This is a genomic window from Mesorhizobium sp. URHB0026 (genome assembly GCF_054059755.1).
In genome coordinates, this window is record NZ_JBSSCN010000001.1 from 838526 (window position 1) to 894074 (window position 55549).

Consider the following 55549-nt stretch of genomic DNA (forward strand, 5'->3'; position numbering starts at 1 on the left):
CCCGAATCGCCTGGCTATGGCGGTAAGTCCCCGGTGCAGCGACACCCGCACCGCAGTCTCGCTGATGCCGAACTTCGCCGCCGTCTCGCCGATCGAGCGGCCCTCCACGGATACGGCTGAAACCACGGAACGCTGTGCCGGCGGCAGCTCGTCGAGCGCCCGGTTGATGTCGCGCTCGCTGACGGTTTCCGTTTCGGGCTCCGCGAACGTCTCGGCGATGTCGTCGACATCGATCTCGATGCGCCGTCCGCGCCGCCGGAACGCATCGATCAGCTTGAAACGGGCAATCGCATAGACCCAGGGCAGCACCGGCGCGTCCTGGCGCCAGGTGTGCCGTTTCACATGAATGGCCAGCAAGGTTTCCTGCACGACATCCTCGGGATCGACCCCGCCCTGCACGATCTTGCGCCTGACGAAACCGCGAACCAGCGCGGCAATCCGGTGCAGAAAGTCGGCATAGGCCTTTTCATCCCCCGCGATCGCGGCCCGCATCAGCCGGGAAAGCTCGGCCTCGTCCTTGCCGCTCACAAGAGTTCACTCCCCGATCTTCGCGCCTCGGCACTGATTTGTTACGTGGCCGGTGAAATAATGTCCAAGCCAAACTACGGGCAAATCACGAAACTTTGCGGGATGGCCCGCTAAATTCCCTGACGGGTTCCCTGGTTTCCAGCCCCATGCGTGAGGAGCGGCGTGGGACCAACCTTGGATTGACGTAAGGTAAACCCTTCTGTAGCGTCAAAGGATCGGAGGGCGGCCGAAATGGATTTCATTGAACGCATTTTTGGATTTTCTCCCGACAATGGCTCGGGAACTGTCGAGAGCAGCCTTGTCATTGCGGCCATAGTCCTTGTCGCCGCCGTCTACTTCTACAGAAGACAGGGATCACTGAAGAAATAGCCTCTGGACAACCGGCGGAGACAGGTCCGCCAGGAAAACTTACCGTTGCGTCCTCTCAGCGTGGGGAACACGACATGGCAGGATCTCTGGTCAACCACATCAGAACCGCGGCCTTGCTGTTGTTTGCCGCCGAATTCTGGAAGCGTCTGGCCGCCGGGCTGAAGGTGCTGTTTGCCACGATATGCAGGCTGCTGTGCCGGCTGGCCAAGGGCCAGCGGCTGCCCAGCCCGGCGCAGAACGATTGCTGCATCCAGCTACCACCCGACATCTACAAGCGCGCCGATCCTCTTCTCTATGCCCAGTACTATCTGATGGCGCAGGGCCTCGCGGTCACCTGGGACAATCCCGATATCGACATTTTCGACGGCACCTTGCCGGTCACCGGCGCGCTTCAGCCAGCACATACATATCGCGTTCGCGTGCGTGTCTGGAACGGGTCCTATGACGCCCCAGCGGTGGGCGTCGGGGTGGCACTGTCCTACCTGTCATTCGGCGCCCAGACCATTTCCCGTCCGATCGCCAACGTCGCCATCAATCTCGGAGCCAAGGGCACGATCGATTGCCCTGCCTATGCCGAGTTCAGTTGGACCACGCCCGCCACCGGCGGCCACTACTGCCTGCAGGCACAGCTTTCCTGGGGCGATGACGCCAACCCCAGCAACAACCTTGGCCAGAAGAACGTCAACATTGCCGAGATGCGCTCACCGGCGAAGTTCGTCTTCAGCGTGCGCAACGAAGCCTCGGTCGTCCGGCGTTTCCAGATCGAGGCGGACTGCTACGCTCTACCGAAGCTGCGGCCATGTGTCCCGCCACGCGGCCAAGGTCGAGACGAGCGCACGGACACCCCACAGCCGCGGCTCGCCGAGAGCAAGGCGCGCTGGGCCAAGGCCCTCCAGGAACAGGCGTATGGCCGGTTTCCCGTGCCGGACGACTGGTTGGTCAGGATCGTCCCAAGAACGCTTTTACTGCAGCCGCGCCAGCTGACCGAGATCGCCGTCGAGATCGAACCGAAGGACTCCGCCTTCCGCGGCTCAAAGACCTTCAACGTCCACGTCTTCACGATCGGCGAGAGCGGATCGCGCACCATGACCGGCGGCGTGACGCTCACCGCCACGAAAGGCTGAGGCTGCTCCGATGGCCTACAAGCACTATACGAGCTGCTTTCTCTATCCGGCCGGTGGCAAGCCCTACAACGAGGACGATCGGCTGGCTTTCCTCGCCGGCCAGGCGCTGCAGATCATCGTGATCACCGGGCTGGCGGCTGCCTTCGGCCTGCTGCTGGGGCCGGTCGGTGCGGCACTTGCCGCGGTCATCGCATTTCTGGCGTCCGCCACTGCCACGATCGACAAGGCGGCCGGGGAATGGCTCAACCATCGCCTGGTCTGCCTCGACAAGGACAATCCGAAATGCGCCGTCGGCATCGTCTCCTACAATCCGTTCCGCAGCGATCTCGGCGCCTTCGACAACGACCAGTATTTCGACGTCATACTGATGCCGCATCCGACGACCGAAATCCTCAATGCGGAAACAAATGAGGCGGCCTTGGCGGCGGCCAATCGCTACAATGCCGACGGCACCGTCGTGGCGGAATTCGCCGCCAGCGTCGCGGCCCATCCGGCCAACGATATTCTCAATGACGGCTTTCAGGGTCATGAGCTGCTGTTGCCGCGCGATGACCTGAAGACGGATCTGGGCTACGCACCCGCCGACGATCATGCCCGCTGGGGCCTGCACTGCGAGGCCGAGGGCGACTTCTGGATCAAGATGCGCCAATGGGCACCGGCCATCGTCATCCTGCTGACGGCGGCCCTGGTCGTCACGGCGGCCGCGGCGGCGGCCGGCGCCAGTATCGGCGCGGCTGTCGGCTGCGCCATAGGATCGTTCTTCCTGGGTGCGCTGGGCTGTGCCATCGGCTCGTTCCTGGGAGGATTGCTCGGAGCGGCCATTGGCGGCGCCATCGGCGGAGCGGCGTCCTATTTCGGCGGGGTCAAGCCGGTCCTTCAGGGGTTGTTCAACTGGAGCCCCGGCAATGTCGAGGACGCCAATGTCGGCGACAAGGCGCTCGGCCCCATCAGAATGGGCGACCATGTCGCCGTTCTCGGCGAACATGTCTATGACGGCTATCACAAGGGCTGGCACGAGTTTCATCCGCTGATGGCGGTGGTCAAATTCGATGCGGCCGACGGTGCCGACGCGAAACATTATCTACAGTGGGATCCGAACTTTGCCGACACGGGCACCGTTCCGCCCAAACCGCCGGGCGAGACCACCGACCTCACTGCGCAGGATATGCGTGACGGGCTTGGCAGCGCGGCGTTCCGGTCGCGCTGCGACAGCCTGCGCAGAACCTGGTGCGCCATGCTGAACGAAGCGTTCGATCCCGAGACCAAACGAACACAGCAGGGGCTGGACCAGCGCTGGACCATTCATCCGATGGTCGATGGCTGCATCCCGCAGGAGCAGCCACCAGCCCCGCATATCGGGTGATGCCATCGGCCTCCGACACGCGAAACCGTGATGATGCCAATCGTCTTTCAATCTTGACTAGTTCATTCATGAATTGTACTCGGACGCACCCCAGTGCGGGCAACCCGAGGAGTACTCTATGAAATCCCCCCTTCTTGCCCTTGCCAGCGTGGCCGCGCTCGCAATCAGCCTCGCCGCTGGTCCGGCGACGGCCGAAGATGCCGGCATCGTCGTCTATAACGCCCAGCATGAAAGCCTGGCGAAGGAATGGGCGGAAGGGTTCACCAAGGAAACGGGGATAAAGGTCACCTTGCGCAACGGCGGTGACAGCGACTTCTCCAACCAGATCGTCGCCGAAGGCGCCGCCTCGCCCGCCGACGTGTTCCTGACGGAAAATTCGCCGGCCATGGTGCTGGTCGAGAATGCCGGCCTGTTCGCGCCGGTCGCCACCGATACGCTGGCTCAAGTCGCGCAAGACTATCAGGCCACTAGCGGCAAATGGGTGGGCGTGGCCGCGCGCAGCACCGTGTTTGTCTACAACACCACCAAGCTCAAGGCAGACCAGCTGCCCAAGTCGATGCTCGATCTCGCCGACCCGAGCTGGAAGGGCCGCTGGGCGGCTTCGCCTTCCGGCGCCGATTTCCAGGCCATTGTTAGCGCTTTGCTGCAGCTCAAGGGCGAGCCCGCCACGGCCGACTGGCTGAAGGCGATGAAGGAGAACTTCACCGCCTACAAGGGCAACAGCACCGTGATGAAGGCGGTCAATGCCGGTGAGATCGAAGCCGGCGTGATCTACCACTACTACTACTTTGGCGATCAGGCCAAGACCGGCGAAAATTCCAAGAATGTCGCGCTGCACTATTTCAAGAACCAGGATCCGGGCGCTTTCGTCTCGGTTTCCGGCGGCGGCGTGCTGGCCTCGAGCAAGCATCCCAAGGAAGCCCAGGCCTTCCTGAAATGGGTGACCGGCAAGGGCGGCCAGGATGTGCTGAAGAACGGAAGCTCCTTCGAATACGCGGTCGGCAAGGGCGCGCAGTCCAATCCGAAGCTGGTGCCACTGGCCGACCTGCAGGCGCCGAAGGTCGATGCCACGACGCTGAACTCCAAGAAGGTCACCGATCTGATGACGGCAGCCGGCTTGCTTTAGTTGCCGTTCTTCATAATAAGGACGTCAGATCGTGCTCCCGCGGGAATTCACCTTTCGCGGGAGCGTTTTGTTTCGAGATGCATTCGTCCATGACGACACGCTTCGTTCCTGACCGCTACCGTGGTCCCATGATTGCCGCTGCCGCGTCGCAACGGTATGGCGCCTGAACGGATGCAGTCCGCGGTCGATCTCGCGCGTCCCGGCCTGCCGCCCAAGATGCGTGGACGGGCGCAGCGGCGGGCGGCGCCCTGGCTTGTCGCCGCCGCCATATTTGTCTCCCTGCTGGCGCTGCTGCCGCTCGCTTTCATCTTCTGGATCGCGGTGCAGACCGGCTGGGAGACGGTCTCGGCACTGGTCTTTCGGCCGCGTGTCGGCGAACTGCTGGTCAACACCGGCCTGCTGGTGCTGCTGGCGGTGCCGATCGCCATCACCTTGTCGGTGACGCTGGCCTGGCTGACGGAACGCAGCAACCTGCCCGGTGGCCGGCTCTGGTCCTGGCTCTGCGTGGCGCCGCTCGCCATCCCCGCTTTCGTGCACTCCTATGCCTGGATCTCCCTGGTGCCCGGGCTGCACGGCCTGTGGGCTGGCGTGCTGGTTTCCGTCATCGCCTATTTCCCTTTCCTCTATTTGCCGGTGTCGGCGGCCCTGCGCCGTCTCGATCCCGCTCTCGAGGACGCGGCCGCGGCACTTGGCCATGGACCCTGGCGCGTGTTCTGGCGCGTCGTGCTGCCGCAGCTCAGGCTCGCAATATGCGGCGGCTCGCTGCTGGTCGGGCTGCATCTGCTGGCCGAATATGGCCTCTATGTCTTCATCCGCTTCGACACCTTCACGACCGCGATTGTCGATCAGTTCCAGTCGACCTTCAACGGCCCGGCCGCCAGCATGCTGGCCGGCGTGCTGGTGACCTGCTGCTTCGTGCTGCTCGGCCTCGAAGTGCTGGTCCGCGGCGAGGAGCGTTATGCCCGTGTCGGCTCGGGTGCCGCGCGATACCAGCAACGAATGAGCCTAGGCCGCGCCACTCTGCCCAGCTTACTGCTGCTCGCCGTCACCACATTGCTGGCGCTTGGCGTTCCGTTCGTGACCATCGGGCGCTGGCTCGCCGCCGGCGGCGCCGAGGTTTGGCGCTTCGACGAGATCGGCCTTGCACTCGGTCAGACGCTGTTCCTGTCGTTCGCCGGGGCGCTGCTTGCCACTGTGGCGGCCATGCCGATGGCCTGGATCTCTATCCGCGCGCCAGGTCCGTTGCAGCGCCTGCTCGAGGGATGCAATTATATCGTCGGTTCGCTGCCGGGCGTCGTCATCGCGCTTGCACTAGTCACCATCACGGTGCGCATCGCACTGCCGCTCTACCAGACCCTGTTCACCATCCTGGTCGCCTATGCACTGATGTTCCTGCCGCGCTCGCTGGTCAGCCTGCGTGCATCGATTGCGCAAGCGCCGGTCGAGCTCGAACGGGCTGCGTCCAGCCTCGGCCGTCGGCCGCTCAATGCGCTGTGGTCGACGACAATCCGCCTGTCGGCGCCCGGTGCGGCGGCCGGCATGGCGCTGGTGGCGCTCGGCATCATGAACGAACTGACCGCGACCCAGATGCTGGCGCCGAACGGCACCCGCACACTGGCCATGGCGTTCTGGTCCTACAGCAGCGAGATCGATTACGCCTCGGCGGCTCCTTACGCCTTCATCATGGTGGCGATGTCGCTGCCCCTGACCTGGCTGCTCTACGTCCAGTCGAAGCGGATGGCCGGACGATGAGCTTTCTCGAACTCGGCAATCTGCACAAGCACTACGGCGCGGTCGCCGCACTGGCCGGTGTCAACCTGAACGTCGCCAGCGGCAGCCGCACGGCGATCGTGGGACCTTCCGGCTGCGGCAAGACGACCTTGCTGCGGCTGATCGCCGGCTTCGAGGCGCCTGATCAGGGCAGCATCGTGCTCGACGGGCAGGTGCTGGCCAATGGCGGCGCCGCTGTCCCGGCGCATCGCCGCGGTATTGGCGTGGTGGCGCAGGACGGCGCCCTGTTCCCGCACCTGACCATCTCTGACAATATCGGCTTCGGCATGGCACGGGACGACGACAGGCGCGCCGAACGCATCGTCGAACTTGCCTACATCGTGGGACTCGACAAGGCGATCCTCAAACGCCGCCCGCACGAGCTCTCCGGCGGCCAGCAGCAGCGAGTGGCGCTGGCCCGCGCCATGGCTATGAAGCCGCGGCTGATGCTGCTCGACGAGCCGTTCTCGGCACTCGACACCGGCCTGCGCGCCTCGATGCGCAAGGCGGTGGCCGAACTTCTGGAGGCGGCCGGCATCACCACCATCCTGGTGACGCACGATCAGGCCGAGGCACTCTCCTTCGCCAGCCAGGTGGCGGTAATGCGCGATGGGAAATTTTCCCAGATCGGCACGCCGCGCGAGCTCTATCTCAAGCCGAAGGACAGGATGATCGCCGAGTTCCTCGGCGATGCCATCATCCTTCCGGCGAGCATTTCAGGCGGCTTCGCCAGTTCGCCGCTGGGTCGCATCGCCGTCGACGCGCCGGACAGCCGCGATGTCGCCCGCATCATGCTGCGGCCGGAGCAGATCGGCCTGAAACGCACCTCGCGCGAGGGCATGTCGGGCACGTCGGACATGCCGTTCGGCGAGGTGACGGAATCGGAATTCGCCGGCTCGACATGCACGATCGCCGTGCGGCTCCTGAACAATTCCGATCCGCCCGACGCTGCGGCCATCGGCGGCACGCCGCTGATCCTGCGCAAATCCGGCATGGACGCGCCGGCGGTCGGCGAGATCGTGCGGCTGACCGTATCGGGCAAGGCGCACGTCTTCGCTTGAGCCCGACGCGCCGGTCATGGTTACCCGGCAGCAGCCTCTACGGCACCGATAGCATGGTCAGGGCAGCGCGCGGATCGGCATAGCTCTGTGGCGCACCGGTCTCTGTCAGGTCGCCGGTAAAAGACGCAAAGCGCGGCGTCGGCGTGATGTGCATTGATGTGCGCAATGCAATGATCCCGCCGCTGGTGCAGGTCGGCCCCAAAGCGGCGCTCACCTTGCCGACCGAGATGCACGTCGGTGACCTGGATGACTTTCATGTACGTCTCTTTGGCTGTGCGCGTGCTGGAAATCAAAGCGCTGGCTCTGGCACCGAAGCCTTGAAGACATCGAGACGGGTGCCTGTCTCCGACGAGAAGAAGTGCATGTCGTCCGGCGAGATCTTCAGGCCGACAGTGCTGCCGGGCTCGGGGTGAACGGCCTCCGAGGTCATCACCGAGAACGGCGCGCCGTCGAGGTCGACATAGATCACCCGCCCCGCGCCCAATTCCTCCACCAGGTCGACCGTGGCATCGAGCGCGCCGGCCGTGCCTGGTGCCACCAGCCGGACCGCTTCCGGCCGGATGCCCATCGCCACTTTCGTGCCGACCGGCAGGCCAGCGCGAGCCATCGCCAGGCGCCGGCTGCCGCCGAGCAGCGACAATCCGTCGAGTTCGACGGTGCCTCCGAGGATGTTCATGGCCGGCGCGCCGACGAAGGTGGCGACGAAGCGGCTGGCTGGGCGGGTGTAGATTTCACCTGGCGTGCCGACCTGTTCGACCCGTCCCCCATTCATCACCACCAGTCGGTCGGCCAAGGTCATGGCCTCGACCTGGTCGTGGGTGACGAAGACGGAGGTGGCATTCAGCCGGCGATGCAGCTTGCGGATCTCCGAGCGCATCTGCACGCGCAGCTTGGCGTCGAGATTGGACAGCGGCTCGTCGAACAGGAACACCTTCGGCTCGCGGATCATGGCGCGGCCCATAGCGACGCGTTGCCTCTGGCCACCCGAAAGCGCCATCGGCTTGCGGTCGAGCAGTTGCTCGAGTTCGAGCGTGCGGGCCACCGCCTGGATGCGCTGGTTGCGTTCGGCCGAGGGAACGCCGGCGACTTTCAGCGAATAGCCGATGTTCTGGGCCACGCTCATATGCGGATAAAGCGCGTAATTCTGGAACACCATGGCGCAGCCGCGCTCGCGCGGCTCGAGCTTGTTGACCACCATGCCGTCGATGGCGATCGTGCCGTCGGAAATCTCTTCCAGCCCCGCGATCATCCTGAGCAGCGTGGACTTGCCGCAGCCGGACGGCCCGAGGATGACGACGAATTCGCCCGAGGCGAAGTCGAGATCGACGCCGTGCACGACCTGCGTCTTGGCATAGTTCTTCTTGACGCCGCGTATTGCGATGGAGGCCATCTTTTGTCTCCTTGTTACTTCTCGGTGGCGATCAGGCCGCGCACGAACCAGCGCTGCATGAGCACCACCACGATCAGCGGCGGCAGCATGACGATAAGCGTTCCGGCCATGGCGATGTTCCATTCCGGAATGCCGCCGACATTGGGGATAAGTTGCTTGAGCTCGGTGACGGCGGTCGCGTGCGACTGGTCGGTGGTGATGAGCAGCGGCCACAGATACTGGTTCCACGCCCACAGGAACATGATGGTGCCGAGCGCGGCCATGTTGTTGCGCGACAACGGCAGCAAGATATCGATGAAGAAGCGCAGCGCGCCGGCACCGTCCATGCGCGCCGCCTCGGTCAGTTCGTCCGGTACGGTCAGGAAGAACTGCCGGTAGAGGAAGGTGCCGGTGGCAGTGGCGATCAGCGGCAGGATCAGCCCGGTATAGGAATTGAGCAGGCCTAGGCTGAGCGAAACCTGCACGCCCGAGATCTTCTCGATCAGCCAGCTCAGCCCGGTAATGTCGAGGATGGTCTGGTAGGGCGACAGCACATTGGCGACCACCGCATAGGTCGGCACGATGCGCACTTCCAGCGGCAGCATCAACGTGACGAAGATCAGCCAAAAGATGAAGGTGCGGCCGGGATAGCGGAAATAGACGATCGAGAAGGCGGTCAGCGCCGAGATGATTACTTTGCCGGCCGCTACGCCGGCAGCCATGATGAAACTGTTGAGCAGCTTGGGACCAAGGTCGGCCGTCGTCCACGCCGTCTTGATGTTTGTCCAGAAATCGCTGCCCGGCAGCAGCGACATCGGCACGTCGTTGACATCCTTGAGGTTGTGCGACGCGGCCACGGCCACAACCACGAACGGCGCGATGCAAAGTACAAAGCCGGCAAACAGAATCACATGGGTGAAGAAGTTGAGGAACGGGGTGCGCTCGACCATATCAGTCTCACCTGTAGTGGACGCGCCGCTCGATGAAGCGGAACTGGAAAATGGTCAGCACGATGATCAGCAACATCAGGATGATGCTCTGCGCGGCGGCACCGGAGTAATCGAGGCCTTTGAAGCCGTCGGAATAGATCTTGTAGACCATCAGATTGGTGGCATTCGCCGGCCCACCGGACGTCATGATATCGACGATGCCGAAGGAATCCTGGAAGCTTTCCGTGATGTTGATGACAAGCAGGAAGAAGATGGTCGGCGTGATCAGCGGAAACTGGATATCCCAGAAGCGCCTCATGACACCAGAGCCGTCCATCGCGGCGGCTTCGATCAGGGAACGCGGGATGGCCTGGAACGCGGCAAGGAAGAAAATGAAGTTATAGCCGACATATTTCCAGGAGAAGGCGACGATAATCGAAGCCATGGCGTCTGCGCCGTCGAGGCCGGGATCCCAGAAGCCGGGCCAGACCTGGTTGACGACGGCCATGAAGCCGGCTTCGGGCGCCAGGATGAAGCGGAACGCCATCGCCAGCGCGGGTGCGGCGATACCGTAGGGCCAGATCAGCACCACGCGATAGAGACGCGAGCCGGCTAGCTGGCGGTCGGTGAGCGCGGCGAGCACGAGCGCGATGAACATCGCAAGCCCGGTGCTGATGCCAGCAAAGACAAGACTGGTAGTGATCGAGTTCCAGTAATCGGCGTTGGCTAGGATCGAGCGGAAATTGTCGAGACCGACCCAGATGTTGCCGCCGCCCCAGGGCTGCTGCAGCGTCAGCGACCAGTATACGGCCTGGCCGGCAGGCCAGTAGAAGAAGGTGAAGATCAGGACAAGTTGCGGCACCGCGAAAAGAATGCCGACTGTCCAACTGCCGAAAGTGACGCGTTTTTCCATCGGTCCGCCGTTGCCGCAGGGTGGTCAGCTTAAAGCAAGCGAAAGATTAATAACGAAATAGCCGCCCGTCGACCTACCCAAGCATGGTCCCGAAAGTGGAGACGGTTTTCGGGATCATGCTCAAACGGGTCGGCCGGCGGCCCGGAATTTCCCTGGATCAGGGCAGGGTTTTTCCCGGATAGGTCTGCTGGAAGCGGTCGAGGATGGCGTCGCCGTTCTTGACCAGCGTGTCGAGGCCTTCCTGCACGCTGACCTTGTTGGCGAAGATCGCCTGCATCTGGGTGCCGAACTCGGCGCGGATCTGGGTGAAATTGCCCAGGCGGATGCCGCGGGTGATTTCGGTCGGCTCGGAGGCGGTCAGGCTGGCGATCGCGACTTCGCGCCCCTTGTAAGGCGCCTTGTCGTAAAAGCCCTGGCCCTTCATGTAGTCGAAGCCCGCCTTGGTCACCGGGATGTAACCGGTGTTGGTCGACCAGAACAGGGCGGTCTTCGGATCGTGGATGAAGTTGAGGAACGCGGCCGCGCCCTTGTATTCAGCATCCGACTTGCCGGAGAGAACCCACAGCGATGCGCCGCCGACGAGCGAGTTCTTGCGCTCCGTGCCGGCATAGACGGGCAGTTCGGCAACGTCCCAGTTCATGCCTTCCTTCTGCGTACGGCCAACCGTGCCGTGATCGCCGACCGAGGTCAGGATGACCTGGCAGGTACCGGTGGCAAAGGCCTGGACCATATCCTGGCCGAGATCCTTCGACTTGATCTTGATCAGGCCGGCGTCATACCATTTCTTGAGGTCGGTGACGTACTGCACGAACTTGGTCTTGTTGACTTCGAGACGGGCGTCGAGGCCGTCATAGCCATTGTTCTTGGTGGCGATCGGTTGGTTGTGCAGCGCCGAGAATTGCTCCATGAGCTGCCAGCTTTCATTGGCCGAGATGTTGATCGCCATCGGGCATTCATAGCCGGCGTCCTTCAACGCCTTGAGGTCGGCGCCGACGTCTTCCCAGGTCTTCGGCGCATCGCTCTTGCCGATCTTGGCGAAGGCGTCCTTGTTCCAGTACATCAGCGGGGTCGACGAATTGAACGGGAAGGACAGCATCTCGCCTTTCGACGTGGCGTAATAGCGGGCGATGCCGGGGAAATAATCGGCGTAGTCGATCTTGTAGCCGTTTTCTTCCATGAGCTTGTCGGCGGGCTTGTAGGCACCCGACAGCATCATGGTGGCGGTGCCGACGTCATAGACCTGAACGACGGCGGGCTGCTTGCCGGCGCGGAAGGCGGCAATGGTGTTCTGCAAGGTGGCGTCGTAATTGCCCTGGCTGGTGCAGACGACTTCATAGTCCTTCTGCGAGGCGTTGAAATTCTTGCACAGCGTGTCCACGACACGTGCGAGATCGCCCGAAAGGCCGAACCAGAAATCGAATTTTGCCGGTTCCGCGAAGGCAGGCATCGCCAGCGCGGTGCTCAGCACGCCTGCGACAAGGGCAGCAAAGCCCCGCTCGATGATCGTCATGATTTCTTCCCTCTTGAATGACTGTTGACAAGGGTCTTGCGCAAGTCCTTGCCCGCTCTCTTAGAGAAGGTATGTGACAGTCTGTTGTGGCCCTTGCGGGCCTGTACACAGCTGGTCTTTTCTCCCCTTCGGCGGCGACAGCGGCATGAAAACGTCACACCGGCGCCCTAGGTAGCTAGGGCGCCTGCCAAAGACGTAAAGACCGTCATTGTTATCCGGCAAAGGGATGATGAAATGCTGGTGAAGCGTTCGTGCAATGGCATCGACATGACGAAGCCGCTCGACGTTCCAGGCCACCACCTTCAATGCCTCGCCGACGCCGCCTGAAATAGCCGTTGCCTTCAATCGATACGGCTGACCTGGTCTGTGCTCTTGCGGTCAGCTTGCGCCGCAAAGGCACGCTATGGTTGCAGGCGGCTTTATCGATCCTTCAACAGCCAAGCATTAATCAGTCATATTCTTTCTTTATTTCCTGCGGGCTAGGGGGAATAAGATGCTGACGATCTATAATTGCATCGTGAACCAGCACGATCTGAGGCTGGTTGCTCTGGCAGCGCTGATTTGTGGAATTTCCTGTTTTTCAGCCGTCAATCTTCTTCATCACATAGGCCGCTCGACGGATCGAAATCGGCTTGCCTGGCTGACGATCGCCTCCACCTCGACCGGCTTCGGCATTTGGGCCACGCACTTCATCGCCATGCTTGCCTTCACGCCGGGAATACCCAACGCCTATGATCCCGGACTTTCAGTACTCTCGCTCGCTGGTGCGGTGGCGGTGACGGCGGTTGGCATGTGGGTCGCCACCTTGCGCGACGAGCTTGATTATCATCTGGTCGGCGGTGCCGTTCTGGGCGGCGGTATCGCGGCCATGCACTACATCGGCATGGCGGCATTCGAGGTCGAGGGCCGGATCGAATGGAACCTGCTCCTCGTCGCCGTCTCCTTGCTGGTCGGCGTGACGCTCGCGGCGCTGGCTTTGCGGGTCGTCCTGCGTGGCTCGTCAATGCCTGCGACACTTGCCGGTGCGGTCTTGCTGACGCTGGCAATCTGCGGCCTGCACTTCATAGCCATGGCTGCCGTCTCGATCTTCCCGGATTCCTCGATAGCCATATCCGAACACACCGTCGCACCGACCTCGCAGGCCTTCGCCGCCGCTGCGGCCACTCTGGTGATCCTGGTGCTTTCGGCCTCCGCGCTGTGGATCGACCTGCGCTTCCGTCGCCAAAAGCTTGAGGTCGACCGCATGCACGGCTTGGCCAACGCCGCAGTGGAAGGCCTGATCGTTTGCGACGGCAATCGCATCGTCAGTGTCAACGACAGCATGGCCAGGCTGACCGGCATGGTCGCAACGACACTGAACGGAAGGGAACTTGGCGACCTCTTTGATGAGCGCACCGCATCCGACCTGATCAACTTCCAGGGACAGCCGTGGGAGGCGGAACTGAGCAATCGCGACGGGATGAGAATCCCTGTCGAACTGATCGCCAGAAGCATCGACTATTGCGGCAAGCCCCACAATGTCGTGGCTGTCCGCGACATTCGCGAACGCAAGAAGGCGGAGCAGGAAATCCTTCGCCTCGCTCATTTCGATCCGCTGACGGGGCTCGCCAACCGCCGTAGCTTTTCCAGCCGGCTTGATACCGAAATCGCGACCACGAGCCGAGACGCAAAACCCGGCAAGGGCGCGAGGGGCGGACATCTTGCGCTTCTGCTGCTCGACCTCGATCGGTTCAAGGAAGTGAACGATCTTTATGGGCATGGCGCCGGCGACGCGATGCTTCAGAAGGTGGCGAATTGCGTCTCCGGCGTTCTTCGCCACGGACAGATGCTGGCGCGCCTTGGAGGCGACGAATTCGCCATCATCGCCCCCAACCTGCCCGACCCGCAGGCGGCGAGCCGGATAGCGGACGCGGTGCTCGCCGCGATGCGCGAGGAGAACCGGCTCTCGGCGGGTGGCGGGCTGGTATCGGGGAGCATCGGCATCGCGCTCTATCCGCTGGACGCGGAAGACCAAGCCAGCCTCATCAGTCATGCGGATACCGCGCTCTATCGCGCCAAGACCGAAGGCAGGGACACTTATCGCTATTTCGAGGCGTCGATGGGCGCCGAGGCTCGCGACAAGCGCGTCATGGAGCACGAACTGCGCCAGGCAGTCGCGCGCGACGAATTCTATCTCGTCTACCAGCCACAGAAAGAGATCAGCAGCGGCAGGATGGTCGGCTTCGAAGCCTTGATCCGTTGGCGGCATCCCGAACGCGGCGATGTTCCCCCGTCCATATTCATTCCCCTGGCGGAGGACAGCGGCGCCATCGGTCAGATCGGAGATTGGGTGCTGACGGCAGCGTGCCAGGAGGCCGCCCGTTGGGAAAATCCACTGACGGTGGCCGTCAACGTCTCCGCGGTGCAGTTGCATAATCCGAACTTCAGTCGAAAGGTGCACGAGACCTTGCTCAAGTCCGGTCTCGCGGCGGCCAGGCTGGAACTCGAAATCACCGAGACGGCGCTGGTGAAGGACATGCCGCGCGCGCTGGCGAGTTTGCGACAGGTCAAGGCGCTTGGCGTGCGCGTGGCCATGGATGATTTCGGAACCGGCTATTCCTCCCTCTCCAACCTTCGCGCCTTCCCTTTCGACAAGATCAAGATCGACGGTTCCTTCATCAAGTCCGTCGACACCAACGGCCAAGTTGCGGCGATCGTGCGCGCCGTGCTCGGGCTGGGGCGCGGCCTGGGCCTGCCGGTGCTGGCGGAGGGCGTCGAGACGCTCGGCGAGTTGAAGTTCCTCGACGCCGAGGCCTGTGAGATCGGCCAGGGCTATTATCTCGGCAAGCCGGCGCCGATCGAGGCTTTCGGGGACCTGACCGGCCACGGCAAGCGTGTTCGGGCGCGAGGCGCCAACCGCCAGGATGGCAGCCTCGTATTGCTCAAACCGAGCGTACGCTCGGCCTAGAGCTCCTTGTTTTTACGCAATTCCGGACGGAAAACCGTTACACACTTTTCCTGGAGTTGCTCCGGCTCACGACCCGAGCGCCGTCTCGACCAGCCGCTTTGCATCGGGCCCGGCCCATTCGGCCGGACCGTTCATGTGGGCGATCAGGCAGCCTTCGCCGTCGATCAGCATGGTGACGGGCAGGCCGAGCGCCAGACCGCGCGTCTTGAGCTCGTTGAACAGCGTCATCGTCGAATCGCGGTAGTAGCCGAGCGTGTGCACACCGGTATCGGCGAGAAACTTCTTCGGTTTCACGTCGTCGCCGGCATCGACGTTGACGGCGACGACCTGAAAGGCGGCGCTGCCTTTCTCCTTCTGCAGCGCATCGAGCGCCGGCATTTCGGCACGGCAGGGCGCGCACCACGTGGCCCAGAGATTGAGCAGCACCGTCTTGCCGGCATGATCGGCGATCGTCATCGGCTTGCCGTCCGGACCGTTGAAGGCGAGGCTCCTCATTGACTGCGGCGGATCGGCCGGCAAAAGTGCCGCGACCTCGCCGGTGGCCGCGGCCGCGACCTTCTTGGCGCGATCGCTCTTGGCGGCGCAGGCGACATCGTCCTTGCTGTCGCCGGCGGCTGCTTGGGGCGCGGCGTTGTTGCCAGACCGGCTCTCGCTGACATATACCGCGACCGCGCCGGCCAGCGCTCCCGCCACCAGGGCGGCGAGGATCAGGCGCGGGGCCGGGAAAAATCTGTTTCCGTCTGCCATTTTCTCAAAACTGCTCCGAAGCACGGGTTATAGCCATGAGCGACAAGAAGACCAGCAACCAGATGTGGGGCGGACGATTTGCCTCGGGTCCGGCCGCGATCATGGAAGCGATCAACGCATCGATCTCGTTCGACCGCAAACTCTACGCGCAGGACATAAGAGGCTCGATCGCCCATAGCGAGATGCTGGCGCAAACGGGCATTATTTCGGCGGCCGATCAAGAAAAAATCGCTCACGGTCTGAACACGATCCTGAAAGAGATCGAAGCCGGCAGCTTCGAGTTTTCGGCGCGGCTGGAAGACATCCACATGAATGTCGAGGCCCGCCTTGCCGATCTGATCGGTCCGGCGGCCGGCCGCCTGCACACCGCCCGTTCGCGCAACGACCAGGTGGCCGTCGATCTGAGGCTCTGGGTCAAGGACGAATGCCTTCGTGTCGCCGAGGCGTTGAAAGGCTTGATCATGGCCCTCCTGGCGCGAGCCGAGGAACATGCGGCGACCGTCATGCCGGGTTTCACCCACATGCAGGCGGCGCAGCCGGTCACTTTCGGCCATCATTGCATGGCCTATGTCGAGATGTTTTCGCGCGACCTGTCGCGCGTGCGCGACGCGATCGAACGGATGGACGAGAGCCCGCTCGGTGCCGCCGCCCTTGCCGGCACCAGCTTCCCGATCGACCGCCACCAGACCGCGAGCGCGCTCGGTTTCCGCGAGCCGATGCGCAATTCGCTGGACAGCGTCTCGGACCGCGATTTCGCGCTGGAGTTCCTTGCCATGGCGGCGATCTGCGCCACCCATCTGTCGCGGCTGGCCGAGGAGATCATCATCTGGTCGACGCCGCAATTCGGCTTCATCAGGCTGTCGGATAGTTTTTCCACCGGCTCCTCGATCATGCCGCAGAAGAAGAACCCCGACGCCGCCGAACTGGTTCGCGGCAAGACAGGCCGCGTCAACGGCCATCTGGTCGGCCTGCTAACGGTGATGAAGGGCATGCCTTTGACCTACGGCAAGGACATGCAGGAAGACAAGGAATCGGTGTTCGACGCGGCCGAGACGCTCGACCTGATGCTGGCCGCGATGACCGGCATGGTTGCGGACATGACGGTCAATGCCGCCGCGATGAAGAAGGCCGCCGGCTCCGGCCATGCCACCGCCACCGATCTCGCCGACTGGCTGGTGCGCACTTTGGGCATCCCGTTCCGCGAGGCCCATCATGTCACCGGCCGCGCGGTGGCGCTGGCCGAAGACAAGAAGGTTAGTCTGGAAAAGCTATCGCTGGAGGATCTGCGATCGATCAACCCGGGCATCACTTCCGACATATTCTCGGTGCTGGCGGTGCAGCGCTCGGTCAAGAGCCGCACCAGCTTCGGCGGCACCGCACCGTCGGAAGTGAGAAAGCAAATCCGCTATTGGAAAAAGCGTCTCGCCAAAGCGTAACCCCGATATCGCGATCAGCAATATCCGGGGTGCAATGCAACCAGAACTCGGCTAAAAGCAGCGGCGGACAGAGAGTTTCGGACGGATGGATCGATGACCGGAAGCAGGATTTTGGTGACGCTGACGCTGCTTGCGGCGCTTGCCTTCGTGACCGCCTGCGGCCGCAAGGCGGGCCTCGACACGCCCTACGAGGCGGCTGTCCAGGCACGCAAGGATGCCGAGAAGGCCCACCAGCCCGTGCCGCCGGAACCGGAAAAACCGGTCGTGGACAAGAAGTTCATTCTCGACCCGCTGATCTAGCTTCGATGAAGGCGGGATTGGTCTTTCCAAACCCGATCGCATCGTGCCTCAATTTCCGGAACCACTCTCGTGAACCATTTCGACTACCGCGACGGCGTGCTGCATGCCGAGGACGTGGCGATCCCTGATATCGCCGCACAGGTCGGCACGCCGTTCTACTGCTATTCGACGGCGACCCTGACCAGGCACTACCGTGTCTTCGTCCAGGCCTTTGCCGGGCTCGATACGCTGGTCTGCTACGCCATGAAGGCCAATTCCAACCAGGCGGTGCTGCGGACCTTGGCCAAGCTCGGCGCCGGTGCCGACGTGGTCTCGGAAGGCGAATTGCGCCGGGCTCTGGCCGCCGGCGTACCGGCCGGCAAGATCCTGTTCTCCGGCGTCGGCAAGACCGCGCGCGAAATGGACTTTGCGCTCGAAGCCGGCATTCTCTGCTTCAACGTCGAATCCGAGCCGGAACTCGAGCTGTTGTCGGCACGTGCCGTGGCGCTCGGCAAGGTGGCGCCGATCTCGCTGCGAATCAATCCCGATGTCGACGCCAAGACCCACAAGAAAATCTCAACCGGCAAGGCCGAGAACAAGTTCGGCATTCCCTGGCAGCGGGCGCGCCAGGTCTACGCCCGCGCGGCAACGCTTCCGGGCATCAGGATCACCGGCATCGATACCCATATCGGCAGCCAGATCACCGAGTTGCAGCCCTTCGACGACGCCTTCGCCCTGCTGGTCGACCTGGTCGGTGCGCTGCGCGGCGACGGCCACGCCATCGAGCATGTCGACCTCGGCGGCGGCCTCGGGATTCCCTACCGCGTCGACAACAACCCGCCCCCCTTGCCCGACGCCTATGCCCAGATCGTCCGCAAGCACGTCACCAAATTGGGTCTGAAGGTCATGTTCGAGCCGGGCCGGCTGATCGTTGGCAATGCCGGCATCCTGGTGTCGGAAGTGATTTTCGTGAAGGAAGGCGACGCCAAGAATTTCCTCGTCGTCGACGCGGCGATGAATGACTTGATCCGGCCGACGCTCTACGATGCCTTCCATGAGATCAAGCCGGTCGTGCAGCCGCCGGCCGACGCGCCGCGCATGATGGTCGATGTGGTCGGCCAAGTCTGCGAGACCGGCGATTATCTCGGCCTCGACCGGGACCTGCCCCGGATGATAGCGGGCGACCTCGTCGCCGTTTCCACCGCCGGCGCCTATGGCGCGGTCCAGGCCGGCACCTACAACACCCGCCTGCTGGTGCCGGAGGTGCTGGTCGACGGCGACCGTTTCCATGTCGTGCGTCCGCGCCTGACCTATGACGAGCTGATCGGGCTGGATTCGGTGCCGGACTGGCTTGCGTAAGCCGCCCTGCCGCGACGCTATAACCGGTTCTGGATGAGTGCCCTTGCGTCGGCGATCCTGTCCTCGTCACGGCGGTAGAAGGTCCATTGCTTGATGCGCTTGGTTCTGAGCAGGCCGGCCTGGATGAGCACGCGCATATGCTCGGAAAGCGTCGCCTGAGTGATGCCGAGCTTCTCGGCGATCAGCAGAGCGCAGACGCCGTCCTCGACCAGATCGCCATCCGCCTGTGCCCGGAAATGCGCACGTGGATCCTTGAGCCAGTCGAGAACCTGCAGTCTGCGCTCGTTGGCGATCGCCTTGAAGATATCAACCTCTTGCATTTAGCCATTTTGCCAAGTTACTAATTGCTGTCAATCCCAAGGAGATTTTGATGTCGCAGGGCAACGTCGTCACACGCGCACGCATCGCCGCGATGGAACCGCGCATCCGCCCCTATATCAGGCATACACCGGTTCTGCGCGTCGACATGGCCGACTTCGACCTGCCGCCTTTGGCGGTCGACCTCAAGCTCGAATGCCTGCAGCATTCGGGCTCGTTCAAAGCCCGCGGCGCTTTCACCAACCTGTTGGAGCGCCCGGTTCCCGAGGCCGGGGTCGTCGCCGCATCGGGCGGCAATCATGGCGCCGCCGTCGCCTACGCCGCCATGCGGCTTGGCCACGGAGCGACCATCTTCGTTCCCGAAGTGAGCCCGCAGGCCAAGCTGGACCGCATCCGGGGCTATGGCGCCGACCTCGTTGTCGGCGGCGCCCGCTATGCCGAGGCGCTGGCTGCCAGCGAACGATTCGCGGGGGAAACCGGCGCCTTGCGGATCCACGCCTTCAACCAGGAGGAGACGCTGATCGGCCAGGGCACGCTCGGGCTCGAAATCGAAAGCGATCTGCCTGAGATCGACACGCTGCTGGTCGCCGTCGGCGGTGGCGGCCTGATCGGGGGGATCGCCGCCTGGTATGCCGGCCGCATCCGCATCGTCGCCGTAGAGCCCGAGGGCGCGCCGACCCTCCATCGCGCCTTCGAGGCCGGCCATCCGGTTGACGCGCCCGCGGAAGGCATCGCCGCCGATTCGCTGGCGCCGAAGCGCGTCGGCGAGATGATGTTCCCGATCGCCGAAGCCTTCGTCGAACGCTCCATCCTGGTCAGCGACGACGACATCATCGCCGCCCAGAAGGCGCTCTGGAACCGCGTGCGCATCATCTCGGAGCCGGGTGGTGCCGCCGCCTTCGCCGCGATCCTGTCGGGCCGTTACGCGCCGACACCGGGCGAACGGGTCGCCGTGCTGGTCTGTGGCGCCAACGCAGACCCCGCCAATTTCTGATTGCAACCATTTCGGCAGGCTTCACGTTCTTTCAAACTGCCTCGCCTTTGCCGTGTTTGCTGGTATTCTTCGAGTCGTGAGGCTTGGGCTATCCCGCCCGCCTCGCCGCATGATCGCGAAAAGTGGAATCCGAGTTTCGGAACAGATCATGCCCAAAGAGGTTGAGCCCATTGCGGTCCTTCTGGACGGAACAGGGCTCTAGGAAAGGGCCGATGACCGAACGACCCATCTTCAGCAGCGATCGCGGCCTGGCCGGACGCCTGGCCTTGAGCCGGCTGGCGACGCGGATCTCGATGGCGATCGAGCGTGGCTGGCCGCTGCTGCTTCCGCTCATTATCGTCGTCGGCCTGTTCCTGAGCGTGTCCTGGTTCGGTATTTTCCCCCGGCTGCCCGACGTGGTGCGGATCGGCCTTATCGCCATATTCTGCCTGGCAGGTCTGGCGGCGCTTTATCCGCTGCGCTTTTTCCGCATCCCTGGCGCGGCCGAGATCGATCGCCGCATCGAAGCCGCCAACAGACTGCTGCACAGCCCCGTACAAGTGCAGAGCGACCGGCCCAGCGGCCAGGAAAGCAGTTTCTCGCAAGCGCTCTGGCGCGAGCACCAGAAGCGAATGGCTGGAAAGCTCGACAATCTCAGCGCCGATCTGCCGCGCACGCGCGTGCCGGAGCGCGACCCGTGGGGGTTGCGCGCCGTGGCGGCGCTCCTGCTGGTCACTGCCTTTGCCTTCTCCTTTGGGCCGACCGGCGGCCGGCTGAGCGATGGGTTCAGCGCACATGGCACGCTCGACACCGTACCGCCGCGCATCGACGCATGGGTGACGCCGCCGGCCTATACCGGCAAGCCTCCGATCTTCCTGACGGCCGACGCCAACCAGGCGACGCCGACCTTTCATGTCCCCGAGGGCAGCGACGTCTCCTTGCGCGTTACCGGAGGCTCGGGCGAGGAAACGCTTGCCTATGCCGACAAGGACGGCAATGCGCGCGCCATCGACCCCGCAAGCCCGCAAGCCGCCGCCAAACCGGCAGCAAGCCCGGCGGTGCCGTCCGCCTCAAAGGTGCGCCAGTTCGCCAGCAAGCTGACCGGCGACGGGACGATGACGCTGAAATCGGGGGAGGATCAGCTTGGCCGCTGGGCTTTCGCCGTGATCGCGGACAAGCCGCCGCAGATCCGCTTCGTCGGCGAGCCCAAGCGCGCCGCCAACGGCGCCTTCGAGCTCAACTATCAGATCGACGACGACTACGGCGCCGCCACCGCCAAGGCGGCCTTCGCGCTGGCCGACCCGCAGGCGCCGGGTGCGCATCCGCTCTACGGTCCGCCCGAAATGCCGCTGACACTGCCGCGCCGCGGCGGCAAGTCGAATGCCGCCAAGACCACGAAGGACCTGACCGAGCATGTCTGGGCCGGCAGCAGCATCAAGCTGACGCTGGTCGCCACCGACGACGCCGGCCACACCGCCTCAAGCGAAACCAAGACGCTCGTGATGCCCGAACGGCCCTTCGCCAACCCGCTGGCACGCGCGCTGATCGAACAGCGCCGCCTGCTTGCGCTCGACGCCAATGCCAAGCCGCGCGTGCTCGACCTGATGGAGGCCATCACGCTGCGGCCCGAAGACACGTTCGATACCATGTCCCACTACCTCGCCATCATGAGCGCGATGAGCCGGCTCAAGCTGGCGGTGAACGACGATCAATTGCGCAGCGAGGTTGCCTACCTCTGGGAGATCGCGCTTGGTATCGAGGAGGGCAACCTCTCGGCCGCCGAAAAGCGGCTGCGCCAGGCCCAGCAGGCCCTGCAGGATGCCATCAAGAATGGCGCCAGCGATGCCGAGATCGAGAAGGCGATGAAGGAACTTCGCGAGGCGATGAACCAGTTCCTGCAGGAATTCGCCGAACGCGCCAAGCAGAACCCGAACGCGCCGCAGATGCAGCAGAACGGCCAGGAGCTGCGCCAGAGCGACATCGACCGCATGATGGACCAGATCGAAAATCTGGCGAAGTCGGGCGCTCGCGACAAGGCCCAGCAATTGCTGTCTCAGTTGCAAGACATGATGAACAACCTCCAGGCCGGTCGCCAGCAGCAGGGGGGCGAGCAGGACAGCCAGATGCGTCAGCAGATGGATAAGCTTGGCGAGATCCTGCGGCGCCAGCAGGAGATGATGAACGACACCTTCCGCATGGATCAGATGCAGCGCGGCGAGCGCCAGCGCGGCCGCAACCGCGACGAGCAGCTTGGCCAGAACGATGAGCAAGGTCAATCGGGCGAAAACGGCAAGCCCGGCGAGAATGGCGAGCCAAAGCCGATGACGCCGCAGGAATTCGCCGATGCGCTGAAGCAGCTGCAGGAAGGCCAGGGCCAGCTGAAGAGCGATCTCGAGCAGCTGAAGAAAGGCCTGGAGGGCATGGGCATGGAGCCCAATGAAGGATTTGGCGAGGCCGGCAAGTCCATGGGCAGCGCCGAGCAGGCGCTTGGCGAGGGCCAGGGCGACGAGGCCGTCGGCCACCAGGGCCGGGCGCTCGAGGCGCTGCGCAAGGGCGCCAAGGACATGATGAAACAGATGCAGGCCATGCAGGGCGACCAGGGCGGCAGCCAGGAAGGCGGCCGCCAGCAGGATGCCGACCGTGACCCGCTCGGCCGGCCGCGCGCCAGCCAGGGTCCCGATTTCGGCGATTCGGTGAAAGTGCCCGACGAGATCGACGTGCAGCGCGCGCGCCAGATCCTGGAAGCGATCCGCAAGCGGCTCGGCAATGCGCTCAGCCCCGACATCGAGCGCAGCTATCTGGAACGGCTGCTGGAGCTGAAATAGGAAGCGGCGAGAGCGGCCAGCTTCATTTCCATGAAGCCGATCTACCTGTTGACGAACGCCTCGCGGATTGCCTCCTGCATGCCGTCGATTGCTTCGCCTGACGCATTCGGGTTGCGATGCATCACCACATTGGAGGAATCGATGTCGCCGAACCCGTCCGCGGACGTCAGCTCTCGGCAGTCCGCCGGAATGTTGCTGCGTGAGATCGGCGCGATCGCCAACCCTGAGGTGACGGCAAGCTTCAGGCCGCCATTGGTATCGCTTGTATAGGCGACGCGATAGGCAAGGCCGCGCTGCTCCAGCGATTTGATGGCGAAGTCCTTGCACCAGCCGGCGCGGTTGTAGAGCGCGATCGGCACCGGGCGCTCCTCATGCATGTGATGCAGGTTCGACGTCACCCAGACCGTCGGATCGTGCATCAGCACTTCGCCGCCGGATGGGTCCTGCCATTCGAACACCACGCATAGATCCAGCTCGCCGGCGGCGAGCGCCGCGATCTGCGCCTCCGAATGCGCGTAGCGCACGGTGACCTCGACCTTGGTGTGGCGCTTCGAAAATGCGCCGAGCGCGCGAGACAGGATGGCATGGCCATATTCCTCCGGAATGCCGATGCGCACCGGCCCACCGAGCGGCGCCGCCGCCATCGACGCCGCCGTTTCGTCGAGCAGCGAAACGATACGGCGGGCATTGACGATGAGTTCGCCGCCCCGCCGCGTCAGTGCGACGCCGCGTGAACCTCGCTCGAAAAGGCTGTCGCCGACCAGCTCTTCGAGCTTCTTCATCTGCATCGACACGGCCGATTGCGTGCGGCCGGCCTGCTCGGCGGCCCTCGTGAAATTGCCAGCCTCGGCGATGGCGACAAAGGTACGCAGGAGATCACTGTCGAGGGTTGGCCGCATGGCATCCATCATAAGCGGATTTGATCGCTGGCATCATTCCAATTCGTTTGCAACATGTCAAACGCCGAACGATAATCGCATCACCCATTGGATATGCAGTCGCGAAATCGGCCGCGGACCAATCAAGAGTCCTCACTCGTGCCCGCTACCCGAAAACGGTGGCGGGTTCTTTTTGATCTGGTGAGGGTCGCCGGATCGGATGCGCGGGAGCCTGAACGGATGCAAAATAGGATGGTGGGCGGCATCCTGAGCCTGTGCCTGGGCGTGCTGGTCTTCTCGCTGCAGGATCCGCTCGTCAAAGCCGTGTCGAGCGGCTACCCGGTGACCGAGGTGATGGCGATCCGCTCGATCATAGCCTTGCCGATCCTGATCGTTCTGGTTCACGTCGATGTCGGGCTGCGGGCAATCCTGTCGAAACGGTTCGGCCTGCTGACGATACGCGCCTTCATCCAGTTCACCTCCTACACGGTCTATTACCTGGCCATCGCCGCCCTGCCGCTGGCCGACGCCGTGGCGCTTTATTTCATGGCGCCGCTCTGCATCATGGCGATGGCCGGCCCCTATCTCGGCGAGCGCGTTTCCTGGCAGACCCTGTCAACCGTGCTGATCGGCATGTTTGGCGTCCTGGTGATGCTGCGGCCCGGCGCAGGGCTGTTCGACTGGGCGGCCTTGCTGTCGCTGGGCTCGGCCGTGCTCTACGCCTTCTCGCAGCTGATGGCTCGCAAGATCGGCGATACCGAATCGTCCACTGTCATGGCCTTCTACCAGAACGGCGCCTATCTCGTCGGCGCGGCCGTCGTCGCCGGCACGTTTCACATTGCGGGCATAACCCACGCTGTCCACCCGAGCCTCGAATTCCTGGTGCGACCATGGATCTGGCCGACGCTGCCGGATTTCCTCAAGATGGCCGCCTGCGGTTTCGTCGCCGCGGCCGGCATGATCCTGCTCTCGCAAGGCTACCGGCTGGCGCCGGCCAACCGCGTCGCCACCTTCGAATACACCGGCATCCTGTGGTCGCCGCTGTGGGGTTTCCTGTTCTTCGCCGAGGTGCCCAGGTCAGCAACGGTGATCGGCACGACGCTTATCATCGGCGCCGGCCTGCTGGCGCTCAACACCGAGCGCCGCGCCAGCCCGGCACCGGCGCTTGTCGCCAGGGATCCAGCCTGATCAGGCGAAGCAGATGAGCGCGCGTTCGACGCGAGAACGGATCTCGGCCAGCGTGAAGGGCTTTTGCACGACATCGAGGATGATGCCGTTCAATTCCTCGGCGCGCTCGCGCTGGTCGGCATAGCCGGTCATCAGCATGATCTTCATCGCGGGAAAAAGCGCGGCTGCCGCAACCGCCATCTCGATGCCGTCCATCTCGGGCATGCGTATGTCGGAGACGACGAGATCGTAACCGCCTTTTGCGGCGCGGATCAGCGAAAGCCCCTGCGCGCCATCGGCGGCGATATCGATTGAGTGGCCGGCGCGTTCGAGCGCGCGGGCTGCGAGGGTGCGGACGGACTCATCGTCCTCGACGATCAAAAGCTTTGCCATGGCCGGCATATTTGGTGGCGAAACGTTGACTTTTCCTGAAAACCCCGGCGTTCGTCCACACACATTTTTTTGCCACCGTTAAGGCCTTTTTCAGGATTCACCGGTGCGAGGCACTCGCCTTACACGTCGCCTTTCACCACACCCACGAACGGCAATTCACGGAAGGCATGCGCCACATCCATGCCATAGCCGACGACGAAATAATCGGGGCAGTCGAAGCCGACGTAATCGGCGTTGAGCGCGGTCTGCCGGCGCATGCGCTTGTCGAGCAGCACGGTGATGGAACAGCTTTTCGCGCCACGCGACAGCATCAGGTCGCGCGTGAAGCTTAGCGTCTTGCCTGATTCCAGAATGTCGTCGATCAACAGCACGTCGCGGCCGGCGACCTCGTTGTCGATGTCGCGCAGCACCCTCACCTCGCCGCTGGTTGTGCCGGCGCCATAACTGGAGATGAAGATGAACTCGACTTCCGGCGACAGGCCGACATCATGCATGGCGCGGATCAGGTCGGCGGCGAAGATGAACGAGCCTTTCAGCACCGAAATCACCAAGAGATCGTGATAATCGTGCCCGGCGATCTCCTTGGCGAGTTCGAGATTGCGCCGCGCGATCGCCGATGCCGAAAACAGGACTTCGATGTCCTTGCCGCGCACGTTTGGCATTTCTCGCCCTCTCCAGTTTTTTCCCAACGCCTTCACACCGAGCGTGTGATGGGATTCAGGTCAGGCCGAGCCGAAAGCGGTGGTTTCCGAGAACCGGAGCGGAGCGTACTTAAGTACGTGAGCACCGGAATCGCAGGGAACCACCGTTTGCAGACCGGCTTCACCTGAATATCGACACACGCTATTCGGCGAAGGTGACCAAAACGGTCCTTACGCCGTTCTTAGGCACGTCGAGCCGGCTGGCAAAGCCGAATCTTTCGCCCGATGCCAGCGAATGGCCAGATGTCCCCAGCGTATAGCGGGTTGTTCGCCCGTCATTGCCCGTCACCCGGATTTCGAGTGGCGGCATTGTCGCCGGCCTCGTCCCATCATTGGCGGCCTCGCCGTCGACGAACAGCACCGGATTGGCGCCGGAGGCGTCGACGCGTGACGTCACGCCTGAAATGGTCAGCGCCGACGCTTGCGCGCCGGGCAGGAGCGGTGCCTGGCGCACCAGCGCATGACCGCCCGAGACCCAGAAGGCAGCAAGGGCGGCACCGATGCCGGCGATCCAGAAGATCGGACCGCCGCGCGAGGCCGGCGGCCGTTCCGCCGGCGTTTCCGGCTTGCGCAGCATGTCCATGCCTTCGATAGGCGGGGTGACAATCGCACGCGGCAGCGGCGAAACATTTTCGACTGGTGAGGCCGGCTGCGGCAACACAATATAATCCGCATCGATGATATCATCCGCCGGAGCGCGCAAGATCCGGTCAACCGCGGCAACTGCCGCGGGATCGGTCATGATTTCGCCGGAAACCGGGCGCGCGGTTCGTTCGTCAGCCATCATGGCCCCAGTATTGCGCGTGTCGCTCTTCGTTTCTTTTGCGTAAACACAAATGGTTAACGCTTCCCCACCGGAGCCCTCTTGAAGAGCCTAAACGAGCCAGGAATTAACCGCCGGTTAACCATGCCGGCCGATGGTCTTTTCACAAAACAGGCCGGTTCGCCGCGGCCGGGAAATTCAGGTCGTCGAAATTGATTCGCTTTGAAAATGTCGGCCTCCGCTATGGCATGGGTCCGGAAATCCTCCGCGACATCTCCCTGCACATACCGGAGCGCTCCTTCCAGTTCCTGAGCGGTCCTTCGGGTGCCGGCAAGACGACATTGCTGCGCCTTTTGTTCATGTCGCTGAAACCGACGCGTGGACTGATCACCATCTTCGGCAAGGACCGCTCGCGCATCTCACGCGCCGAACTGCCGCATCTGCGCCGCCGCATCGGCGTGGTCTTCCAGGACTTTCGCCTGCTCGACCACATGACCACCTATGAGAATGTCGCGCTGCCGCTGCGCGTGCGCGGGCGCGAGGAAGCGAGCTACCGCACCGATGTCACCGAGTTGTTGAAATGGGTGGGGCTCGGCGAGCGCATGCATGTGCTGCCGCCGGTCCTGTCCGGCGGCGAGAAGCAGCGTGCCGCGATCGCGCGCGCCCTGATCGAGCAGCCGGAGATCCTGCTCGCCGACGAGCCGACCGGCAATGTCGATCCGCCGCTGGCGCGGCGGCTGCTGCGGCTGTTCATCGAGCTCAACCGGCTTGGTACCGCCGTTGTGATCGCCACGCACGACCTGGGCCTGATGGAGCAGGTCGACGCGCGCCGCATGATCTTGGCCGGCGGAAGGCTTGATATCTATGACTGAGCAGTCGGCCGACCATTTCGAGGAGCAGGATGGCGAGGCGGTGGAGGCGAGGCCGCGCGCACAACGCAAGATGGCGCCGATCGTGCCGGCTCAGAACATTGCCGGCCGCGCGCTGGTGCTGGTCATCGCCATCATGACTTTCCTGTCCTGCCTGACCTTCGGCGCGGTGACACTGGTGCGCGACACAGCCTCGGTTTGGGAAAACCAGATCTCGCGCGAGGCGACGATCCAGATCAAGCCGGCCGACGGCCTCGACATGGAAGCGGCGCTTACCCAGGCTTCGCGGATCGCTGGCGAGTTCCCTGGCGTGAAGGCCACCCGGATCATCGACCGCGAAGCGACCGCGAGACTGCTGGAGCCCTGGCTGGGTTCGGGCCTCAACATCGACGACCTACCGGTGCCGCGCCTCATCATCGTCACCATCGATGAGAGCAGCCCGCCGGACTTCGCCGCCATGCGCGCCGCGATCACGCCGAAACTGCCGAGTGCATCGCTCGACGACCACCGCACCTGGGTCGACCGGCTGGTGGCCATGGCCCGTACCACGGTGACCATAGGCGTCGCCGTTCTGGCCCTGATGCTGTCGGCGACGGTGCTGACCGTGGTGTTCGCGACCCGTGGGGCCATGGACGGCAACGGCCACATCATCGAGGTGCTGCATTTCGTCGGCGCCGAGGCGCGGTTCATCGCACGCGAATTCCGCCGGCATTTCCTGGTCACCGGCATGAAGGGCGCGGCCGCCGGCGGGGCGGCGGCGGTGCTCGTCTTCATCGTGTTCTCCTGGTGGTCGTCACGCAACATGGCAACCCCGCAGGCCGATCAGGCAACCGCTTTGTTCGGTAACTTCGCCATCGGTTCGGCGGGTTACGCAGGTGTCGTCCTGATGGTGCTGGTGATCGGCGCGCTGACGGCGGCAACCTCGCACGTCACCGTCGTTGCCTATCTCAGCGACATCGATGTTCGCCAGCCCGATGCATGAAAGGGCCTCGTCCTGGCTTGGATGGAAACAGGGCGATCACGGATAGAGAATTCGCGTAACGCAAAGTGCGTCTTTTACCTATCAAGGGCCGCATTTGAGGATTAACTATATGATCATGGATGTGCGGGACTCGACCGGGACGGCTGGACAGCTGCCAGTGGTGGTTGACCGTTGGCGCGGCCTTGGCAGGGTTAGCCATCTAAGGACCGCCCTTCGCTTCTCCGCTCTCTCCCTGCTTGTGCTTGCAACAGTGTTCGCTGGCGGCTTTGGCTGGTTCGCCAGCAAGGTCAGTCATCTGACCACGCCCGCCAACCCGGCCAAGGCCGACGCCATCATCGTGCTGACCGGCGGCCAGTCGCGCCTCGACGCCGCGATGGAGCTGCTCGCATCCGGCAAGGGCGAGCGGCTCTTGATCAGCGGCGTGCACCCCTCGGCCAGCCGGCGCCAGCTTCAGGCGGCGACCGGCGGCGACAAGAAACTGTTTTCCTGCTGCGTCGACATCGATCGCGCCGCGCTCGACACGATCGGCAATGCCGAGGAAAGCGCCAAATGGGTGGAAAACCATGCCTATGGCACGGTGATCCTGGTCACCAACAATTATCACATGCCGCGCAGCCTTTTGGAGATGGGCCGGCTGCTGCATGGCGCCAAGCTCGAACCCTACCCGGTGGTCAATTCCAACCTGGATAATGGCAGTTGGCTGACCAAGCCGCGGGCCGTGCGTGTGCTGTTCACCGAATACACCAAGTATCTGCTGGCGCTGGCTCGCGGGTTTATCCCGGTGAAATCTACGCCCGAGGGAATCGCGCTGGCCGAGACCGCCGCCGGCGGCTGAGCCGCGTCATTGCTTGGCGACAGCCCCTGAAACGCCCTTGAGGCGCGCGATCTCTCGTTCAAGGTCTTGGATGCGCCGGTCGCGCTCGCCAAGCGCGGCTGCCACATCAGCCGCCTCGAAGCGCTGCGGTATATGTTGCGGACAATTGGCATCCCATGCCGAGACGGTGAACAGGATGATCTGCTCGGGACGCGCCTTGTAGTCCGGCGGCATCAGCCTCGCCGTCAACTCGGCATCGTCCTCGACAACGCGCGCCGTACCCCAGATCTTGATGCGCTGGCGCATCATGTAGTCGATCAGGAACAGGAAGGCCCTCGGATTGTCGGCCAGATTGCCCTGCGTGATGAATTGCTTGTTGCCGGAGAAATCCGCGAAGCCGATCGTCTTTTCGTCGAGTACCTTGAGAAAGCCAGCAGGCCCGCCGCGGTGCTGCATGTAGGGCTGGCCATCGCCATTGGCCGTCGACAGGAAGATGCTGGTCTGCATTTCGATGAACGCGGCAAGGTCCGGTGTGATCGCCGACTGCCAGCCGCCGCGCTCCTCGACGCGGGCGTAGGACTGGCGCGAGCCCTTGCGCGCCTGGATCGCCTTCACCGTCGGCGTGAAGGCGACATCGCTGGTAAAAGCGTGTGCGTTCATCGAAACCTCCTTGCATGAATGCTTCTAAAGACCGAGCTCCGACAAGGTCGGATGGTCGTCCGGCCGCCGGCCGAGCGGCCAGTGATATTTGCGCTCGGCTTCGGCGATCGGCAGGTCGTTGATGCTGGCGATGCGTAGCCGCATCAGCCCGTGCTCGTCGAACTCCCAGTTCTCGTTGCCGTAGCTGCGGAACCATGAGCCGCTGTCGTCGCGCCATTCATAGGCGAAGCGCACGGCGATGCGGTTGCCGTGGAAGGCCCAGACCTCCTTGATGAGCCGGTAGTCGAGCTCGCGGCTCCATTTGCGCGTCAGGAACGCCTGGATGGCATCGCGGCCCTGCAGGAACTCGGCGCGGTTGCGCCAGCGGCTGTCCGCCGTATAGGCGAGAGCCACCCGCGCCGGATCGCGCGAGTTCCAGGCATCCTCGGCCATGCGCGCTTTCTGGGCTGACGTCTCGGCGGTGAAAGGCGGAAGCGGCGGGCGGCTCTCAGACATGGGATTCCTCTGCGGCATGAAGGTGGGGACCGGCGGGCACCGCCGCTCCTATCCGGATTCAGGCAGCATCGCGGGCGGAAACAACCGGAAAATCGATCTCGGTCTGGGCAACCTCATTGATATAGTTGGTCCAGACGTTCAGGGCGACATGCTGGACAATCTCGATGATCTCTCCGTCGTCATAGCCCGCGAGCCTGACAGCGGCGATATCGTCCTGGGCGACATGTCCGCGGCTTTGCGCAACCCGGGCCGCAAAACGCACCGCCGCGGCTGCCTTGGGATCCATGGAGCCGCCATGGCGATTGGCCATCATCTCGGCATCATCGAGGCTTGCGAGCGTCTTGCCGAGATAGGTGTGCGCGCACAGACAGTAGTTGCACCCATTGATTTCGGCGATCGCCAGCGCGATGCGCTCTCGCGTCGGCGCCGGAAGCCGGCCCTTGGCAAGCGCTCCCATCATGCCGAGATAGCCATCCAACGCCGCCGGACTGTTGGCGACCATCCGAAACAGGTTCGGCACGACACCAAGCTGTCTTTCCACCGCTTGCAGCATGGGCTGCGCGGCGGCGGGAGCGGCAGCGATAGACGAAGGCGTAGCGATGCGGGGCATGGAGATTTCCTGGTTGAGGTGTGCCCCCACTATATGCAGCCTTCCATCTTGCGGATGTAGATGCCATATCTGCAATCAACCCTTCCATTTTCTGGAACAAATGATGGATCGCCTCGAAGCCATGTCTCTTTTCGTCGCGGCGGCGGAAGGCGGCAGCCTTTCCGCCGCCGCGCGCCGTTCGGACGTTCCCCTGGCAACAGTCAGCCGCAAGGTCTCCGACCTGGAGCGGCACCTGAAGACACGCCTGTTGAACCGCTCGACGCGGCGGCTGACACTGACCGACGCTGGCCATGCCTATCTCGCTGCCTGCCGCCGCATCCTCGACGAGGTCGGCGACGCCGAACGCGCCGCCGGCGGCGAATACAGCGCCCCGACAGGGGAATTGATCATCACCGCGCCAATCGTCTTCGGCCGTCTTCACGTGCTACCGGTCGTCACCGACTTCCTCGCCGCCTATCCCCTGGTGGATATCCGCCTGACGCTCGGCGACAGGATAAGCCAGTTGGCCGAGGATCATATCGACCTCGCCGTCCGTATCGGCAGGCTGCCGGATTCGCGCATGGTCGCCATCAGGGTCGGTTCGATCGGTCACGTTGTCTGCGCAAGCCCTGCCTATCTGGCCGGACGCGGCATTCCGGAAACTCCCGGAGATCTCGAGACGCACAGCTGCATTACCTTCGAGGGCCTTGGCTCGCTCGCCACCTGGACCTTCACCGTGGACAAGGCTGATTGTGTCGTGCCGGTCCGATCAAGGCTCCGGGTCAACACCGCCGAGGCGGCGATTGATGCGGCGATCGCCGGTGTCGGACTGACGCGGGTGCTTTCCTACCAGATCGTCGCCGCCGCACGCTCGGGAACACTGCGCCCCGTGCTCGGGGATTTCGAACCCGAGCCTTGGCCGGTAAACCTGGTGCATGCGGGCCAGGGCCGGCTGCCGGTGAAACTGCGCGCCTTCCTCGACTTCGCCGCCCCGCGCCTGAGGGAACGCCTGGCGCAGGCGACCTGGTAGGACGGGGCAGTATCGCACCGTTTCCTTTTTCTCCGCGCTTGGTGTAACCAACCACACTTTCTCACCGGACCCTCCCCATGCTCTATGTCCGATCGCTGGCCTTCAATTTCGTCTTCTACGTCAATCTGATCGTCCAGATGATCCTCTGGACCCCGTACTATTTCCTGTCGCCCCGCGACCGCGCCTGGTTCGTGCCGAAATTCTGGTCGCGCACCTCGATGTGGCTCTATGACAAGATCGCCGGCACCAAAAACGACATCACCGGGCAGGAAAACCTGCCCGAGGGTTCCTTCATCCTGGCGCCCAAGCACCAGTCGTTCTGGGACGCCATCGCCTTCTTTCCTTTCCTCCAGGACCCGCTCTACATCCTCAAGCGCGAGCTGACCTGGATCCCCTTCTTCGGCTGGTACATCTTGAAGATGCGGATGATCCCGGTGCATCGTGGCAGCCGCTCCAAGGCCTTGAAGGCCGTGGTCGCGGCGACCAAGGAAGAAATGGCGCGCAACCCGCGCCAGCTAATCATCTATCCGGAGGGCACGCGCCGGGCGCCGGGCGACGAGCCGGCCTACAAATACGGCATCGTCGAAATCTATTCGCAGCTTGGCGTTCCGGTCGTGCCGGTCGCCCATGTCGCTGGCCTCTATTGGCCGCGCCGCAAGTTCCTGCGCTATCCCGGCACCGTCAAGGCGCGCTTCCTGCGGCCTATACCGCCTGGCCTGGGCAAGGACGAGTTCATGGCGCGGCTGATCGGTGAGACCGAGGCTGCCTGCGACCAGCTTCTCCTCGAGGCATCCCGCGCATCCAACCCGCCGGTCCTGCCGCCAACGGCGGTGAAGCGGCTTCGGGATCTCGGCGAGGAGGCCTGAAGCCTTCTGACCACGGGCCGTGAGCTGTACACCGCCAGCACCGTGGTAACGCTTATCGTCGCCGGTTCCGGGCTGCCCATGACGACAGTGGCGGCCAACAACAGCGTGAGCAATTGCCGCCAAAGCTCCGGCTGCGAGACAAACGGTCCGGCCATCTGATCCTCCGCCCTGAGCCCCATTGCGAAGGACGGTATGGCAGCAGAGGACCGTCTTGGACGTTCCTGCGTGCGGCGCCGGCGGTAGCCTCAGGCGCTGGCTTTGTCGAGTTCGGCCATGTCGTCCGCGGACAGCTTCAGCGACGCCGCGCGGATCAGGCTGTCCATCTGCTCAGGCTTGGTCGCACTGGCGATTGGCGCGGTGACGCCGGGCCGCGCGATAACCCACGCAAGCGCCACTTCCGCCTGTTTGGCCGAATGCCTCGCCGACACCGCGTCCAGCGCCGCCAGGATGCGCATGCCACGCGCATTGAGGTAGTCTTTTACCCCGCCGCCGCGCTCGCTTTGGCCGAGATCGGCCTCGCTGCGATACTTGCCGCTGAGAAAGCCCTTGGCCAGGCTGAAATAGGTGATGACGCCGATATCCTCCGCCACGCAGAGATCGCGCAGCGGGCCATCGAAGGAGGAGCGGTCATAGAGATTGTATTCCGGCTGCAGCACCTCATAGCGCGGCAGGCCGCGCAGGCTTGCCACGTCAAGTGCCGCGCGCAACTGGCCGGCGTCGAGGTTGGAACAGCCGGCATAGCGGATCTTGCCCTTGGCGAGCAGTTTCTCATAGGCGCCGAGGGTTTCCTCATAGGGCGTGGTCGGATCCGGCCAGTGCGACAGGTAAAGGTCGATGAACTCGGTCTGCAGCCGCTTCAGCGATGCATCGACCGCCTTTTCGATATAGGCGGCCGACAGGTCCTTGTGGCCCTGCCCCATGTCCGAGCCGACCTTGGTGATCACCACGACCTTGTCGCGATTGCCACGATCCTTCATCCATTTGCCGATGATGGTTTCCGATTCACCGCCCTTGTTGCCGGGAACCCAGCGCGAATAGGCGTCGGCCGTGTCGATGGCATTGAGGCCAGCCCCGACAAAGCGATCGAGCAGATCGAAAGAAGTCTTCTCATCGGCGGTCCAGCCGAAGACATTGCCACCCAGAACCAGCGGCGCGATGGAAAGGTCGGTGCGACCGAGACGGCGTTTCTGCAAGACGGATCTCCGTGATGATTGGGACCGGGCGGATGCCGCCCGCTGGCTGGGTTCGGAGCCTAACCTAGGTCTTGCCGCATCGACGTCAAAGGCCTGGCCACCTTTTCCGCGGAGCCAGGCTTCACAAAGTCGCTATCCGCTGCGCCACGTCCTCCAGCCAGTGGTCGCGAATCTCGAGCGCTTTCAGATGCTTCAGCGTGCTCAGCACATAATCCTCGTTGTCGCCGGATCGGCCGACCGCGCCGCGCACCACGGCCGCCGCATCCGCCGCGTCCAGCGCGCCCGCATATTGCTCGTGCTTGCGGTCGACGATGTAGGCCACGGCTTCCACCGCGCCACCGCCGTCGAGGCGAACCTTGAGCGTCCGCTCGAGATAGACGCTGGTGACGAGTTCGCGCTCGCGCAGATAGGCAATGACCTCGTCGCGCAATTCGCCAGGCACGCGGTACGCGAGGCCGACGCAGGAGCCGCCATGGTCGAGGCCAAGCACCAGTCCGGGCCGCTGGCGTGTGCCGCGATGGACGAAGGAATAGACGCAGAGCGAGCGGCGATAGCCATTCAGACGGGCGCGTCGTGTCTCGACATGAGCGAAACCCGGCCGCCAGATCAGCGAACCGTAGCCGAACACCCAAAAATCGCCCATATCACCGCGCCTGATTGTAAAAGAATGGCAGCACCGCACCGGTAACCGGTGTTTTTTCCATCCATCTCTGTCTACCTAGTGTTCGGAACCTGAGAATCCGTCCACACCATCCATGCGTTAACGAGAGCCAAAGCATGACGTCAAGTGACGAACGCCAACCGGGTAACCGTCGCCGGCTGTGGTGGCTTGCCACGTTCATCCTCGTGCTGTTCGCCGTTTACAGCGCCGGCTGGTTCTATCTTGCCAACAGGGTCCGGTCCGAGGCCGGCAAGGTGGTTGCCACGCTCAACAAGAGCGGGATCGAGGCCGGTTGCGCCAATCTCCAGGTCGGTGGCTATCCCCTGAGCTTCACGCTCTCCTGCGACAGTCTGGCGTATGAAGACGATGCCAAAAACATTGCCGCCTCGGCCGGCTCCTTCAACGCCGTCGCTCAGATTGTCCAGCCTTTGTCGCCTGTTGCCAATCTACGCGGTCCGCTCCGGACCTCAGTCCCCGGCATGATGCCGCTCTGGATCGACTGGGACAATCTGCAGGCCAACGTCAAATTGTGGTACCCGCTGCCGCGGCGTGTAGCGCTGCAGGCCGAGGGCCTGTCGGGCCAGACCGACCCGGCCGACGACACCGATCCGGTGGAACTGTTCAGTGCCGGCAAAGCGTCAGGCCAGTTGCAGCCCAACAACGGCGATCTCGACTATGTCGGCAGCTTTGGCGATCTCGAGATCGATGCCGACGCGATCGGCGGGCGGGTGTTGCCGGCGCTCGATGCCAGCGGCGACGTGACACTGAAGAACGGCGTGGCGCTGATCGGCACGCAGGTGAAAAGCCTGCGCGGCCAGCGGATCGAAATCCGGAACCTCGATCTGTCGTCCGGCACGGCGCGCGTGACCGTTTCCGGGCCGCTGTCGGTCGATGCCGAAGGCTTGGTCGACGCCGACCTGATGATTAGGATCAAGGATCCCAAGGCAGTGGCATCTATTCTTGCTGGCGCCATACCCGAGCAGAAGAATGCGATCGAGCAGGGTTTTGGCGCCCTGGCACTGCTTGGCAGCGAACCGTCGATGCCGCTGAAAGTGATCAAGGGCAAGGCTTCCCTTGGCTTCATTCCGCTGGGCAAGATCAAACCGGTCAACTAACGGATGGAGAGGCCGGCAAAGCTCCTGAGCGTCGGCGCACTGACGCTTGACACTATTCTTCGTGTCGAATCGCTGCCCACGCATCAAGGAAAGTTCATCGCCTCGGACGGCGTCCAGATCGCCTCGGGCATGGCCACGAGCGCGGCCTGCGCCGCGCATCGCCTGGGTGCCGAGGTGTCGCTATGGGCGAGCGCCGGCGACGATCCGGTCGGCGATCTGCTGATTGCCGGGATAGAGGCCGAAGGCGTCGATTGCAGCCATGTACGCCGCGTCAGCGGCGCCCGCTCGGCACTGGCCTCGATCCTGGTCGATGCGCATGGCGAGCGGATCATCGTGCCTTTCTACGACGCGCGCGCTCAGGCTGATCCCGAGGTTTTGCCGTTCACCGACATAACGGCATTCGACACGGTACTGGCCGACGTGCGCTGGCCGGGCGCCGCGGCACTTGCCCTGAAGGCGGCGCGCGCCGCCGGCCGCCCAGCTATACTCGATGCCGATACCGCGCCCCTGGCGGTACTGGAGCGATTATTGCCGCTGGCCTCGCACATCGTCGCCTCCGAGCCGGCGGTCCGCATCATATGCGGCCACGCGCTGGATCTGGAGACCGCCTGCATCGATCTGGCCTCCCGCACCGATGCGTTCGTCGCGGTCACCGGCGGCGCGGCGGGTACCTGGTGGTTCGAGCGAAGCACCGGATCATCCCGCCATGTCGAGGCACCGAGGATCAAGGCGGTCGATACGCTGGCCGCCGGCGATGTCTTTCATGGCGCCTTTGCCGTCGGGCTGGCGGAAGCCATGGCGGTCGAGCACGCACTGCGCTTTGCCAGCGCGGCCGCCGCGCTCAAGTGCCTGCGCTTCGGCGGCCGGCTGGGCGCGCCCGATCGGGCGGAGACGCTCGCCATGATGGCAACGGCCTGGCCGGTTAAAATCACCTAGCTCTTTGCCGGATGCTCGACCGCCTGGCGGCCAAAATCAGGCGCGTCGATATCTTGGCCCGCCTCGATGATCGAGCGGCGCACGGCGCGTGTGCGGGTGAACAGGTCGAAGAGTTTGTCGCCGTCCCCCCAGCGGATGGCGCGCTGCAGGAACGCCAGGTCTTCCGAGAACCGCGCCAACATCTCCAGGATGGCATCCTTGTTGTGCAGGCACACGTCTCGCCACATGGTCGGATCGGAGGCAGCCAGACGCGTGAAATCGCGAAAACCGGAGGCGGAATATTTGATCACTTCCGTCTTGGTCACCGATTCCAGATCGTCGGCGGTGCCGACAATGTTGTAGGCGATGATGTGCGGCAGATGCGAGACGATGGCCAGCGTCATGTCGTGATGCTGCGGGTCCATCGTGTCGATGTTGGCGCCGCAGCGGCGCCAGAATTCCGACAGCCGTTCCAGCGCATCCGGATCGGTGCCCGGCACCGGCGTGAAGATGCACCAGCGATTGTCGAACAGGTCGGCAAATCCGGCATCCGGGCCGGATTTTTCGGTGCCCGCCAGCGGATGGCCGGGAATGAAATGGACGCCTTCGGGCACATGCGGCTGCATCTGCGCGATAACCGAGGCCTTGGTCGAGCCGACATCGGTGAGGATCGCCCCCTTTTTCAGCGCCGGCGCGATTTCCTCCGCTACAGCGCCGGATGAGCCGACCGGCACGGAGACAACGACCAGATCGGCATCACGCACCGCGTCCTCGGCATCGGTGGTGTAGGAATCGCCAAGGCCCAGTTCCTCGGCTCGCTTAAGCGTTGCCGGGCTGCGCGTCGAGATGGCGACATGGCGAGCCAAACCCTCGCGTCGGATGACGCGGGCCAGAGACGAGCCGATCAGGCCAATGCCGACCAGCGCGATCTTTTCGAACATCGGTGGTGCCATGGTGTTCCAGCTTTTCAGACGTTCTAGCTTTTCAGGAATGTCGTGAGCGCGGCGACAACGCCGCGATTGGCCTCTTCGGTACCGACCGTCATGCGAAGCGCGTTGGGAAAGCCGTAGCCTGAAACGCGCCGCAATATATAGCCGCGCGCGCTCAGATAATCGTCAGCCGCCGCTGCGGAATGCTTCTGATCGTCGGGAAAATGAATGAGCAGGAAATTGCCGACGCTCGGCGTCACGCGCAGCCCCAGCCCGGCCACTTCGCCGCTCAGCCAGGTGAGCCAGGTCTCGTTATGCGCCACGCTTCGCTCGACATGGGCACGGTCGCGGATCGCGGCGATGCCGGCCTCGATCGCTGTAGCATTGACGTTGAAGGGGCCGCGCACACGATTGATGGCGTCGACGATATGCAGGGGACCATACATCCAGCCGATGCGCGCGCCACCCAGCCCGATCTTGGAGAAGGTGCGGGTCATCACCACGTTCTCGGCGCTGCCGGCCAGCTCAATGCCGGCTTCGTAATCGTTGCGGCGAACATATTCGGCGTAGGCCGCGTCGAGCACCAGAAGCACGTTTCCCGGCAGTCCGGCGTGAAGGCGGCGCACCTCCTGGAACGGCACATAGGTGCCGGTCGGGTTGTTGGGATTGGCCAGGAACACGATTTTCGTGCGCGGCGTGACGGCCGCCAGCATCGCATCGATGTCGGCGCGCTCGTCGGTCTCCTTGACCACGACCGGGGTAGCGCCTGCCGACTGGATGTAGATCTTGTAGACCATGAAGGCGTGCTCGGTGAACATAGCCTCGTCGCCGGGCGCGAGATAGGTCTGCGCCAACAGGCCGAGGATTTCGTCCGACCCATTGGAGCAGATGATGTTTTGCGCGTTGAGGCCATGCACCTCGGCGATTGCCTCGCGCAACCGCCTGGCGGTACCGTCGGGATAGATGTCGAGCTTGCCGGCGACTTCGCGCGCGGCCTCGATCGCCTTCGGCGAAGGCCCAAGCGGATTCTCGTTCGACGACAGCTTGTAGACCTTGGCGACACCGGCGGGTGCCGAGCTTTTGCCGGGCACATAGGCCTCTATGTCCATGATGCCCGCGCGCGGAGTTGGACGTGCCTGATCCGGTGTCTGGTTCATAACTTGCAAAATCCGTCGAAAACGCCTCCATCCGGAGGCCGCTGCGGAAATACAGGCCATGGCTCGCAATGTCGAGAGGTGGCAGTGGTGCCAGCCGCCGCCATTGACGGCGAGGCAGGCGGGTTCTAGAAAGACCATGACAGTTCCGTGGTGATTTGGCCGGTCGGCTTGCAGCCACGTTAAACAATTCGCTAAAGGGCCGTTTGCGTGACGTAACCGGCTTTGCGAAGGCAATGCCGGTTTTTTGTTGTCCGCGACCGGACGGACGGACGCATCGGCGGCGGAGATCGGTAGCGATTTCCACGAGCGCACGGTGCAGCAAGAGGGACGTGATGGCCGCTCTGCGTGCAGGAAAGACCAACAACGAGGCCGACCAACCGTCGAGCCCGGTGTTGCGGTTCGGGCCCGACAAGCCGCTCAAGCTCGACGCCGGCACGCTGCTGTCGCCGTTCCAGATCGCCTACCAGACCTATGGCACGCTGAACGATGCCCGTTCCAATGCCATCCTCGTCTGTCATGCGCTGACCGGTGACCAGCATGTCGCCAGCACCAATCCGGTAACCGGCAAGCCCGGTTGGTGGGAAGTGCTGATCGGACCGGGCAAGATCATCGATACCAGCCGTTTCTTCGTCATCTGCTCCAATGTCATCGGCGGCTGCCTGGGTTCCACCGGTCCGGCCTCGACCAACGCGGCAACGGGTAAACCCTATGGCCTCGACCTGCCGGTCATCACCATCCGTGACATGGTGCGCGCGCAGCAGATGCTGATCGACCATTTCGGCATCGAGAAACTTTTCTGCGTGCTCGGTGGCTCGATGGGCGGCATGCAGGTTCTGGAATGGGCGTCGAGCTATCCCGAGCGCGTGTTCTCGGCGCTGCCGATCGCCACCGGGGCGCGCCATTCGTCACAGAACATCGCCTTCCACGAAGTCGGGCGGCAGGCTGTGATGGCCGATCCGGACTGGCATGGCGGCAAATATTTCGAGCATGGCAAGCGTCCGGAGAAAGGGCTGGCGGTGGCGCGCATGGCCGCCCACATCACCTATCTGTCGGAAGCCGCCCTGCACCGCAAATTCGGCCGCAATTTGCAGGACCGCGAAGCGCTGACCTTCGGCTTCGATGCCGACTTCCAGATCGAGAGCTATCTGCGCCACCAGGGCATGACCTTCGTCGACCGCTTCGATGCCAACTCCTATCTCTACATGACGCGGTCGATGGATTATTTCGACCTCGCCGCCGACCATGGCGGCCGGCTGGCCGACGCCTTCGCCGGCACGAAAACCCGCTTTTGCCTGGTGTCCTTCACATCGGACTGGCTGTTCCCGACCGAAGAGAGCCGCTCCATCGTCCACGCACTCAACGCCGCCGGCGCCTCGGTGTCCTTCGTCGAGATCGAGACCGATCGCGGCCACGACGCCTTCCTGCTCGACGAGCCGGAACTGTTTGCCGCCATCAACGGCTTCATCGGCTCGGCCGCGCGCGCCAGGGGGCTCAGCGCATGACCCTGAAAAGTTGCGGACTTTTCGGACCAAGGTCATGCGCCAACAGAAAGGCGAAGCCATGACCCTGAAAAGTTGCGGACTTTTCGGACCAAGGTCATGCGCCGTTCCGGAGCCGAAGCCATGAGCGTCAACGGCAGCCAGCGCGTCGACCTTGAGGTCGTCGCCAACCTCATCCCGCCGCAATCGCGTGTGCTCGACGTCGGCTCGGGCGACGGCTCGTTGCTCGAATTGCTGCAAGACACCAAGCAGGTCGACGGTCGTGGTCTCGAGCTGTCGCAGCGTGGCGTCAACGAATGCGTGGCGCGCGGTCTCAGTGTCATCCAGGGCGATGCCGACATCGATCTCGAATTCTATCCCGACAAGGGCTTTGACTTCGTCGTTCTGTCGCAGACCCTGCAGGCCACCCGCAACCCGAAGCTGGTGCTCGACGAGCTGCTCAGGATCGGCAACCGGGCGATCGTGTCCTTCCCCAATTTCGGTCACTGGCGGGTGCGCCTGTCGCTGTTCGTCAAGGGCCGCATGCCTGTGACCAGCGACCTGCCCTATTCTTGGTACGACACGCCCAACATCCACTTCTGCACGATCCGCGACTTCGTCAACTTGTGCGAAGAGCTTGGCGCGACAGTGGAGAAGGCGACCGCGCTCGACGCCAACGGCCAGAAGATCGGCCTGTCGATGCCATGGTGGTTCTGGAATTTCTTTGGCCAGCAGGCAGTGTTCCTGCTGAAGCGCTAATGAAATGGACACCGCAGGCGAGACTGCCAATCCTTTGAGGCGGCCGCGCGTCTTCCTGCGGCGAGAAAGTGTTGCAGTTGAAGCACCAGGAGCCGGAATTCATCATGCCTGGTCGGTCGAACGACGGCACGACGGGGAGACATGGCAGGTTGTTTTTTGTAGCGTCGCACCGAATCCGAGGAGCCCATCCAGGGGGAAGTCCGATCCATTTAGCCATCCCCATGATCAAAGGACCTGGCGCGAAGGGTGTTTACGCGATGGAGGCGGCCGGCGCGATATGATCGGGAAGACCGAACAGGCGCCCCTCATCACGGTGATCACGCCGACTCACAACCGGCGCGAAACGGTGCTCCGCGCCGTCGAAAGCGTGCTCTCCCAGAGCATGCCGCGATTTGAACATATCGTCGTCGACGATGGTTCGACGGACGGGACCGAGGCGGCGCTCGCCCGCATCCATGACCCCCGGCTGATCTATGTCGGCGCGAAGTGGCGCGGCGCCAATGCCGCCAGGAATGCCGGCATCGAGCTAGCCCGGGCGCCCGTGGTGACTTTTCTCGATTCGGACGATCTCTTCCTGCCGCACCGGCTCGCACGGACGCTGACATGGTTCGACGACAATCCGGCGCTCGAGGTCCTGCTCTCCTCATATGTCTCGGTGAAGGGTGGCCGTGGCACCGCCTGCGTCAACCGCGGCGCTTTCCTGAACCCGCCAATGCTGGAGCGGGCCGTGGTTGCACAGACGGCCTTCATAGCCGGATCGGCGATAACGGCCAGGCGCGAGGCTTTGCTGGCCATCGGCGGCTATGACAGCGACATTCCCCGGATGCAGGACCGCGAGCTTCTGCTGCGCTTCGCACAGCGCTTCGGCGCGCAATTGTCGGAAGATATCGACTGGACGAAGCACAATTCGCAGAATTCGATTTCAGGCCGCAGGGACGGCTATGTCGAAGCCTACGCGATCCTGATGAGCAAGCATCCGCACATCGCTCGCTCCTACCCCCATATCCCTCCCTTTATGATCGCGCGGCAGATCATCGCCGATATTCTGCGGGGGCGAATACCACAGGCATTTGCGGGATACATGGCCAACCGCTCGTCTGACGCGCTTGGTTATTCATTGCCGGAACTGATCAACGGTTATCTCCACGGCCGCCGCTGGCGGCGCGACCTCTACGACGAAGTTCGCGGCAAGTTTGGGATTCCACCGGCCTGACCGGCGACAGCTCAGCGATCGAGCGCGGCGCGTCGCAGGGCGCATTCCTTCTCGTCCGGCAGCGAGATGTCGACCGCCAGGGCCTTTGGCGGCCAGGCAACGGGCCGCAACGGGGGAAAACTGCTACTTCCTGTGGTGGAGGCTTGCCGCGGCTGGCGGCGGCTCGATGGCACCCGCCCTGACGTGGGCAGGTTTCAGCGAGGGCGCGCCGGAATCCTTAACGATCGTCAGGGAACGCGGGAAGAACTGATTGTTGTGCTGTCCGCGCCCGATGTTGAGGATCGCGGCCCCGGGCAGTCGCTTCTCCAGCAGCGACAGCACGCGCCGCAGCGAGGGTCCGTCGAACGCATCCATGGCTTCGTCGATGATCACCCATTTCGGCTGTCGCAAGGCGAGCCTGGCCACGCCCAGCAATCGCTGTTCGTCATCGCCCAACTCATGGTCCCAGCGTCCGACGCGGTCGAGCGACGACGACAGGCGTCCAAGACCGACCTCGGCAAGCACCGCTGAAATGTCGGCGTCGTTCGCCGGCGCATGCCCGTTCGGGTGATTGAGGACTTCGCGCAGCGTGCCGGCCGGCAAATAGGGGACGCGCGGCACGAAGATGATGGTTTCACCCGCGGGCAGGCCGATGCGTCCACTGCCCCACGGCCACAGCCCGGCAATGGCGCGAAAGAACAGCGTCTTTCCGGCGCCCGGCTCGCCGGTGATCATGACGCGCTCGCCGGCAAGGATTTCGACATGCTGGTCGGCGAGCTTGGTGCATCCGTCAGGCGATGCCACCTGAAGCTTCTCGAACGTGAGGCTGCCATTGGCGTTGTCGGCGAATTCGATGCGCTTCTCCTTATCGTGCAGCACATCGGTTTCATCGAGCGCGATGCGGAAGTCGGCGACACGCATCAGCGTGGCGCGCCAGTCGGCAATGCTGCCGATGTTGTTGATGAACCAACGCAGGGAGGAGTGGACCTGGTTGAAGGCCCCGACCGCCATCATCAGCCCGCCAAAGCTGATGTCCCCCGAGAAATAGACCGGCGAGGCGACCAGGATCGGCGCCACGACCGTGATCCAGCCATAGGTATCGGTTACCCAGGATAGATTGATCTGGGCGGTGTAGATGCGCCGCATGGCGCCCAGCACCGTGCCGAGGTCGAGTTGCAGCCGTCGCTTGGCGTCATCCTCCCCACGGTACAGCGCGATGGCATCGACATTCTCGTTGACGCGCACCATCGAGGAGCGCAGCTCCGCTTCGCGCGTATAGCGGTCGCTGTTGAGGCTGATGAGCGGCCGGCCGACCAGCCAGCTCAGCCACGAGGCGGTGCCGGCATAGAGGAACGCGGCCCAGACCATATAGCCGGGTATCGCCAGCGGCCAGCCGTTGACGTGGAAGACGAAGCCCGAAGACAGTTCCCACAGCACACCGACGAAGGACACGAGCAGGATGAACGACTGCAGCAGGCCGACACCAAGATCGGTCGACAGGTCCGAGAGATGCGCGGCATCCTGCTGCATGCGCTGGTCGGGATTGACGCCGATGGCGCCGGCATTGGCCAGCCGGAAGGCGCGCGCCGGCCGCATCCACTGGTCGATCAGGTCCAGCGTCAGCGCCTCGCGCAACTTCAGCCGGATCATCTGGTCGAGCCAGGTCTGGCCGATATTGAGCACCAGCAGTCCGCCGGCGATCATGGCAAAGACCATGAGCTGATGCAGGAAGGCCGCCATGTCGCGGCGCGCGAGCGCGTCGTAGAAGGGCTGGTTCCAGCGGTTGAGCAAGACCTGGCCGATCGACGTCGCGATAATGACGCCCATGATGCCGAGCGACGTCCACAGCAACCACTTGCGAACCGGCGATCCGATCAGCGCCCGCTTGATCGTCGCCACCTGATCGCGCAGGCTGCTGGCCACGGCGACCGGCTGAACGGTGGCCTGATTGTCCAATTGATCAGCCATGGCCGAGGTCCTTGCGTTCAGTAGCGAAGCTGAAACCGGATGAAGGGAGCCGACGGCGGCAGCCCCTCAACCACTCTGCGAGCCCAGCACGACAGATAGGTCGGAAAGACGCGGCGCGATGCAAGTTTCCATCGCGATCACGAAGGTGTCACTTGCGGGGGCGATGCCACACCCCTTGCCTCGGCCCGCCGGCCGAGCCGTGTCGCGCCATGCGGCGACAGCACCGGCACGAAGACGCGGCGGGACGCACGCTGGGCTACCGGCACGCCTTGATAGAGCCGTTTCTGCGCTTCGACGACAATGACGCCGGAAAAGATCGGCCACAGCTTCCGGCCGGCGCGCTCCAGCACATTGTGGAAGCGCATCATGAAACGCCGCCGCGATGGCGGGAAAAACAGCGCATCCGACCAGGCGGCGGGCGTGAAATTCGCCTCACGCAGCAATTCGGTGAGCTGCCCGCGTGAGAAGGGCCGGCCATTGCCGAACGGCGTATGTTCGAAGCGCGCCCAGACCCCGCGCCGGTTTGGCACGACGATGACGACGCGCCCCGCCGGGGACAGCACCCGCCAGATCTCGTTCAGCGTTTCGCGCGGGTTTTCGACGTGTTCGAGCGAATGGACGAGCAGCATGCGGTCGATGCAGGAATCGACCAGCGGCAGTTCCTCGTCGAACACCAGGGCCGTCGCCGTTGGCCCGGTCGCCGGCCAGACCACGGCGCCCTGAGTCGCCGGCATGAAGGCGAAGACCCGCTCGGCGTCGGTGCCGAAGCGTTCCAGCCAGGGCAAGGTATAGCCCAGGCCGACCAGCCGCTCATTGGGCACCGCGGCCCATATCGACGACAGCGCCATGGTGATCGAGCGCTCGGCGAACCGGCCGAGCGTTGTCGAATAGAAGGAACGAAGGTCGACGATGTCGGAATGCATGTCAGGGATGTAGCCGTGATATCGGCCGGATTCAACAAAAGGCCGAAGCGGCCGGCACTACGTATGTCAATTTGACATCCCAGGATAACATTCGCTTTGCTTGCCATCCGGGATGACATTCGCTTTCTCATCCGGGATGACATTCACGCAGCGGCGCCCTATGTCTGCGGCGGTAAATGGAGAGATGCGATGCCGGTCGAAATCGAACAGTTCATGTGCCGCACCGACAATTTCGGCGTGCTGGTGCATGACCGCGAAAGCGGCCAGACCGCGATCATCGACGCGCCTGAGGAAGCGCCGATCCTGGCCGCGCTCAAGCGCACCGGCTGGACGCCGACGATGATCCTGACCACACATCATCATATGGATCACGTCGACGCGAATCTGGCGCTCAAGGAGCGCTTCAAGCTGCGCATCGTCGGCCCAGAGGCGGAAAAGGCCAAGATCCCAGGCATCGATGAAACCGTAAAAGAAGGCTCCGTCCTGCATCTCGGCAACGAGCGCATCGAAGTGATCGCCACGCCCGGGCATACCGCTGGCCATGTCTCCTACCATCTGCCCTTATCGAAAGTGGCGTTCACCGCGGATACGTTGTTTGCGCTGGGTTGTGGGCGGCTGTTCGAATGCAAGCCGCCGGTGATGTACGGCTCGCTGAAGAAGCTCGCGGCTCTTCCCGCCGAGACGACAATCTATTGCGGCCACGAATACACGCTCGCCAATGCCCGTTTCGCGCTGAGCGTCGACCCCACCAATTCGGCGTTGAAGGAGCGCGCCGCGCGGATCGAGGCGCTGCGGGTCGACAACAAGCCGACGCTGCCGACGACGATCGGCGAGGAACTGTCGACCAATCCCTTCCTGCGCTGGCACGATCCGGCAATCCGCAAGCATCTCGGCATGGAAAAGGCCGGGGATGCCGAGGTCTTCGCCGAGATCCGCAAGCGCAAGGACAATTTCTGACCACCATGCCAACTTTCTGCCGATGACCAGTTCCGCGGAAATCATAGCAACGCTCGCCCTGAAGCCGCATCCGGAAGGCGGCTGGTACGCGGAAACCTTTCGCGACGAAGCCGGCGGTGCGCGCGGCCATTCGACAGCCATCTACTTCCTGCTGGAACAGCATCAGGTTTCGGCCTGGCATCGGGTCAGGGACGCCGCCGAGGTTTGGCACTTTCATACCGGCGCGCCATTGGCATTGTCGATGTGGGAAGAAGGCGGCGCCATTATCGAGCAGGTTCTCGGCATCGAGCTCGCGGCGGGTGAACGGCCGCAGATCGTCGTGCCGGCGGGCTGGTGGCAATCGGCGCGCACACTGGGCGAATGGACGCTGGTCGGCTGCACGGTGGCGCCGGGTTTTGATTTCGCCGCCTTCGAACTGGCCGAACCGGGCTGGCAGCCGAAGCCGATTTAACCCAGCAGGAATCCCAGCGTGATCGCCAGTTGGGCGGCATAGTACAAAACCCACACGGTCAAACCCATCCAGGCGCGATGCGGCGAGACGGCCGCCACTAAAAATTTCTCCATGGCGAGCAGCCCGTCCGATGCCATGAACAGCACGGCGCCACCAATCACCCAGACATTGCTTGTCGTTAGCGCCGACATGCCCATAGCCAGGATCGCCATGACATAGACGGCAATCGGTATACGCAAGCCGGGACCAACGCGGCGCCAAAGCGCCGCCAGCATGACGATCGCGAACACCGCCATGGCCAGCGCGATCGCCCCGCGCCAGGGCTCGGCGCCTAGCAACTCCAATCCGGCACCGCTGCGCAGCAACAACGCGACATAGACGATGTGGGCGACGAGAAAACCGGCCAGTCCACCCAGAAAGGCTTTTTCGCCGTCGCGCGACAAGAAGGCATCGCCCATGGCGCTCAGCGCAAGGGCGGCGACCAGCAGCAGCGGCCCGCCTTGTATTGCGGCGAGTACGGCGAGCATCGCGACGGCAAGTGTCTTTGCCGCCGAGCGGGCCAGCGTCGGCGGCATGCCAAGCGTGAAGGCATAGATCACCGCCGCCACCAGCGAAAAGATCAGCGTCGCATTGGCGTTGGCGTCGATGCCTCCGGCAAACGGCATCGTCATGCCCTGGCTCCGCCTTCGGATGCCCGGGCTCCGCTCTCCGTAGCCGGCTTGCGCAGGAACAGCGATTTTGCCGCTAGCGCCGCGCCGCCCGTGATGAGCACACAGGCGGCCAGAATGCGCAGCGACGGTTCGGCGGCGCCGGCCGCGATCAGCACCAGCGTCGACAGCAGCGGCGCCGCGTAGCTCGCGGCACCCAGCACCTGGATGTTGCCGCGCTTGACACCGATGTCCCAGGCATAGAAGGCCGCGCCCACCGGCATCAGGCCGAGCCCGAGCACGGCCAGCCACTGGCCGGCGCCGTCAGGCAGAACCGTTTGTTCCAGCGCCAAGTGGCAGACGAGCGACAGCACGGCGGTTGCCGCGCAGAACCAGGTGACGATGCTGGTCGGCACCGACGGGAAACGTCGAGACAGCAAGGAATAGGACGACCATAGCAGGGCGCAGATGGCGGCCATGGCGTAACCGAAGGCGTAGCGCGCATCCAAGGCCAGGCCGCCGCCCTTGGTGACGATAAGCACGGTGCCGGCAAGGCCGAGCAGCGCGCCGACGACATGGTTCCAGGCCAGCTTCTCGCCCGGCATCAGCGCCGAGCCCAGCACGATCAGCAGCGGCCAGAGATAAGCAATCAGGCTCGCCTCGATCGCCGGCGCGTTGCGCAGCGCGGTGAAGTAGAAGAAGTGGTAGCCGAACAGGCCGGCAATGCCGATCGCCCAGACCTGAGGAGGAATCTTTTGGCTCCTGTCGGTGGCCGGCATGAACAGTCGCGTGACAAACCCAACGCCGGTGCCGATCGAGAAAGTGATCGCCGACAACAGGAATGGCGGCACTTTGCCGGACGCATCCGTTAGCGACGCCAGCAATGCCCACATGGCGACCGCCGAAAAGCCGATCAGTGTTGCGCGCCCCATTTTGTCTCCAGTGGCGCGCCCGTTCTGTCCCGGTGGCGTGCCTTATTGTACCGCTTCGAACCGTCTGGCGCTGATGGTCAAGGTGCCGATCTGCGTTCCGACCGTGGCGTGGATCGGCGCATATACGCCGGTTTGGCCGAGCGGTGCAAAGGTCACCATCATGCGGCTTTTGTTCTTGAGATAATTGAGCGCCTTGCGGCCCTTGCGATAGCCCGCCACCGGGTCGAAACCCATCTGGCAGGTGACGGTGTCGCCCTTGTAGCCCGGCACCGAGATCGTTCCTTTCGAGGCGTAGGTCAGCGTCAGGTCGGCGCGCATCTCGCCATCGTAGAACTTGACCTTGCGGCCACAGACCTGGTCGAGGCTGTCGGCATGGATGACGGTCGCCGCCATTGGATCGAGCACCGATGCCAGGTCGCCGGCGCCGAGCGGCACCCAGGCCTTGGGATCGCGCTTGCCCGGAGCAGGGATGACCTGCGTCGAGGTCACGGTGCCATTGCTAAAGCGAATGTCGATCGAAGACGCCTTCTTGCCGGAGGTGTAGTCGGCTCGAAACGCCTCCGGCACCATTTTCTGGCCCGAAATGGTGCCTTTTGACGAGATCGTGCCCCGCGTGTCGTCGAACAGCTTGGCGAGACCCGCCGCCGAGACACTGCCTTCGATCGCGTAGGCACCGTTCTCATAATGGCTGGAAAAGGTCGATCTGGCGATCGAGAGACCAAGGAACGACACCGTGTATTCGCCCTTGAATGACTGCGGCGAGGCAGCGGACGCAGCGGTCGGCAGGGCGATGACAAGCGCGGCAACAAGCGCGTGAGACGAACGAGGCATGGCGGGATCGGATCCTTGGTTTTCGGCCGGAGGCAGGCGACTCCGGTCTGGCGTGTCCCTACGAGACCGCTTATACGGTGAAATCCGGCCTTAATATGAAAAGCCGGGCGCTTCCGTGCGGAAGCCGGAGCTTGACGCCCCGGTGAAATGCAACTATGGAACGCCAACTTTTCCATAAGGCCGCCTGACCAGAACCGCGCGCCACCCGGCGCGGGTACGAAGGTTTGGCAGGCCCCGAGAGAACTGAAGGTTAGAACCATGTCCCGCACCTGCGAACTCACTGCCAAGGCAGTCCAGACCGGCAACAATGTGAGCCACGCCAACAACAAGACCAAGCGTCGCTTCCTGCCGAACCTCGTCAATGTGACGCTCATTTCGGAAGCGCTGAACCAGAATGTACGCCTGCGCATCTCGGCCAACGCGCTGCGTTCGGTCGAACATCGCGGCGGCCTCGATGCCTTCCTGGCCAAGGCCGACGTCAAGGAACTGTCGCAGCGCGCGCGTCTCTTGAAGAAGCAGATCGCCAAGAAGCTTGCCGAGCAGGTCGCTGCGTAAGATCCAGATAAAGGCGGGGGACGACCGCCTGGCCAGCCTCTTTGCTGGCCGCTGAGCATCGGATAGATCCGCAAGGTTCGACACTCCGATGCTCAATTTCGAAGCGAGCGCTGCCTCGGCATGATGCTCCGCTGGTTCCATTACCCAGGATAAAAAAATGTCTTCTTTTTCGCGGTACCTGCCTTTCGTGGCCGCCATGGCACTTGTCGTCGTGGCATCGAACATCCTCGTGCAGTTTCCCATGCAGGGCCACGTCGGCGGCCTGTCGCTCGCCGACGTTTTGACCTGGGGCGCTTTCACCTATCCCTTCTCTTTCCTGGTCACAGACCTCGCCAACCGCCGTTACGGGCCCGCCGTGGCGCGCCGGATCGTCTTTGTTGGCTTCATGACGGCGGTGGTCTGCTCGATCCTCGTCCCGCCCTTTCTGTTCCGCCATGGCCTGATCGAATTCGAGACATCAGCCGACCGGCTGGTGCGCATCGCTGCGGCTTCCGGAGCGGCATTCCTGTCCGCGCAATTGCTCGATGTGACCGTGTTCAACCGTTTGCGCCGGCAGAGCTGGTGGCGGGCGCCGATCGTCGGCACGCTGGTTGGATCGGTGTTCGACACCCTCGTGTTCTTCGGCGTCGCCTTTTCAGCCGCCTTTGCCTTCGTCGGCCCAAGCGACGGGTTTGCGCTGGAGAGCGCCCCATTGATGGGGGTGTTTCATGTCAACGCCATGCGCTGGGTGTCCTGGGCGCTCGGCGATCTTAGTGTGAAAATGATCATCGCTGTCGTGGCTCTGATCCCTTACCGGCTGCTCGCCGCCCGCTGGAGCCAGCCGGCCGTTGCCGCGGCCTAGCAGTGATTCCCTGGATCCAGCTGGACTCCGCGAAAACGCCTGATGGCCGGCAGGAACTGCGGCTGAAACAGCGCGGTTCTGAATTCTCGATCATGCTTGGTACCAACGAGCTGATGAACAGCCGCCTGAGCGGCTCCGAAGAAGCGCTGGCAAAACTGTCCTGCCAGGGGATTGCGGGTCATCGTCGGCCGAGAATCCTGATCGGCGGGCTCGGCATGGGTTTTACGCTGCGCGCTGCCCTCGCCGAATTGGGCGACAACACCGCGATCGTCGTCGCGGAACTGGTGCCGGTCGTCGTCGCCTGGGCACGCGGCCCGATGGCCGAGATTTTTGCCGGCTCGCTCGATGATCCCCGCGTCACCATCCGCGAAACCGATGTCGGCCAGCTCATACGGTCCGCACCCATTGCCTGGGACGCGATCCTGCTCGACGTCGACAATGGCCCCGAAGGCATCGTCCACAAGGGCAACGACGCGCTCTACAGCGTGGCTGGCCTCGCCGCCGCACGCACCGCCCTAAGACCGGGCGGAGTCCTGGCCGTATGGTCGCAAGGGCCGGATGCCGGCTTCACGAGGCGGTTGAAACAGGCAGGTTTCGCTGTCCAGGAAGTCAACACGCGCGCCAACGGCAAGCGCGGCGCGCGCCATGTCATCTGGATCGCCACCAACAGCTCATGATCCTAGGTCGAGGCCGTAGGCAGCCGGGGCTACTTCGGCCGCTGAAGTTCGGTGGCAAGGGCCTCCAGCAGCCCGCGGGTCCCCTCTTCCCGCCCCTTGGCGGAACCGACACCGTCGAAGAAGGCGCCCTGCTCGGTGTAGGTCAGCCTTGTGCCGTCGCCCGAAGGCGTCAGCTCCACGGTGGTCAGCGATGCCGACATGGCCTGCGGCCCGACCGCCATCCTGTAGGAAAACACGATGCGCTGGTCGGCGATTCAGTGGCTTGTCGGGGCAAAGACTGTGGGATGGCCGACGCATGGACAAAATCGCCGCAAGATCGCTGGTGGGGCGTCGCGAGGGGCTGCCCCTCAATCCTGAAGCAGAATGAATTCCAGATAGAGATTGCGCTGCAGGATCGAATGGTTGTCGTCGGAGATCAGCGACACCATCAGCGCGCCGTCATCCCGGCTCCAGACGTCGAGCCCTTCAATATTGTCGATCTGGTAGCCCATGTCGGCTTGCAGCAGCACCGGCCCGTCGGCGACGGCGCCCTTCTCGACGCTCTCTCCATAAATGCGCCGCAGCCGCATCTTGAGGCCGCCCGCCATGGTGAAGCTGCGCTCCAGCAGCAAGAGGTCGCCATCCGGCAGGAAGGCGCCGTCGGTGATGTCGAAATCGTCGTTGCGCTTGACGGTGAAGACGCCCCTATGCGGGCCTTCGATAATGGCGGCGTAGATGTTGCCTGATTTGTCGAGGCTCTTCTCCGACACCACGACCAGGCCGCCTTGATGCTGGCCATTGGCATTTGAATGGGTAACTGTCTCGAAGCCGCGGTTCTGCCGCAGCTCCCGCGGCGGCACCAGGAAATCCAGCTGCCTGAATGGCGCCTTCATGGTGTCCGGATCGATCCTGAACTGGGAGACGCGGTGGTTGCGCTCGAAACCGACAGTGGCAATGCCGTCCTTGACCGCGAGGCCTTCGGCGTCGACTTCCCATTTTTCGTCGATCGGCTGCCCGCTCTGGTCGGCCATCTGCTGCATGCGAAAATTCTGGATGCCGAGGGGTCGCCTGTCGGCGTCGCGGGCCACCGAGCCGAAGAACCAGTAACCGGTGTCGGCAACACCGATGAAATCACTGCCCGCTTTCAGGAACCGAAAGGCCGACAACGCGCCGAAATCGCGTGATGGCGACGTCATTTCCAGCCCACCGACGAATTCGAGCGGACCGAATTGCTTGTCGGCGCGGCCAATGTGGAATTCGGTGATCGGGCGTGCCGAGACGGCGACAGGTTCAACTGGAGCCGAGCCGGCCGAACCTGCCGGAACACCGGCGAGCAGGACGATGGCGGCGAAAAGCGTTTGCCTAAACCCGCCTCGCGAAAAGATCATCCGGCGCGCCGCACGCCGCCGCGACGCGTATCCTTCGCGCTCTCCTCGGCGAACAGCGACGCCAGCTGCTCGGTCATCGCGCCGGCCAGTTCCTCGGCATCGACGATGGTGACAGCGCGCCTGTAGTAGCGCGTGACGTCATGGCCTATGCCGATGGCCAGCAGCTCGACCGGTGAGCGCGTCTCGATCAATTCGATGACAGCGCGCAGATGCCGCTCGAGATAATTGCCCGGATTGACCGACAGCGTGGAATCGTCGACCGGCGCGCCGTCCGAGATCATCATCAGGATCTTGCGCTGTTCAGGCCGGGCAATCAGCCGATTGTGTGCCCACAGCAGCGCCTCGCCGTCGATATTTTCCTTGAGCAGGCCTTCGCGCATCATCAGGCCAAGGTTGCGGCGTGCCCGCCGCCATGGATGATCGGCGGATTTGTAGATGATATGACGCAGATCGTTGAGGCGGCCGGGGTTCGGCGGCTTGCCGTCCTTCAGCCACTTCTCGCGCGCCTGTCCGCCCTTCCAGGCCCGCGTGGTAAAGCCGAGGATCTCGACCGAGACGCCGCAGCGCTCCAGCGTGCGCGCCAGAATATCGGCGCAGGTGGCGGCGACCGTGATCGGCCGGCCACGCATCGAGCCGGAATTGTCGAGCACCAGCGTCACCACCGTGTCGCGGAACTTGGTGTCGCGCTCCTGCTTGAACGACAGCGGCTGCATCGGATCGATGACGACGCGCACCAGTCGCGCCGGGTCGAGATAGCCCTCTTCCAGGTCGAAATCCCAGGACCGGTTCTGCTGCGCCATCAGCCGGCGCTGCAGCCGGTTGGCGAGCCGTCCGACCACGCCCGACAGATTGGCGAGTTGCTTGTCGAGGAAGGCGCGCAGCCGGTCGAGTTCTTCCTCTTCGCAGAGCTCCTCCGCGCCGACCGTCTCGTCGAAAGCTGACGTGTAAACCTTGTAGTCGATTTCCTTCGGCAGATTGGTGAAGGGATTGTCGTTGCGCCTAGCCTCGCCGGGCGTCTCGGCATCGGCATCGTCGTCGTCGGACAAATCGTCAGCGGTGGCGTCGGAGGCTTCCGTCTCCGCCGATTGCTCGTCGTCGGCCGATGCCTCGGCGTCCTCGGACTGGGACTGCTCGGAGCCTGAATCGTCCTCGCCGCCTTCCTCGCTTTGTTCCTCGCCTTGCGGCTGGTTGTCGTCATTGTCCTCGGAGTCTTCGGTCTCCTGGTCGTCGCCGAGTTCCTCGGCCATTTCCATGGAGGCAAGCATCTCGCGCACGACGCGGGCGAAGGCCTGCTGGTCCTCGAGCTTTTCCGACAGGCCGTCGAGGTCGGCCTTGGCCTTCTCCTCGACCCAGGGCCGCCAGAGTTCGACCAGCCGCTCGCCGCTCTTCGGCACCGGCCGGCCGGTCAGCTTTTCGCGCACCATCAGCGCCAGCGCCTCCTCGATGGGCGCGTCCGCCTTATCCTTGACGTCGACGAGGTTGGCCTTGGTGTATTTGTCCTCCAGCATCGAGCCTATATTGTCGGCGACGCCCTGCATGGCGCGGCTGCCGATCGCCTCGACGCGGGCCTGTTCGACCGCGTCGTAGATGGCGCGGGCGGCCTTGCCTTCCGGCGCCAGCTTGCTGTGGATGCGCACATCATGGCAGGCGCGCTTCAACGCCATGGAATCGCCGAGCCCGCGGGTAATCGCGATGTCGGACTTCGATGCCTTCTTGGGCAGTTCGGGCAGCCGCGCACGGCTGCCCGCCAGCGCCGGCCTGTCCTTGGCGAAGCCGACTTCCATTTCCTTGTCGCCGGCAATGGCGCGCATGCAGACGGTGACGGCGCGCTTGAAGCTGTCGGCTTCAGACCCCGTCTTGGACTTGTTGCGCGTATTGTCGCCCGGACCCGCCATAGAGGCTCTGCTTAGCCCAGCACCACATTGGCCGCGCTCTCGGGCAGATCCTGGCCGAAGGCGCGCTGGTAGAACTCGGCAACCACCGAACGCTCCAGCTCGTCGCACTTGTTGAGGAAGGTCAGCCGGAACGCCATGCCGACATCGCCGAAGATCTCGGCATTCTCGGCCCAGGTGATGACGGTACGCGGGCTCATCACCGTCGACAGGTCGCCATTGATGAAGGCCGAGCGCGTCATGTCGGCGACGCGCACCATCTTGTTGACGATGTCCTTGCCCTTGGTGTCGCGATAATGCTTGGCCTTGGCCAGCACGATGTTCACTTCATTGTCGTGCGGCAGATAATTCAGCGTGGTAACGATCGACCAGCGGTCCATCTGCGCCTGGTTGATCTGCTGGGTGCCGTGATAAAGGCCAGTGGTGTCGCCTAGACCAACCGTATTTGCGGTCGAAAACAGCCGGAACGCCGGATGCGGGCGGATGACCCGGCTCTGGTCGAGCAGCGTCAGTCGGCCGGACGATTCCAGCACGCGCTGGATGACGAACATCACGTCCGGACGGCCGGCGTCATACTCGTCGAAGCAGAGCGCCACATTGTGCTGGTAGGCCCAGGGCAGGATGCCGTCGCGGAATTCAGTGATCTGCAGGCCGTCCTTGACCACGATCGCGTCCTTGCCGACGAGATCGATACGGCTGACATGGCTGTCGAGATTGACGCGCACGCAGGGCCAGTTGAGGCGGGCGGCGACCTGTTCGATATGGGTCGACTTGCCGGTGCCGTGATAGCCCGACACCATGACGCGGCGGTTGTAGGCAAACCCGGCGAGGATCGCCAAGGTCGTCGCCTTGTCGAACAGATAGTCGGGATCGACATCGGGCACATGCTCGCTGGTGACCGAGTACGCTGGCACCACCATCTTGGACTCGAAACCGAATTTCTCCTTCACCGACAC

At 63.5% G+C, this 55549-nt stretch carries 55 protein-coding genes and 1 riboswitch (2 of these 56 cut by a window edge); of the genes, 27 read left to right on the forward strand and 28 right to left on the reverse strand.

Annotation, left to right across the window (positions count from 1 at the left end):
• Positions 1 to 528 carry the 5' portion of a sigma-70 family RNA polymerase sigma factor gene (locus tag ACVWWD_RS04245; protein ID WP_352548717.1) on the reverse strand. Its footprint begins 24 nt before the window's first position, so only the first 528 of its 552 coding nucleotides appear in the window; its start codon is at positions 526 to 528; its stop codon lies beyond the left edge, outside the window.
• Between the two features lie 443 nt (positions 529 to 971).
• Between ACVWWD_RS04245 and ACVWWD_RS04250 the strand changes: the two genes are divergently transcribed.
• The 5 genes from ACVWWD_RS04250 (at position 972) to ACVWWD_RS04270 (ending at position 7341) form a co-directional block, all read left to right on the forward strand.
• On the forward strand, positions 972 to 2021 hold the full coding sequence (locus ACVWWD_RS04250; protein WP_352548713.1) for a hypothetical protein: 1050 nt from the start codon (positions 972 to 974) through the stop codon (positions 2019 to 2021).
• Positions 2022 to 2031: 10 nt separating this feature from the next.
• Positions 2032 to 3384: a hypothetical protein gene (locus ACVWWD_RS04255; protein ID WP_352548711.1), complete on the forward strand. Its 1353-nt coding sequence runs from the start codon at positions 2032 to 2034 to the stop codon at positions 3382 to 3384.
• A gap of 118 nt (positions 3385 to 3502) precedes the next feature.
• Positions 3503 to 4510, forward strand: a complete 1008-nt coding sequence (locus ACVWWD_RS04260; protein WP_352548709.1) for an iron ABC transporter substrate-binding protein — start codon at positions 3503 to 3505, stop codon at positions 4508 to 4510.
• A 171-nt stretch (positions 4511 to 4681) separates the two neighbouring features.
• Positions 4682 to 6262 carry an ABC transporter permease gene (locus ACVWWD_RS04265; protein ID WP_352548707.1) on the forward strand — a complete coding sequence of 527 codons (1581 nt, stop codon included), beginning with the start codon at positions 4682 to 4684 and terminating at the stop codon, positions 6260 to 6262.
• Complete coding sequence (locus ACVWWD_RS04270; protein WP_023770774.1) at positions 6259 to 7341, forward strand: ABC transporter ATP-binding protein; 1083 nt, start codon at positions 6259 to 6261, stop codon at positions 7339 to 7341. Before ACVWWD_RS04265 ends, ACVWWD_RS04270 begins: the two co-directional genes overlap by 4 nt.
• Before the next feature lie 37 nt (positions 7342 to 7378).
• Here the strand turns inward: ACVWWD_RS04270 and ACVWWD_RS04275 are convergent, their stop codons facing one another.
• The 5 genes from ACVWWD_RS04275 to ACVWWD_RS04295 form a co-directional block, all read right to left on the reverse strand.
• Complete coding sequence (locus tag ACVWWD_RS04275) at positions 7379 to 7507, reverse strand: hypothetical protein (RefSeq protein ID WP_457102923.1); 129 nt, start codon at positions 7505 to 7507, stop codon at positions 7379 to 7381.
• 123 nt (positions 7508 to 7630) lie between these two features.
• Entirely contained in the window at positions 7631 to 8731 is a 1101-nt protein-coding gene (locus ACVWWD_RS04280; protein WP_352548702.1) for a sn-glycerol-3-phosphate import ATP-binding protein UgpC, read from the reverse strand.
• Between the two features lie 14 nt (positions 8732 to 8745).
• On the reverse strand, positions 8746 to 9660 hold the full coding sequence (locus ACVWWD_RS04285; RefSeq protein WP_023770776.1) for an ABC transporter permease subunit: 915 nt from the start codon (positions 9658 to 9660) through the stop codon (positions 8746 to 8748).
• 7 nt (positions 9661 to 9667) lie between these two features.
• The gene (locus ACVWWD_RS04290) at positions 9668 to 10552 is read right to left on the reverse strand and encodes a carbohydrate ABC transporter permease (RefSeq protein WP_352548700.1); all 885 of its coding nucleotides are present in this window, start codon (positions 10550 to 10552) and stop codon (positions 9668 to 9670) included.
• Between the two features lie 157 nt (positions 10553 to 10709).
• Entirely contained in the window at positions 10710 to 12062 is a 1353-nt protein-coding gene (locus tag ACVWWD_RS04295) for an extracellular solute-binding protein (RefSeq protein ID WP_457102924.1), read from the reverse strand.
• Positions 12063 to 12555: 493 nt separating this feature from the next.
• On the opposite strand from ACVWWD_RS04295, the gene ACVWWD_RS04300 reads away from it, so the two are divergent.
• The gene (locus ACVWWD_RS04300) at positions 12556 to 15009 is read left to right on the forward strand and encodes an EAL domain-containing protein (RefSeq protein ID WP_352548696.1); all 2454 of its coding nucleotides are present in this window, start codon (positions 12556 to 12558) and stop codon (positions 15007 to 15009) included.
• Positions 15010 to 15075: 66 nt separating this feature from the next.
• Here ACVWWD_RS04300 and tlpA read toward each other — a convergent pair whose 3' ends face one another.
• Complete coding sequence (tlpA, locus tag ACVWWD_RS04305) at positions 15076 to 15756, reverse strand: thiol:disulfide interchange protein TlpA (protein WP_352548694.1); 681 nt, start codon at positions 15754 to 15756, stop codon at positions 15076 to 15078.
• 35 nt (positions 15757 to 15791) lie between these two features.
• On the opposite strand from tlpA, the gene argH reads away from it, so the two are divergent.
• The 3 genes from argH (at position 15792) to lysA (ending at position 18830) form a co-directional block, all read left to right on the forward strand.
• A complete protein-coding gene (gene argH / locus ACVWWD_RS04310) occupies positions 15792 to 17192 on the forward strand; it encodes an argininosuccinate lyase (protein ID WP_352548692.1) in 1401 nt (466 codons plus the stop codon).
• A gap of 93 nt (positions 17193 to 17285) precedes the next feature.
• Positions 17286 to 17492: a lipoprotein gene (locus ACVWWD_RS04315; RefSeq protein ID WP_023770782.1), complete on the forward strand. Its 207-nt coding sequence runs from the start codon at positions 17286 to 17288 to the stop codon at positions 17490 to 17492.
• A gap of 69 nt (positions 17493 to 17561) precedes the next feature.
• The gene (lysA, locus tag ACVWWD_RS04320; RefSeq protein WP_352548689.1) at positions 17562 to 18830 is read left to right on the forward strand and encodes a diaminopimelate decarboxylase; all 1269 of its coding nucleotides are present in this window, start codon (positions 17562 to 17564) and stop codon (positions 18828 to 18830) included.
• Between the two features lie 17 nt (positions 18831 to 18847).
• On the opposite strand, the gene ACVWWD_RS04325 is transcribed toward lysA, so the two are convergent.
• On the reverse strand, positions 18848 to 19150 hold the full coding sequence (locus tag ACVWWD_RS04325; RefSeq protein ID WP_023770784.1) for an ArsR/SmtB family transcription factor: 303 nt from the start codon (positions 19148 to 19150) through the stop codon (positions 18848 to 18850).
• A gap of 50 nt (positions 19151 to 19200) precedes the next feature.
• On the opposite strand from ACVWWD_RS04325, the gene ACVWWD_RS04330 reads away from it, so the two are divergent.
• Positions 19201 to 20142: a threonine/serine dehydratase gene (locus tag ACVWWD_RS04330; protein WP_023770785.1), complete on the forward strand. Its 942-nt coding sequence runs from the start codon at positions 19201 to 19203 to the stop codon at positions 20140 to 20142.
• A gap of 212 nt (positions 20143 to 20354) precedes the next feature.
• Positions 20355 to 22946: a TIGR02302 family protein gene (locus ACVWWD_RS04335; RefSeq protein WP_352548686.1), complete on the forward strand. Its 2592-nt coding sequence runs from the start codon at positions 20355 to 20357 to the stop codon at positions 22944 to 22946.
• Between the two features lie 41 nt (positions 22947 to 22987).
• On the opposite strand, the gene ACVWWD_RS04340 is transcribed toward ACVWWD_RS04335, so the two are convergent.
• Entirely contained in the window at positions 22988 to 23845 is an 858-nt protein-coding gene (locus ACVWWD_RS04340) for a LysR family transcriptional regulator (protein WP_015315538.1), read from the reverse strand.
• 219 nt (positions 23846 to 24064) lie between these two features.
• Between ACVWWD_RS04340 and ACVWWD_RS04345 the strand changes: the two genes are divergently transcribed.
• The gene (locus tag ACVWWD_RS04345) at positions 24065 to 25012 is read left to right on the forward strand and encodes a DMT family transporter (protein WP_457102925.1); all 948 of its coding nucleotides are present in this window, start codon (positions 24065 to 24067) and stop codon (positions 25010 to 25012) included.
• On the opposite strand, the gene ACVWWD_RS04350 is transcribed toward ACVWWD_RS04345, so the two are convergent.
• The 3 genes from ACVWWD_RS04350 to ACVWWD_RS04360 all read right to left on the reverse strand — a co-directional run bounded on the left by ACVWWD_RS04350 (position 25013) and on the right by ACVWWD_RS04360 (position 26872).
• Positions 25013 to 25384 carry a response regulator gene (locus tag ACVWWD_RS04350; RefSeq protein ID WP_023770789.1) on the reverse strand — a complete coding sequence of 124 codons (372 nt, stop codon included), beginning with the start codon at positions 25382 to 25384 and terminating at the stop codon, positions 25013 to 25015.
• 119 nt (positions 25385 to 25503) lie between these two features.
• Positions 25504 to 26046, reverse strand: a complete 543-nt coding sequence (hpt, locus tag ACVWWD_RS04355) for a hypoxanthine phosphoribosyltransferase (RefSeq protein ID WP_023770790.1) — start codon at positions 26044 to 26046, stop codon at positions 25504 to 25506.
• Between the two features lie 181 nt (positions 26047 to 26227).
• Positions 26228 to 26872, reverse strand: a complete 645-nt coding sequence (locus ACVWWD_RS04360; RefSeq protein ID WP_352548680.1) for a hypothetical protein — start codon at positions 26870 to 26872, stop codon at positions 26228 to 26230.
• Positions 26873 to 27060: 188 nt separating this feature from the next.
• Between ACVWWD_RS04360 and ftsE the strand changes: the two genes are divergently transcribed.
• From ftsE to ACVWWD_RS04375, 3 genes are all read left to right on the forward strand, one after another.
• Positions 27061 to 27720 carry a cell division ATP-binding protein FtsE gene (ftsE, locus tag ACVWWD_RS04365; RefSeq protein ID WP_027023302.1) on the forward strand — a complete coding sequence of 220 codons (660 nt, stop codon included), beginning with the start codon at positions 27061 to 27063 and terminating at the stop codon, positions 27718 to 27720.
• The gene (locus ACVWWD_RS04370) at positions 27713 to 28699 is read left to right on the forward strand and encodes a cell division protein FtsX (protein ID WP_023770793.1); all 987 of its coding nucleotides are present in this window, start codon (positions 27713 to 27715) and stop codon (positions 28697 to 28699) included. Before ftsE ends, ACVWWD_RS04370 begins: the two co-directional genes overlap by 8 nt.
• 109 nt (positions 28700 to 28808) lie before the next feature.
• Positions 28809 to 29534 carry a YdcF family protein gene (locus tag ACVWWD_RS04375; RefSeq protein ID WP_352548677.1) on the forward strand — a complete coding sequence of 242 codons (726 nt, stop codon included), beginning with the start codon at positions 28809 to 28811 and terminating at the stop codon, positions 29532 to 29534.
• Positions 29535 to 29540: 6 nt separating this feature from the next.
• Here the strand turns inward: ACVWWD_RS04375 and ACVWWD_RS04380 are convergent, their stop codons facing one another.
• From ACVWWD_RS04380 to ACVWWD_RS04390, 3 genes are read right to left on the reverse strand one after another with little or no spacing between them, the layout of a single operon-like run.
• Positions 29541 to 30173: a pyridoxamine 5'-phosphate oxidase family protein gene (locus ACVWWD_RS04380; RefSeq protein WP_352548675.1), complete on the reverse strand. Its 633-nt coding sequence runs from the start codon at positions 30171 to 30173 to the stop codon at positions 29541 to 29543.
• A gap of 24 nt (positions 30174 to 30197) precedes the next feature.
• On the reverse strand, positions 30198 to 30668 hold the full coding sequence (locus tag ACVWWD_RS04385; protein ID WP_023770795.1) for a nuclear transport factor 2 family protein: 471 nt from the start codon (positions 30666 to 30668) through the stop codon (positions 30198 to 30200).
• 58 nt (positions 30669 to 30726) lie between these two features.
• Positions 30727 to 31278: a carboxymuconolactone decarboxylase family protein gene (locus ACVWWD_RS04390; protein ID WP_023770796.1), complete on the reverse strand. Its 552-nt coding sequence runs from the start codon at positions 31276 to 31278 to the stop codon at positions 30727 to 30729.
• 103 nt (positions 31279 to 31381) lie between these two features.
• Between ACVWWD_RS04390 and ACVWWD_RS04395 the strand changes: the two genes are divergently transcribed.
• Together ACVWWD_RS04395 and ACVWWD_RS04400 are read left to right on the forward strand one after the other, a co-directional pair.
• Positions 31382 to 32287 carry a LysR family transcriptional regulator gene (locus tag ACVWWD_RS04395; protein WP_023795030.1) on the forward strand — a complete coding sequence of 302 codons (906 nt, stop codon included), beginning with the start codon at positions 31382 to 31384 and terminating at the stop codon, positions 32285 to 32287.
• Between the two features lie 77 nt (positions 32288 to 32364).
• Positions 32365 to 33153: a lysophospholipid acyltransferase family protein gene (locus tag ACVWWD_RS04400; protein WP_352550788.1), complete on the forward strand. Its 789-nt coding sequence runs from the start codon at positions 32365 to 32367 to the stop codon at positions 33151 to 33153.
• A gap of 245 nt (positions 33154 to 33398) precedes the next feature.
• On the opposite strand, the gene ACVWWD_RS04405 is transcribed toward ACVWWD_RS04400, so the two are convergent.
• Both ACVWWD_RS04405 and ACVWWD_RS04410 read right to left on the reverse strand, forming a co-directional pair.
• The gene (locus ACVWWD_RS04405) at positions 33399 to 34346 is read right to left on the reverse strand and encodes an aldo/keto reductase (RefSeq protein ID WP_352550786.1); all 948 of its coding nucleotides are present in this window, start codon (positions 34344 to 34346) and stop codon (positions 33399 to 33401) included.
• A 121-nt stretch (positions 34347 to 34467) separates the two neighbouring features.
• Entirely contained in the window at positions 34468 to 34989 is a 522-nt protein-coding gene (locus tag ACVWWD_RS04410) for a gamma-glutamylcyclotransferase (protein ID WP_023783577.1), read from the reverse strand.
• Positions 34990 to 35123: 134 nt separating this feature from the next.
• On the opposite strand from ACVWWD_RS04410, the gene ACVWWD_RS04415 reads away from it, so the two are divergent.
• Both ACVWWD_RS04415 and ACVWWD_RS04420 read left to right on the forward strand, forming a co-directional pair.
• On the forward strand, positions 35124 to 36122 hold the full coding sequence (locus ACVWWD_RS04415) for a DUF2125 domain-containing protein (RefSeq protein ID WP_023770801.1): 999 nt from the start codon (positions 35124 to 35126) through the stop codon (positions 36120 to 36122).
• Between the two features lie 3 nt (positions 36123 to 36125).
• Positions 36126 to 37058, forward strand: a complete 933-nt coding sequence (locus ACVWWD_RS04420; protein WP_023783578.1) for a sugar kinase — start codon at positions 36126 to 36128, stop codon at positions 37056 to 37058.
• On the opposite strand, the gene ACVWWD_RS04425 is transcribed toward ACVWWD_RS04420, so the two are convergent.
• Both ACVWWD_RS04425 and hisC read right to left on the reverse strand, forming a co-directional pair.
• On the reverse strand, positions 37055 to 37990 hold the full coding sequence (locus ACVWWD_RS04425) for a prephenate/arogenate dehydrogenase family protein (protein ID WP_352550781.1): 936 nt from the start codon (positions 37988 to 37990) through the stop codon (positions 37055 to 37057). The genes ACVWWD_RS04420 and ACVWWD_RS04425 overlap by 4 nt on opposite strands.
• Positions 37991 to 38013: 23 nt before the next feature.
• Positions 38014 to 39123 carry a histidinol-phosphate transaminase gene (hisC, locus tag ACVWWD_RS04430; RefSeq protein WP_352550779.1) on the reverse strand — a complete coding sequence of 370 codons (1110 nt, stop codon included), beginning with the start codon at positions 39121 to 39123 and terminating at the stop codon, positions 38014 to 38016.
• Positions 39124 to 39260: 137 nt separating this feature from the next.
• A riboswitch (SAM riboswitch) is annotated at positions 39261 to 39338 on the forward strand.
• Between the two features lie 117 nt (positions 39339 to 39455).
• Between hisC and metX the strand changes: the two genes are divergently transcribed.
• The 3 genes from metX (at position 39456) to ACVWWD_RS04445 (ending at position 42573) form a co-directional block, all read left to right on the forward strand.
• Positions 39456 to 40625: a homoserine O-acetyltransferase MetX gene (gene metX, locus ACVWWD_RS04435; protein ID WP_023795026.1), complete on the forward strand. Its 1170-nt coding sequence runs from the start codon at positions 39456 to 39458 to the stop codon at positions 40623 to 40625.
• A gap of 120 nt (positions 40626 to 40745) precedes the next feature.
• Positions 40746 to 41360 carry a methionine biosynthesis protein MetW gene (metW, locus tag ACVWWD_RS04440; RefSeq protein ID WP_352550792.1) on the forward strand — a complete coding sequence of 205 codons (615 nt, stop codon included), beginning with the start codon at positions 40746 to 40748 and terminating at the stop codon, positions 41358 to 41360.
• A 277-nt stretch (positions 41361 to 41637) separates the two neighbouring features.
• A complete protein-coding gene (locus ACVWWD_RS04445; protein WP_023795024.1) occupies positions 41638 to 42573 on the forward strand; it encodes a glycosyltransferase family 2 protein in 936 nt (311 codons plus the stop codon).
• 123 nt (positions 42574 to 42696) lie between these two features.
• Here ACVWWD_RS04445 and ACVWWD_RS04450 read toward each other — a convergent pair whose 3' ends face one another.
• Together ACVWWD_RS04450 and ACVWWD_RS04455 are read right to left on the reverse strand one after the other, a co-directional pair.
• Entirely contained in the window at positions 42697 to 44520 is a 1824-nt protein-coding gene (locus ACVWWD_RS04450; RefSeq protein WP_352550776.1) for an ABC transporter ATP-binding protein/permease, read from the reverse strand.
• A gap of 137 nt (positions 44521 to 44657) precedes the next feature.
• Entirely contained in the window at positions 44658 to 45443 is a 786-nt protein-coding gene (locus ACVWWD_RS04455; protein ID WP_352550774.1) for a class I SAM-dependent methyltransferase, read from the reverse strand.
• Positions 45444 to 45632: 189 nt separating this feature from the next.
• Between ACVWWD_RS04455 and gloB the strand changes: the two genes are divergently transcribed.
• On the forward strand, positions 45633 to 46400 hold the full coding sequence (gene gloB, locus ACVWWD_RS04460; RefSeq protein WP_352573102.1) for a hydroxyacylglutathione hydrolase: 768 nt from the start codon (positions 45633 to 45635) through the stop codon (positions 46398 to 46400).
• A gap of 22 nt (positions 46401 to 46422) precedes the next feature.
• The gene (locus tag ACVWWD_RS04465; protein WP_352550770.1) at positions 46423 to 46851 is read left to right on the forward strand and encodes a cupin domain-containing protein; all 429 of its coding nucleotides are present in this window, start codon (positions 46423 to 46425) and stop codon (positions 46849 to 46851) included.
• Here the strand turns inward: ACVWWD_RS04465 and ACVWWD_RS04470 are convergent.
• Genes ACVWWD_RS04470 through ACVWWD_RS04480 form a run of 3 tightly spaced genes read right to left on the reverse strand, consistent with a single transcriptional unit; the run spans position 46848 to position 49261 of the window.
• A complete protein-coding gene (locus ACVWWD_RS04470; protein ID WP_352550768.1) occupies positions 46848 to 47522 on the reverse strand; it encodes a lysoplasmalogenase family protein in 675 nt (224 codons plus the stop codon). The genes ACVWWD_RS04465 and ACVWWD_RS04470 overlap by 4 nt on opposite strands.
• Positions 47519 to 48430 (reverse strand): aromatic amino acid exporter YddG, encoded by a 912-nt coding sequence (gene yddG, locus ACVWWD_RS04475; protein ID WP_352550766.1) that lies wholly within the window; start codon positions 48428 to 48430, stop codon positions 47519 to 47521. The genes ACVWWD_RS04470 and yddG overlap by 4 nt, the downstream gene beginning before the upstream one ends.
• Before the next feature lie 42 nt (positions 48431 to 48472).
• The gene (locus ACVWWD_RS04480; RefSeq protein ID WP_352550764.1) at positions 48473 to 49261 is read right to left on the reverse strand and encodes a DUF3108 domain-containing protein; all 789 of its coding nucleotides are present in this window, start codon (positions 49259 to 49261) and stop codon (positions 48473 to 48475) included.
• 258 nt (positions 49262 to 49519) lie between these two features.
• On the opposite strand from ACVWWD_RS04480, the gene rpmB reads away from it, so the two are divergent.
• The 3 genes from rpmB to ACVWWD_RS04495 all read left to right on the forward strand — a co-directional run bounded on the left by rpmB (position 49520) and on the right by ACVWWD_RS04495 (position 51334).
• Positions 49520 to 49816, forward strand: coding sequence for a 50S ribosomal protein L28 (rpmB, locus tag ACVWWD_RS04485; RefSeq protein WP_010911765.1), 297 nt, complete (start codon positions 49520 to 49522; stop codon positions 49814 to 49816).
• 157 nt (positions 49817 to 49973) lie between these two features.
• Positions 49974 to 50657 carry a queuosine precursor transporter gene (locus ACVWWD_RS04490; protein WP_352550761.1) on the forward strand — a complete coding sequence of 228 codons (684 nt, stop codon included), beginning with the start codon at positions 49974 to 49976 and terminating at the stop codon, positions 50655 to 50657.
• Between the two features lie 2 nt (positions 50658 to 50659).
• Positions 50660 to 51334: a polyamine aminopropyltransferase gene (locus tag ACVWWD_RS04495; protein WP_352550760.1), complete on the forward strand. Its 675-nt coding sequence runs from the start codon at positions 50660 to 50662 to the stop codon at positions 51332 to 51334.
• Between the two features lie 29 nt (positions 51335 to 51363).
• Here the strand turns inward: ACVWWD_RS04495 and ACVWWD_RS04500 are convergent, their stop codons facing one another.
• The 4 genes from ACVWWD_RS04500 to cobS all read right to left on the reverse strand — a co-directional run.
• Complete coding sequence (locus ACVWWD_RS04500; RefSeq protein WP_352550758.1) at positions 51364 to 51570, reverse strand: SRPBCC family protein; 207 nt, start codon at positions 51568 to 51570, stop codon at positions 51364 to 51366.
• A gap of 111 nt (positions 51571 to 51681) precedes the next feature.
• Positions 51682 to 52701, reverse strand: a complete 1020-nt coding sequence (locus ACVWWD_RS04505; RefSeq protein ID WP_352550756.1) for an esterase-like activity of phytase family protein — start codon at positions 52699 to 52701, stop codon at positions 51682 to 51684.
• Entirely contained in the window at positions 52698 to 54596 is a 1899-nt protein-coding gene (cobT, locus tag ACVWWD_RS04510) for a cobaltochelatase subunit CobT (protein WP_023770820.1), read from the reverse strand. The genes ACVWWD_RS04505 and cobT overlap by 4 nt, the downstream gene beginning before the upstream one ends.
• An 11-nt stretch (positions 54597 to 54607) precedes the next feature.
• Positions 54608 to 55549, reverse strand: the 3' portion of a protein-coding gene (gene cobS / locus ACVWWD_RS04515) for a cobaltochelatase subunit CobS (RefSeq protein WP_015315506.1). Its footprint extends 45 nt past the window's final position; only the last 942 of its 987 coding nucleotides appear in the window; its start codon lies off the right edge, out of view — the gene reads right to left on this strand; it ends in the stop codon at positions 54608 to 54610.

Coding starts and splice junctions, on each gene's coding strand:
- ACVWWD_RS04250 (WP_352548713.1), top strand. CDS start 972: ATGGCAGGATCTCTGGTCAACCACATCAGAACCGCGGCCTTGCTGTTG.
- ACVWWD_RS04255 (WP_352548711.1), top strand. CDS start 2,032: ATGGCCTACAAGCACTATACGAGCTGCTTTCTCTATCCGGCCGGTGGC.
- ACVWWD_RS04260 (WP_352548709.1), top strand. CDS start 3,503: ATGAAATCCCCCCTTCTTGCCCTTGCCAGCGTGGCCGCGCTCGCAATC.
- ACVWWD_RS04265 (WP_352548707.1), top strand. CDS start 4,682: ATGCAGTCCGCGGTCGATCTCGCGCGTCCCGGCCTGCCGCCCAAGATG.
- ACVWWD_RS04270 (WP_023770774.1), top strand. CDS start 6,259: ATGAGCTTTCTCGAACTCGGCAATCTGCACAAGCACTACGGCGCGGTC.
- ACVWWD_RS04280 (WP_352548702.1), bottom strand. CDS start 8,731: ATGGCCTCCATCGCAATACGCGGCGTCAAGAAGAACTATGCCAAGACG.
- ACVWWD_RS04285 (WP_023770776.1), bottom strand. CDS start 9,660: ATGGTCGAGCGCACCCCGTTCCTCAACTTCTTCACCCATGTGATTCTG.
- ACVWWD_RS04290 (WP_352548700.1), bottom strand. CDS start 10,552: ATGGAAAAACGCGTCACTTTCGGCAGTTGGACAGTCGGCATTCTTTTC.
- ACVWWD_RS04295 (WP_457102924.1), bottom strand. CDS start 12,062: ATGACGATCATCGAGCGGGGCTTTGCTGCCCTTGTCGCAGGCGTGCTG.
- ACVWWD_RS04300 (WP_352548696.1), top strand. CDS start 12,556: ATGCTGACGATCTATAATTGCATCGTGAACCAGCACGATCTGAGGCTG.
- tlpA (WP_352548694.1), bottom strand. CDS start 15,756: ATGGCAGACGGAAACAGATTTTTCCCGGCCCCGCGCCTGATCCTCGCC.
- argH (WP_352548692.1), top strand. CDS start 15,792: ATGAGCGACAAGAAGACCAGCAACCAGATGTGGGGCGGACGATTTGCC.
- ACVWWD_RS04315 (WP_023770782.1), top strand. CDS start 17,286: ATGACCGGAAGCAGGATTTTGGTGACGCTGACGCTGCTTGCGGCGCTT.
- ACVWWD_RS04325 (WP_023770784.1), bottom strand. CDS start 19,150: ATGCAAGAGGTTGATATCTTCAAGGCGATCGCCAACGAGCGCAGACTG.
- ACVWWD_RS04330 (WP_023770785.1), top strand. CDS start 19,201: ATGTCGCAGGGCAACGTCGTCACACGCGCACGCATCGCCGCGATGGAA.
- ACVWWD_RS04335 (WP_352548686.1), top strand. CDS start 20,355: ATGACCGAACGACCCATCTTCAGCAGCGATCGCGGCCTGGCCGGACGC.
- ACVWWD_RS04340 (WP_015315538.1), bottom strand. CDS start 23,845: ATGCGGCCAACCCTCGACAGTGATCTCCTGCGTACCTTTGTCGCCATC.
- ACVWWD_RS04345 (WP_457102925.1), top strand. CDS start 24,065: ATGCAAAATAGGATGGTGGGCGGCATCCTGAGCCTGTGCCTGGGCGTG.
- ACVWWD_RS04350 (WP_023770789.1), bottom strand. CDS start 25,384: ATGGCAAAGCTTTTGATCGTCGAGGACGATGAGTCCGTCCGCACCCTC.
- hpt (WP_023770790.1), bottom strand. CDS start 26,046: ATGCCAAACGTGCGCGGCAAGGACATCGAAGTCCTGTTTTCGGCATCG.
- ACVWWD_RS04360 (WP_352548680.1), bottom strand. CDS start 26,872: ATGATGGCTGACGAACGAACCGCGCGCCCGGTTTCCGGCGAAATCATG.
- ACVWWD_RS04370 (WP_023770793.1), top strand. CDS start 27,713: ATGACTGAGCAGTCGGCCGACCATTTCGAGGAGCAGGATGGCGAGGCG.
- ACVWWD_RS04375 (WP_352548677.1), top strand. CDS start 28,809: ATGATCATGGATGTGCGGGACTCGACCGGGACGGCTGGACAGCTGCCA.
- ACVWWD_RS04380 (WP_352548675.1), bottom strand. CDS start 30,173: ATGAACGCACACGCTTTTACCAGCGATGTCGCCTTCACGCCGACGGTG.
- ACVWWD_RS04385 (WP_023770795.1), bottom strand. CDS start 30,668: ATGTCTGAGAGCCGCCCGCCGCTTCCGCCTTTCACCGCCGAGACGTCA.
- ACVWWD_RS04390 (WP_023770796.1), bottom strand. CDS start 31,278: ATGCCCCGCATCGCTACGCCTTCGTCTATCGCTGCCGCTCCCGCCGCC.
- ACVWWD_RS04395 (WP_023795030.1), top strand. CDS start 31,382: ATGGATCGCCTCGAAGCCATGTCTCTTTTCGTCGCGGCGGCGGAAGGC.
- ACVWWD_RS04400 (WP_352550788.1), top strand. CDS start 32,365: ATGCTCTATGTCCGATCGCTGGCCTTCAATTTCGTCTTCTACGTCAAT.
- ACVWWD_RS04410 (WP_023783577.1), bottom strand. CDS start 34,989: ATGGGCGATTTTTGGGTGTTCGGCTACGGTTCGCTGATCTGGCGGCCG.
- ACVWWD_RS04415 (WP_023770801.1), top strand. CDS start 35,124: ATGACGTCAAGTGACGAACGCCAACCGGGTAACCGTCGCCGGCTGTGG.
- ACVWWD_RS04420 (WP_023783578.1), top strand. CDS start 36,126: ATGGAGAGGCCGGCAAAGCTCCTGAGCGTCGGCGCACTGACGCTTGAC.
- ACVWWD_RS04425 (WP_352550781.1), bottom strand. CDS start 37,990: ATGGCACCACCGATGTTCGAAAAGATCGCGCTGGTCGGCATTGGCCTG.
- hisC (WP_352550779.1), bottom strand. CDS start 39,123: ATGAACCAGACACCGGATCAGGCACGTCCAACTCCGCGCGCGGGCATC.
- metX (WP_023795026.1), top strand. CDS start 39,456: ATGGCCGCTCTGCGTGCAGGAAAGACCAACAACGAGGCCGACCAACCG.
- metW (WP_352550792.1), top strand. CDS start 40,746: ATGAGCGTCAACGGCAGCCAGCGCGTCGACCTTGAGGTCGTCGCCAAC.
- ACVWWD_RS04445 (WP_023795024.1), top strand. CDS start 41,638: ATGATCGGGAAGACCGAACAGGCGCCCCTCATCACGGTGATCACGCCG.
- ACVWWD_RS04450 (WP_352550776.1), bottom strand. CDS start 44,520: ATGGCTGATCAATTGGACAATCAGGCCACCGTTCAGCCGGTCGCCGTG.
- ACVWWD_RS04455 (WP_352550774.1), bottom strand. CDS start 45,443: ATGCATTCCGACATCGTCGACCTTCGTTCCTTCTATTCGACAACGCTC.
- gloB (WP_352573102.1), top strand. CDS start 45,633: ATGCCGGTCGAAATCGAACAGTTCATGTGCCGCACCGACAATTTCGGC.
- ACVWWD_RS04465 (WP_352550770.1), top strand. CDS start 46,423: ATGACCAGTTCCGCGGAAATCATAGCAACGCTCGCCCTGAAGCCGCAT.
- ACVWWD_RS04470 (WP_352550768.1), bottom strand. CDS start 47,522: ATGACGATGCCGTTTGCCGGAGGCATCGACGCCAACGCCAATGCGACG.
- yddG (WP_352550766.1), bottom strand. CDS start 48,430: ATGGGGCGCGCAACACTGATCGGCTTTTCGGCGGTCGCCATGTGGGCA.
- ACVWWD_RS04480 (WP_352550764.1), bottom strand. CDS start 49,261: ATGCCTCGTTCGTCTCACGCGCTTGTTGCCGCGCTTGTCATCGCCCTG.
- rpmB (WP_010911765.1), top strand. CDS start 49,520: ATGTCCCGCACCTGCGAACTCACTGCCAAGGCAGTCCAGACCGGCAAC.
- ACVWWD_RS04490 (WP_352550761.1), top strand. CDS start 49,974: ATGTCTTCTTTTTCGCGGTACCTGCCTTTCGTGGCCGCCATGGCACTT.
- ACVWWD_RS04505 (WP_352550756.1), bottom strand. CDS start 52,701: ATGATCTTTTCGCGAGGCGGGTTTAGGCAAACGCTTTTCGCCGCCATC.
- cobT (WP_023770820.1), bottom strand. CDS start 54,596: ATGGCGGGTCCGGGCGACAATACGCGCAACAAGTCCAAGACGGGGTCT.